Here is a 57,671-nt window from a genome sequence, read left to right as displayed (position 1 = left end):
AAGACCTTATTTCAACTGGTGGTAGTGCCATTACGGCAGCTGAAGCACTCCGAGCAGCAGGGTGTGAAGTACTTGGGATCGTTGCGATTTTCTCTTATCAACTTCCAACAGCTTCAGAGAACTTAGAAAACGCAGGTGTTACTGCTTTTTCATTAACTGATTACTCAACATTAATTGATGTTGCACTAGAAAAACAAGTCGTGTCAGAAAATGATATTGAGAGCTTACAAAGCTGGCGTGAAAATCCATCTGAATGGAATACGACTAAAGCGTAACGTTACTCTTCTTAAGTCTATTCGTGACAATCTAAGACATGCTCTGACAGAAGTCCTATAGGATTGGAGTAATTGTTATAAGCCTTCGCTAAAAAACACACCGAAACTACATGATGATATAAAAATAACCCTAGGCACCATGGAGCCTAGGGTTTTCTTAGTTTTAAAATAACATCTTCTTCAGGTGTAACATACACGGTTTGTTGATTATCGTAGATTACAAAACCAGGCTTTGAACCATTTGGTTTTTTTACATAGCGTACCAATGTGTAATCAACTGGAACGGAAGATGAGTTTTTTGCCTTACTGAAGTACGCCGCAATCGTCGCAGCCTCAAGGATTGTCTCTTGTGTAGGTTGTTTACTTCTTATGATGACATGTGAACCAGGTATGTCCTTCGTATGAAGCCAAATATCATCTCTCGCGGCTAGTTTATTTGTTAAATAATCATTTTGTTTATTGTTTTTGCCAACAAGAATCTCTGTTCCGTCAGTTGCTTGATAATGCTCAATGGCTGGTTTAGCGGGTTTCGATTTTTTATTTCCTTTTTGCTGTTTATTTTTAAGATAGCCTTCCTCCATAAGCTCCTCACGAATTTCTTGTAGATCCTTTGGAGCAGCAGATTCGATTTGTTGCAAGAGAGAATCAAAGTAGGCAATCTCTTTATTGGCCTTCTCTATCTCATGCTCAACATATGTCACAGCATTCTTTGCTTTTTGATATTTTGAGAAATAGCTTTGTGCATTCTCAGAAGGTGTTTTTTGAGGGTTTAACGGAATCTTTATTGTATCATTGTCTTCTGAGTAGTAATTCGTGACCTCAATTTCCTTATCCCCCCGGGTGATTGCATACATATTCGCTGTAAGAAGCTCCCCTAAAAGTTTATATTTTTCAGCCTTTTCCGATTCTACTAAAGTTGCTTTAAGTTTTTTGATTTTTTTCTCATTTTTTGATTTTTCATTGATAATAAATCGCTCTAAATCGTTCCCTTGCTGTTTTACACGATCTCGTTCTGCTTTTCCAAAATAAAAACGGTCAAGCATTTCACTGATTGTAGCAAACTCCCTAGCCTCACCATCGAGGTGTTGTAAAGGTAGAATATAGAAATAGTCCTTATGCCCCTTCGTGATAATTTGCGGTGACACTTGATCTTGTTTAAGGGCATCAATCATGGAGAGAAATGGTCCAGGTAGAGTTTTGCGATTTGCAATTCCAGCTCGAAAGACAACTTCTCTTGCGAATAATGGAGAGATTCCAGCAAACTGATTGACAATTTGTTGATCTAATCGCCCTGCATTAAAGTCAATTTTTTTCAAGAAAGCTTCTTCATCAACAGTAAAAGGGTTCAGCTTTTCTTGTGTGGGCGGAAACACATAGGTATGTCCTGGTAATACAGTACGGTGTCGATTAACCGCTGGTGATATATGTTTAATGCTATCCAGTATCGTCTGTTTTTCCTTATCAACCAGAATGATATTACTATGCCTTCCCATAATTTCAATAATAAGCTGTTTTAATGATACATCGCCTAGTTCATTTCGTCCTTTTATGTCAAAGATGATAATTCTGTCCATATCTACCTGTCGAATGCTTTCAATAATACTACCTTCAAGATGCTTGCGTAGTAGCATACAAAACATTGGTGGTTCATTTGGATTCTCATATAACTCATTCGTTACATGAATGCGTGCATAACTCGGGTGCGCAGAAAGTAGGAGTTTATGGTTTTTCCCACCTGCTCGAACTTGAAAAATTAATTCGTTTTTATAGGGTTGATAGATTTTTGAAATTCTACCGCTTTCAAGTAACTGTTGTAATTCCTTCACGATTTGCCTTGTGAAAATTCCATCAAAAGTCATGTGTATTTCCTCTTTTCTATATAAATAGAAGCAACGCCTGCTACAAGTTTTAAATTAATTGTACCAACAAAATCGCAACATAGAAAAAGTATAGCATTTTTTTGGACGAGACTGAATAAGCTTTCATAGAGATATAACTAATTGATTAATTGATTTATTGCGAGGGGTGTGTAAAAGACAGATGAAGTGGTATGAACTCAGAACAGAAGAAGTCGAAGAAAAGGTAAATACAAGCCTTTCCAATGGTCTTACCGAACAAGAAGTAAAGCAACGACATAAGCAGTTTGGCTACAATGAATTGAAGGAAGCCGAACGCCCTTCAGCACTTTTGCTTTTTTTAGCTCAGTTTAAAGATTTTATGGTGCTTGTATTGCTTGCCGCAACCTTGATTTCTGGGTTGTTGGGGGAATATATTGACGCCATCGCAATCATGGCAATTGTTTTAATTAATGGGTTTTTAGGCTTTTTCCAAGAAAGAAAAGCAGAAAAGTCACTTCAGGCATTAAAAGAGCTGTCTGCACCACAAGTAAATGTATATCGGAATGGTGAATGGGTGCGAATTCTTTCTAAGGAGCTCGTCGTAGGAGATATTATCAAATTCTCAAGTGGCGATAGAATTGGTGCTGATATACGACTAACGGAAGTAAAGAGCTTAGAAATTGAAGAATCTGCCTTAACAGGGGAATCAGTACCTGTTACAAAACATGTAGATCCGATTCGCGATGATGAAGTGTCCTTAGGTGACCAGGAAAATATGGCATTTATGGGAACAATGGTTACACGAGGAAGTGGTGTTGGAATTGTAGTTGGCACTGGCATGAATACTGCAATGGGGCAAATTGCTGAACTCCTTCAAACAGCACAAACGATGATTACGCCACTACAAAGAAGATTGGAGCAATTAGGGAAGGTCTTAATCACTGTAGCATTATTCCTTACTTTATTAGTTGTAGTTGTTGGAGTTATTAATGGTCATGAGCTATATGAAATGTTCCTGGCAGGTGTATCATTAGCTGTTGCAGCCATACCTGAAGGTCTACCTGCGATTGTAACAGTCGCCCTATCATTGGGTGTTCAACGAATGATCAAGAAAAATGCAATTGTCAGACGATTACCAGCTGTTGAAACATTAGGCTGTGCATCTGTCATTTGTTCGGATAAAACAGGGACAATGACACAAAACAAAATGACGGTTACACATCTTTGGTCAGGTGGTAAGACGTGGTCTGTTTCTGGTACAGGCTTTGAAACAGAAGGTAAATTCTTTTTTGGAGATAGAGAGATCAGACCATCTGAAAATAAAACCCTTCAACAACTGTTGACGTTTGGTGTGTTATGTAATAATGCTTCATTAAAACAAACCGAGAATGAAATCGTACTTGACGGAGACCCTACTGAGGGTGCGTTGCTTGTTGCAGGAATGAAAGCTGGCCTTTCCAATGAATTTTTAGCCGATCAATTTGAGGTTGTTGAAGAGTTTCCTTTTGATTCTGCTAGAAAAATGATGAGTGTGATTGTAAAAGATCGTTCTGGTAATCAATTTGTCATTACAAAAGGTGCTCCAGACGTTTTACTAGGTAAAAGTAAATCTGTATTATGGGACAATAGGCAACAAACTTTATCAAACGAGTACGAAAATAAAATTATGAAGGCGATCGAAGATTTGGCATCAAACGCACTTCGTACAATAGCAGTTGGCTTCAAACCATTAAGACCTAATCAGAAATTAGTATCCGAGCTTGAAGCAGAATCTGATTTAACCTTTATCGGAATCCAAGGAATGATTGACCCGCCACGTCCAGAAGTAAAAGCAGCGGTACGAGAATGTAAGGATGCTGGTATTAAGACGGTTATGATTACAGGTGACCATTTGATAACAGCTAAGGCAATTGCTTCGCAGTTAGGTATTTTACCTCATGGTGGAAAAGTACTTGATGGAAACGCATTATCTAAAATGGACCAAGATGAGCTCGAAGAAATTGTAGATGATGTTTATGTATATGCAAGGGTTTCACCTGAGCATAAATTAAAAATTGTCAAAGCCTTACAAAGCAGGGGACATATTGTTGCAATGACTGGTGATGGTGTCAATGATGCGCCAGCAATTAAGGCATCTGATATTGGTATTGCAATGGGGATTACGGGAACAGATGTAGCGAAAGAAGCGTCATCACTTGTACTTCTTGATGATAATTTCGCAACGATCCGTGCAGCAATTAAAGAAGGTAGAAATATCTATGAAAATATTAGAAAGTTCATCCGATATTTGTTAGCTTCTAATGTTGGTGAAATTCTAGTGATGTTATTTGCGATGCTTATGGGTCTTCCATTGCCACTCGTACCTATACAAATCCTTTGGGTCAATCTTGTTACAGATGGATTACCAGCGATGGCATTAGGTCTTGACCAACCTGAAGGTAATTTAATGAGACATGGCCCACGTCATCCAAAAGAAGGAGTATTTGCTAGAGGGTTGGGCTGGAAAATCATTAGCAGGGGATTCTTAATTGGAATCGCAACCCTAGCAGCTTTTGTGGTCGTCTATCATCGTGATCCTAGTAATCTTGGATATGCGCAAACAATTGCATTCGCAACACTTGTAATGGCTCAGCTTATTCATGTATTTGATTGTAGGAGTGAACGGTCAATTTTCCATCGTAATCCGTTTCAAAATATGTACTTAGTATGGGCAGTAATATCATCAATTGTATTAATGTTAGTCGTTATTTACTACCCACCACTTCAACCGATCTTTAAGACATATGCAATTGATCCGAGAGATTGGCTCCTAGTGCTTGGAATGTCTGCGATTCCAACGTTCTTACTAGCGGGATCATTATTAACAAGCAAACAGTCAAAAGCACAAGCATAAAATAAGATTTGGCTTTTGGAATTTAGTAACAAAACTATGTTATAATTTATGAGGTAATGGAGGATTTACTCTATTACCTTTTTCGTTTTTAAGGAGATATTATATAATAATAACTATTCGATTCTTGAAAACAATGATAAAATAATGATGTTTGTACCTGTTATGTTAGATTGGAAGTGAATATGATGATTACAAGTATGACAGGTTTTGGACGTGCTAAAAAGGAATTACATGATTTCACCATTTACGCAGAACTTAAATCAGTGAATCACCGATTCTGTGAGATCAATACAAGATTACCTAGACAATTACTGTTTTTAGAGGATAAAATAAAAAAGGCAATAGTAGAACACGTTAAAAGAGGTCGTGTGGAAGTGTTTCTTTCAATTGAAGGAGAAGGTCTCGTCACGAAAACTCTTTCCATTGACTGGGGTTTGTTAGATGCTCTCGTTTTATCAACAAAACAAATTCAAGAAAAATATCAACTTACCGATAAAATAACTACGCAACTACTTCTATCAAATGAACATATCCTCTCCATTGAAGAAAAGGAAAAGGAGAATAAAGATCTCGAAACAGCTATCATTGAAGTGATACAAAGCGCTGTGCAACAATTGAGACAAATGAGGGAAGTTGAAGGGCAGAAATTATTCGAAGATATTCTTTCATTTCTCGGCCAAATTGAAAAAAATGTACATAATGTGAAGCAATATGCTCCAAAGGTAATTGAACAGTATCGTGACCGCATTGAAAAAAGAATCAAAGAATATGTGGGTAATGAGTTTGATGAAAATCGGATTCTTACTGAGGTGGCTTTATTTGCGGAAAAAGCTGATATTAGTGAAGAGGTAACACGCCTTGAAAGCCATATTAGTCAATTCAAGGAAACCATTCATTCCAATGAACCTGTTGGTAGAAAACTTGATTTTATTGTTCAAGAGATGAATCGAGAAACCAATACCATTGGTTCAAAAGCAAATGATCCTTTAATTGCAAAACATGTGGTAGAAATGAAAAGTTATCTAGAGAAAATTAAAGAGCAAGTCCAAAATATCGAGTGAACTTGATTATAAAGCCATTATCACGGCGAAAATAGAGAGGTATAGTATGGGGGAGATTAAGTGCAAATTAAATTAATAAATATCGGATTCGGAAATATTGTCTCGGCTAATCGAATCATTTCAATCGTTAGTCCCGAATCTGCTCCGATTAAACGAATAATACAAGATGCTCGTGATCGAGGGATGCTCATCGATGCTACGTATGGCAGAAGGACACGTGCGGTTATGATTATGGATAGCGACCATATTATACTCTCTGCGGTCCAGCCTGAGACAGTTGCACAAAGACTCTCAAAAGAAGATGAGTTAACAGATGAAGGGTAGGTTTAATTAGGAATGAAAGAAAGAGGTTTACTAATTGTTTTATCAGGTCCATCTGGGGTGGGAAAAGGAACTGTTCGAAAAGCGATCTTTTCACAGCCTGATACTAAATTTCAATATTCGATATCAATGACAACGAGGAAACCACGTGAGGGAGAAGTAGACGGAGTTGACTACTTCTTTAAGTCAAGAGAAGAGTTTGAACAGTTAATTAAGGAAAACAAGCTTCTTGAATGGGCAGAATATGTTGGGAACTACTATGGCACTCCAATTGATTATGTTGAGTCAACCTTACAAGAAGGAAAAGATGTATTTTTAGAAATTGAAGTACAGGGAGCACTTCAAGTTCGAAAGGCGTTTCCAGAAGGATTATTCATATTCTTAGCACCACCTAGCCTGAAAGAGTTAAAGAACAGAATCGTTACGAGGGGAACTGAAACTGATGATTTAATTCTTAACAGAATGAAGGTTGCAAAAGAAGAAATTGAAATGATGGACGCATATGATTATGTAGTTGAAAATGATCAAGTAGAGCTTGCTTGTGAACGTATAAATGCAATCGTAACAGCCGAACATTGTCGACGTGACCGCGTGGCTAGACGATATAAAAAAATGCTGGAGGGAGAATTTTAAATGTTAAATCCATCAATTGATTCATTATTAAATAAACTAAATTCCAAATATACACTTGTAACTGTTGCCGCTAAAAGAGCTAGAGAGATGCAAGATCATAATAACGGATTGATACAGAAACCCGTATCTGTTAAACCCGTTGGAAAAGCGTTAGAAGAAATTGATGCAGGTATACTTTATTCTTCAACTGAAAATAAAACTGCGGTTGATACTTCACCAACAATTACTGAATAACCAAAAATAACAACCTCTCATGTAGGTTGTTATTTTTTTAAGAGATGTAGAAACTACTAGCCCGACGAGATTATAAGCCAAGCCAATTTTACTTTAAGAAAGTAAAATGACTTTATTAACTTATCGGACTACGCAGGATGTTTTGACGTCTACGTTGTATGTGTGCCACAGGACGTGGCGGATTTAAGTCGGACGTTCAATTACTAGGTTCTTTAACTTTTAAGAGGGGGAACTTTTATGCTTAATAAAAAAATACTGCTTTGTGTAAGTGGTGGAATTGCTGTATATAAGGCAGTAGCTTTAACGAGTAAGCTGACCCAAGCAGGCGCTGAAGTAAAAGTGATGATGAGCGATTCTGCGACGAAGTTTGTAACGCCATTAACATTCCAAGCTTTATCTAGAAACAATGTATATGTAGATACATTTGATGAAAAAAATCCAGCGGTAATCGCACATATTGATCTTGCTGATTGGGCAGATTTGGTTGTTGTTGCACCTGCGACTGCAAATACTATTAGCAAGCTTGCAAACGGAATTGCAGACAATATGATTACGACGACTTTGCTTGCAACCACAGCACCTGTCTGGATTGCTCCTGCAATGAATGTCCATATGTATGATCATCCAGCTGTCAAACGAAATATTGACATACTAGCTAACGATGGTTATCAATTTATTGAACCATCTGAAGGCTTTTTAGCATGTGGATACGTAGGGAAGGGACGTTTAGAAGAACCAGAAAAGATTGTTGAATTAATGACTACATATTTCGCAGAGAAACCATTTCTGCAAGGCAAGAAAATATTAATAACGGCAGGTCCTACTCGTGAGAAGATAGACCCTGTTCGTTTTTTTACAAATCGTTCGACAGGAAAGATGGGATATGCACTGGCAGAAGCAGCAATGAAAGCAGGAGCAGATGTAACGTTAATTTCTGGACCTACAAATCTTCCTGTACCATCAAAAGTAAAATTCATTCAAATTGAATCTGCTGAAGAGATGCTTACACAAGTGCTTGACCATTATAAGCAGACGGATATCGTGATTAAGTCAGCCGCAGTTGCTGATTATCGTCCAAAACAGGTTTATGATGGAAAGATGAAAAAGAAATCTGGAGATCTTGTACTTGAGCTTGAGAGAACGACGGATATATTAAAGACATTAGGTGATCAGAAGGAACACCAATTATTAGTTGGATTTGCTGCTGAAACAGATCATATTGAAGAATATGCAAAACGAAAGCTCGCATCAAAGAATTTGGATATGATTGTTGCAAACAATGTGACAAAACAAGGAGCGGGTTTTGGAACTGATACAAATCTGGTAACCATTTATAAAAAAGATCAAACGCATATTGAACTACCATTGATGTCTAAGTTAGAAGTGGCGAAATCAATTCTAAAAGAAGTAAGTAAATTAATGGATGGCGAAAGTAAATGAAAATCGCAAGTATAATCGTTGATGTACCTGCCATGCAGACGGATAAAACATATGATTACATTGTTCCAGAAAAATGGAGTGATATCGTTGTCCCTGGAATGAGGGTCGTTGTACCATTCGGCCCTCGTAAAGTCCAAGGTTTCGTTATGGGTCTGTCTAATAATACCGAAGTAAATAAGTTAAAGGAAATTCATTCCTTACTGGACCTCACACCAGCCTTAAACGAAGAACTTCTTCAAATCGGAAAATGGTTAACGGAAAAAACACTGTGTTTTACCATTTCTGCGCTCCAAGCAATGCTTCCATCCGCAATGCGGGCAAAATATGAGAAAGAAATAAGGTTACTTGACCCTGCAAAAAGACATGAATTAGACCCTTCCATACTCTCATCCTTTGAACAGAATGACGTAATTAGTTGGGAAGAAGCAGAAAAGAACGACTTATTGCATATATACCAAAAGGATATTAACAAGGGTCTTCTTGAAGTCGTCTACAAAGTAAAAAATAGAGGCAATAAAAAAACAATGAAGCAGGTAGAACTTCAACTTTCTAATGAAGAAGCAATAAATGTGATGCAAGAGCTCCCTGGATCCGCCAAAAGACAGAAAGAAGTACTCGAATTTTTTCTTGAAAATCATAAACCCATTTTCTTAAAAGACCTATTGCAAGCAGTTGGAGTAACCGATAGCACCATTCGAACAATGGTTAAAAAAGGGTATCTTCGAGAACAAAATGTTGAGGTTTACCGTGATCCATACGCGGACAAGCAATTTGAGCAAACTTCCCCAATGACATTAACGACAGAACAGCAAAATGCCATTTCCCCTATACTTGCTTCAGTTGAGGAAGTGAACCATAAGGTCTTTTTAATGTATGGAGTTACTGGAAGTGGAAAGACAGAAGTATACATGCAAGCAATTGATGCTGTATTAAAGAAAGGGAAAGAGGCCATTGTACTAGTCCCTGAAATCTCGCTCACCCCACAAATGGTTAGTCGTTTTAAGGGACGATTTGGATCTCGAGTTGCAGTCATGCATAGTGGACTTGGTATTGGTGAGAAGTATGATGAATGGCGGAAAATTTATCGTAAAGAAGTAAGTGTTGTTGTGGGGGCGAGGTCTGCGATATTTGCTCCGTTTGAAAATATTGGGATTATTATTATTGATGAAGAACATGAATCTAGCTATAAACAGGAAGACAACCCGAGATATCATGCTAGAGATGTTGCGATTTTTCGTGGACAATTGCATCGAGCCCCGGTTGTTTTGGGAAGTGCAACACCAACACTAGAATCATTCGCGCGTGCATCAAAGAGTGTGTATGAACTTATCACTCTTAAGGAAAGGGTCAACAACAGGGCTCTGCCGACAGTGGAGATTGTTGATATGCGAGAGGAATTAAGGAACGGAAATCGTTCCATGTTTTCAAGTCTATTATTTGAAAAATTAACTGATCGACTTGAGCGCAATGAACAATCAGTATTGTTTTTGAATAAGCGCGGTCACTCTTCTTTTATCATGTGTCGGGATTGCGGATATGTAGCAAATTGTCCATATTGCGACATTTCATTAACGTACCACAGACATCAACACCGACTAAAATGTCATTATTGTGGATATGAATCATTCATGCCAAATACATGTAACGAATGTGGTAGTGAGCATATTCGGTTCTTTGGAACAGGAACCCAAAAAGTTGAAGAAGAACTGACCAAGGTTTTACCTGAAGCTAGAGTCATCCGAATGGACGTTGATACAACTAGCCGAAAGGGAGCGCATGAAAAATTACTGAAGGAGTTTGGTGATGGAAAAGCAGATGTACTGTTAGGCACACAGATGATAGCAAAGGGACTTGATTTTCCAAATGTCACACTTGTCGGTGTTTTAACAGCAGACACAATGTTGAACCTACCAGACTTTCGATCATCTGAAAAAACGTTTCAGCTTCTTGCACAGGTTAGTGGGAGAGCTGGGCGTCATGAACTACCAGGTGAGGTCGTGATTCAAAGTTACACGCCAGAGCATTATAGCATTGAGCTTGCAAGCCAACATAATTATGATCATTTTTATCAAAATGAAATGAAAATAAGGAAAGCCCACGCTTATCCACCTTATTATTACCTTGCGTTAGTTACGGTTACACATCCCGAATTAACAAAAACAGTGGATGTTGCAGAGAAAATTGCGATCCATCTACGAAAATCTTTGTCACCGCAATCCATCATATTAGGACCTGTGACTTCACCGATTGCTCGGATTAATAATAGATATCGATATCAATGCATGATAAAATACAAAAATGAGCCAAATTTGAATAAGATTTTAAAAGGGATTTTGGACCGGTATCAAAGAGAAATGGCTCAAAACACCCTAACATTATCAATTGATTTAAATCCATATATGATGATGTAGTTTAAAGTTACTGAAGAAGAGAGAGACTGATAGAAAAGCAAAGGCGGCATAATTCCAGCTTAGAGCAGGCTACAAGCTAACGCTAGAATCCTAGCAAACCTGATATAGCGATTAGTGTAAGTTGAGCTCTGGGACTTAGGGGAATCTTAGCTGCATTCGATGGTCTTACACTTTTAGTCAATCGCTTTGGCTGGACATAAAAAACTTGTCTTGGAGGAAACACCTTGTCTGTATTACCAATCGTTAAATATCCAAATGAAATACTTGAGGTTGAATGTGAGAAGGTATTAACATTTGACCGAAAACTATCAAAGTTAATGAAAGATATGTATGATACAATGCTTGAGGCGGATGGTGTGGGATTAGCTGCCCCTCAAGTTGGAGTTCCTAAGCAAATCGCAATCGTAGATATAGGTGATGAGAGCGGGCTTATTGAACTGATCAATCCCGTTATATTAGAGCAAAGAGGCGAACAGATTGGTCCAGAAGGCTGTCTCAGTTTTCCGGACCTTTTTGGTGAAGTGACTCGAGCTGATTACGTCAAGGTAAGGGCCCAAAATCGAAGAGGAAAAACATTTATTATTGAAGCAAATGGATTTTTAGCTCGTGCGATTCAGCACGAAATCGATCACCTTCACGGAGTTTTATTTACTACTAAGGTCAATCGTTTTTATAAAGAAGGAGAAATTGAAGGGTAGGTAATAACATGGAACGAATAGTATTTATGGGTACTCCTGATTTTTCAGTACCTGTTTTACGACAAATTATTGAGGACGGATATGATGTTGTAGCTGTTGTCACTCAGCCAGACAGACCTGTTGGAAGAAAAAAAGTGTTAACACCACCACCAGTTAAAGTGGAGGCTCTAAAACATAATATCCCCGTTCTACAACCTAATAAAATCAAAGAAGAACAAGAAATTGAACGAGTATTAAGTTATAAACCTGATTTAATCATAACGGCTGCTTTTGGACAAATCCTTCCGAATGAATTACTGGATGCTCCTAAATATGGATGTATTAATGTTCATGCATCACTATTGCCAGAATTAAGAGGTGGAGCACCCATACATTACTCAATTCTTCAAGGGAAGGATAAAACAGGCGTCACCATCATGTACATGGTAGAAAAGCTAGATGCGGGGGATATCTTAACACAAGTTGAAATTCCGATTCTAGAAAATGATCATGTAGGCTCCTTACACGACAAATTGAGTGTAGCAGGATCAAAGCTATTATCCGAAACAATTCCTTTACTTTTAGCTGGAAAATTAACACCAATTAAACAGGATGATTCTAAAGCAACATTTGCACCTACTATTAAACGTGATCAAGAAAAGATAGACTGGACAAAAACTGGGGAAGATATCTATAACCATATTCGTGGTCTACACCCATGGCCTGTTGCATATACGACCTTAAATGGTGAAGTAATGAAGGTATGGTGGGGACAAAAGGTGTCTTCGGAAACGTCAGAGAAGCCTGGTACAATTGTTTCAATTGAAAAGGATGGATTTATTGTTTCAACAGGGAATACTACTTTTATAAAGGTTACGCAACTACAGCCGTCAGGTAAGAAAAAAATGAGTGCTGAACAATTTCTGTTAGGGGCTGATCTACAGGTGGGGACTATACTAGGAGAGAATAATGGCGAAAATTAAAGTTCGAGAAGTAGCACTTGAAATATTATTACAAATTGAAAAAAACCAAGCATATAGCAATCTACTCCTGAACCAAATGATTAAAAAACATGAGGTGAACGGAAAAGATATTGGGTTATTAACTGAGATTGTATATGGAACGATTCAGCGCCGGGATACATTGGACTATTACTTAGCACCTTTTATAAAAAAAAGTAAGAAGCTGGATCTCTGGGTAAGGATTTTATTAAGACTTTCTCTTTATCAAATGGTTTATTTAGATCGAGTTCCAGAACGGGCGATTTTTTTCGAGGCAGTTGAAATTGCCAAGCGAAGAGGTCACAAAGGAACAGCTTCACTCGTTAATGGTGTTCTCCGTTCTATTCAACGTGAAGGCATACCAACTTTGGATCAAATAACTGATGAAGTGGAAAGATTAGCAATTGAAACAAGTCACCCACTTTGGCTGGTAAAGCGATGGGTAGATCAAATAGGTATTGAGGAAGCACGAAAAATGTGTGAAGTAAATTGTACTCCACCTGAACAAACCGCACGTGTGAATACCGTTGCAATTTCAAAAGAAAAACTCATGGAATTGTTAGAAGAGGACGGGATTGAAACGGCAGAGGGTGATGTATCTATAGATGCAATTAAGGCTGTTCGCGGAAATCTTGCTAATTCGAAGGCATTTAAGGAAGGGTATCTTACCATCCAAGATGAAAGCTCAATGTTAGTAGCAAGAGTACTTGGAGTGGAAAAAGGAGACCAAGTCCTTGACAGTTGTGCTGCCCCTGGCGGAAAGACAACGCATATTGCAGAATTGCTTCAAAACACGGGGAAAGTATATTCATTAGATTTACATGAACACAAAATTACATTAATTAATGAAGCGATCAATCGATTAGGGCTTATAAATGTAGTGACAAAAGCTCATGACAGCCGAAAAGCAAGAGAAATCTTCGAAAGCGGTAGTTTTGATAAAATCCTCGTTGATGCCCCTTGTTCTGGTTTTGGGGTTATTAGAAGAAAACCAGACATTAAATATTCTAAATCATTGTCTGACAACCAACAGTTAGCAAAAATACAGTTAGCTATTTTAAATGAGGTTTCATCTTTATTAAAAAAAGATGGTATACTCGTGTATAGCACATGTACAATAGATTACGAAGAAAATGAAGGTGTTATTAAAACTTTCTTGGAGCAAAATAAAGATTTTGTACTCGATACAATTGAAGACTATCTCCCTGAAAAAGTAAAGCCTTATAGTAAGAATGGACAAATTCAGCTCTATCCACATTATTTTGGAACGGATGGATTTTATATTGCAAGATTAAGAAAGCAGGTGTAATGTAATTGGAAGAAGTACAAGCAACTAGAAGAAAGAAAAAACAAAACCTACCTAATACAAAACCATCAATTTATTCTCTTCAATTAGAAGAACTTGAAAATTGGCTAATCGAAAATGGAGAGAAAAAATTCCGTGGAAATCAGATTTTTGAATGGCTCTATTCGAAACGAGTTACGACATTTGATGAAATGACAAACCTATCGAATGCATTAAGAGAAAAGCTTGCTGAGCATTTTACGATTACGACTCTTAAGACGATTATTCAGCAAACTTCAGCTGACGGGACAATGAAGTTCCTCTTTGAACTTCACGATGGGTATTCAATTGAAACGGTCCTAATGAGGCATAGCTATGGAAATTCCATCTGTGTGACAACACAGGTAGGATGTCGGATTGGTTGTACGTTCTGTGCATCAACACTTGGAGGTCTTAAGCGTAATCTAGAAGCTGGGGAAATTGTTGCTCAAGTTGTAAAAGTCCAAAAAGCGCTTGATGAGACAAATGAGCGTGTAAGCCATCTGGTCATTATGGGAATTGGTGAACCATTTGATAATTATGATCAAATGCTTTCATTCTTAAAAATTATTAACCATGATAATGGTTTAAATATTGGGGCTCGTCATATTACCGTTTCGACAAGTGGAATCATTCCAAAAATCTATAAGTTTGCAGATGAAAAATTACAAATTAATTTTGCAATCTCTTTACATGCACCTAACACAGAAATTCGAAGCAGGTTGATGCCAATTAATCGTGCATATAAATTATCTGATTTGATGGAAGCTGTTCGTTATTATATTGAAAAAACAGGGAGAAGAGTTAGTTTTGAATATGGGTTGTTTGGCGGGGTTAACGATCAAGTTGAACACGCTGAAGAATTAGCAGAACTATTAAAGGGAATTAAATGTCATGTCAATTTGATTCCTGTCAATTATGTTCCTGAGCGTGACTATGTCAGAACACCGAAAGAGCAAATTTTTGAATTTGAGAAAACATTGAAGAAACATGGTGTAAATGTGACAATTCGTCGTGAACAAGGTCATGATATTGATGCTGCCTGTGGTCAATTACGTGCAAAGGAGCGTAAAGAGGAGACGAGGTGAACCAGATGAAGTCGTTCTTTTTGACAAACCGGGGAAAAGTAAGGCAAATAAATGAAGATAGCTGTGGTGTTTACCATAACAAGAGTGGACAAGTATTAGCTGTAGTGGCTGACGGAATGGGAGGTCACTTGGCTGGTGATGTTGCGAGTAGTATGACAACATCACAGCTACAGTCTTTTTGGGAACAAGTAGAAAAGATTAAAACACCAGATATAGCAGAAGAGTGGCTGAAAGAACATATTTTAAAAATCAATTCCAATATCTATAGACATTCTCAGGAAAATGAAGAATGTAAGGGAATGGGAACGACTGTTGTTGCTGCAATATGTACGGATTTGTTTGCTACAGTTGCACACATCGGAGATAGCCGTTGTTATGTTTTAAACAGTCATGGGTTTAAGCAAATTACGGAAGACCATTCTCTTGTAAACGAACTAGTGCGCTCTGGACATATCTCAAAGGAAGATGCAGAACATCATCCCCGAAAAAATGTTGTTTTGAGAGCATTAGGTACAGAAACAAATGTTCAGATTGATTTAAAAACGCTCATATTGGATGAAGGGGACATGCTTTTAATTTGCTCTGACGGTTTATCCAATAAAGTCGGGGATGATGAGTTAAAAAGCATTCTTGAAAGTGATGAAACGATAGAAAAAAGGTCTGAAAAACTCATCCAATTGGCCAATGATAATGGCGGAGAAGATAACATCACTCTCGTAATTGTGGATTATACGTCCGAAAGTGAGGGCGAGTAATCCTATGCTTATTGGAAGACGATTAAGTGGTCGTTATAAAATTCTCGAAGTCATTGGTGGAGGTGGGATGGCGAATGTATATCTTGCACGAGATATCATACTTGAAAGAGATGTCGCCATTAAAGTACTTCGTCTAGATTTTTCAAATGATGAGGAATTTATTAAACGCTTTAGACGTGAAGCTCATGCCGCTACAAGTCTTGCTCACCCTAATATCGTAAGTATATATGATGTTGGCGAAGAAGAGGATATATACTATATCGTTATGGAATATGTCTCTGGCCAAACTTTAAAGCAATACATACAACGAAATGCACCGCTTCATTCAAAAGAAGCAATTAACATTATGCTGCAGTTAACATCAGCCATTACAAGTGCCCATCAAAATCAGATAGTTCATAGGGACATTAAGCCTCAGAACATATTAATGGACCACGATGGAACAGTGAAGGTGACCGATTTTGGGATTGCTGTAGCACTTAGTTCAACAACCATTACTCAAACAAATTCTGTGTTAGGTTCTGTTCATTATTTATCACCAGAACAGGCAAGAGGTGGTATGTCGACAAAAAAATCAGATATCTATTCTTTAGGTATTGTCATGTTTGAGCTTTTGACTGGTCGGCTTCCATTTGAAGGTGAATCAGCAGTATCTATAGCTTTGAAACATTTACAATCGGAAACACCATCACCAAAAAGATGGAATGCAACCATTCCACAAAGTGTAGAGAATATTATCTTAAAAGCAACCGCAAAGGATCCATTTCATCGATATGAATCTGTTGAAGAAATGGAAGAGGATTTGCAAACGGCGTTATATCCAAATCGTTTAAATGAAGAGAAATTTGTTATACCTGACATGGATGATGAAGTCACAAAGGCTATACCTATTATTAAGGATAGTGATTTGTTCAATGATTCTGATGAAACGATTGTAAAAGAGCCCCAAACTGATAAACCGAAAGAGAAGGAAAAGCCAAAACCACAACAAAAGACGAAGAAGAAGAAGAAGAAAAACAAGCTTTTATTAACACTTGCTATTGTCTTTTTCTTAATTCTCGCAGCTGGTGTAGCGGCTGTTACAATCTTTCCAGCATTATTTTTACCAAAAGATGTGGATGTTCCAGATGTATCGAATTTGACCTATGAACAAGCTGTCAAAAAGTTGGAGGATTCTGGTTTTGAGATTGGAGACACATTTGAAATCAGTGACGAAGAGATTCCAGAAGGTTTTATAATACGCACTGATCCTGAAGCAGGCGCTTCTGTAAAAGAAGGGGCCGAAATTGATTTATATGAAAGTACTGGTAAAGAAAAGGTAGCATTTAAGGATTATGTTGGTAAGAACTTTGATGAAGTGAAAGAGAAATTGGAAAAAGATAACTATTTAGCTATTTTTTCTAATCAAGTATTTGACGACAGTTCCCCTGGAACAATTCTTGATCAATCAATTGATGAAGGAGAAGAGGTTGTTCCTGAAGAGACGGAAGTCACATTTGAGATAAGTAAGGGACCAGAAACTATTAAACTTTCTGATTTGACTGGTTTTACAGCTAAAGCACTTGATAATTATGCGAGTCAACATGGATTATCGATTGATTATTCAGAGGAGCAATATTCTGAAGAAGTACCTGCTGGTTTAGCTATTTCGCAAACACCTGCCAAAGACACAGATTTAAAAAAGGGTGACAAAGTGAAAGTAATTATGTCAAAAGGTCCCGAGCCGAAAGAGCCGAAAACCGTGAAGCAAACGATCACAGTTGACTATATCCCAAATGAAGAAGAACTTCCACAGCAGGTAAAAATTTATATACAAGATGCAGAGCATAAAATCACTGACGTATATAAAGAGATTGAAATCACGGAGAATTACTCAATAGATATTAATTTTGTCATTAATCCTGGGGAATCAGCTGAATTCATGGTGTATGTAAATGGTGTTCCACATCAAAGTGAGAAAATACCATACCCAGAGGAATAGGTTGCAAAGGTAGTGGAAGATAACCATTACCTTAAGAGATGTCGTGACGAATGAAATGAAACAAGGAGTGAAACTATGCCAGAAGGCAAAATCATAAAAGCATTAAGCGGTTTTTATTATGTTCAAAACAACGAAAATGAAGAACTGATCCAATGTCGAGGTAGAGGAGTCTTCCGGAAGAACAAAGTGACCCCATTGGTGGGCGATCATGTCGTTTACCAGGCAGAAAATGAAACCGACGGATATATTTTGGAAGTATTAGAACGCAAAAATGAACTAGTACGTCCTCCCATTGCAAATGTTGATCAAGCAATATTAGTTTTTTCAGCTATGAAGCCTGATTTCAGTCCTTTGTTGTTAGATCGCTTTCTTGTATTAGTTGAATCAAACGATATAAAACCTATAATTTGTATAAGTAAAACGGATTTAATTTCAGATGATGTTTTTCAAAAAATTGAAGAGTATGCAAGAATCTATCGAGAAGTTGGGTATCAGGTCTTGTTAACGTCAACGAAAGATAGAGAGGGGCAAGAAGCTCTCCTACCTTTATTAGAAAATCAAATCTCTGTATTTGCAGGACAATCAGGAGTCGGTAAATCATCCTTGCTAAATACACTAAGACCAGATCTGGAATTAAAAACTGATGAGATATCAAACTCATTAGGCCGTGGAAAACATACGACAAGACATGTCGAATTAATAAAAGTTGGAAATGGTCTTGTTGCGGATACTCCTGGATTTAGTTCATTGGAATTTCTCACGATTGAATTAGATGAGTTATCCTATTGTTTCCCAGAGATTTATGACGCAGGAGCGAATTGTAAATTCCGAGGTTGCACACATATTTCCGAGCCTAAATGTGCAGTTAGACAAGAAGTAGAAGAAGGAAAAATTACACAATTTCGCTATGACCACTATGTAAGTTTTTACGAAGAAATAAAAGAGAGAAAGCCGAGGTACTAAAGATGATTAAGATTGCACCATCGATTCTATCAGCAGATTTTGCAAAACTTGGAAGTGAGATTAAGGATGTTGAAAATGGAGGAGCAGACTATATTCATGTAGATGTTATGGATGGTCATTTTGTTCCAAATATCACAATAGGGCCCCTCATTGTCGAGGCAATTCGCCCAATTACTGATTTACCATTAGATGTCCATTTAATGATTGATAACCCTGATCAATATATTCCAGAATTTGCAAAAGCGGGTGCAGACTTTTTAACTGTACATGTTGAGGCATGCCCACATCTTCATCGTACGATTCAGTTAATTAAATCACATGGTGTAAAGGCTGGTGTCGTTCTTAATCCAGCAACCCCTGTAGATACCATAAAACATGTGATTGAGGACATTGACTTAGTATTGTTAATGACTGTAAACCCTGGTTTTGGAGGTCAAAAATTCATTCATTCTGTCCTTCCTAAAATTGAGGAAGTTGCAAAAATGGTAAAGGATAAAAATTTACAAGTTGAGATCGAAGTTGACGGTGGAGTTAACGAAGAAACAGCAAGATTATGTGTTGAGGCAGGTGCAAATGTCCTAGTTGCTGGTTCAGCCATATATAACCAAGAAGACCGAAAAGCGGCGATAGAAAAAATTCGAGGACTATAATAAAAAGAGCAGAGAAATCTGCTCTTTTTTTATGGGTTTTTAACTAATTTTGCACAAAGTTTTCTTTACGAACTTCGATTGAATTGTACTTTTTTTTCCCAGATGGGCATATGAATATTTTAAGCAAGGTTACAAGAGAATTGCTTTTATTTATATGTACTATGGTACGATTTATTTTCATTTGAATATTATTATAAGGTAGACTAAATGGGATTTAATAAAAGTACGTGATAAGCGCATTGAGGAGGGAAAGTATGAAATTTTATACGATTAAGTTACCAAAGTTTTTAGGTGGTATTGTCCGTGCGATGTTAGGATCATTTAAAAAAGAATAAAAAAAGCACCGTCCGTAGGTGCTTTTTTTGTGAAAAAAATTAGCTCTTACGATTGTAAGAGCTAATTTTTCTTTATTGATAGCGCAAGCGTCTTAGCTCCGAGGTATAAAGCCAATTGCTTCAGATGGTAAAATCACCTTATCCTTAAGCACTTGTCTTATACTTGCTGGAGCCGAGCAGTCGCTTTGCTTTTCGTTATTACACGCGTTCTACTTTACCAGATTTTAAAGCTCTTGCAGAAACGTATACGCGTTTTGGTTTACCGTCAACTAAAATACGAACTTTTTGTAGGTTAGCTCCCCATTTACGTTTTGAAGCATTCATTGCATGGGAACGAGCGTTACCAGTGGTAGTTTTTCTACCTGTAATTACACATTTACGTGCCATTCTATTTCCCTCCTAACTTACACAGCAAAAATCATACATAATCGCTTTCTTCATAGAAATACTTATATAATTTATCATACTAAAAAGGATATTGCAATAGTTCAAATCATGTCTTTAAAGTAAAAATACTTGTCAAGACATAGAATTTTTAAAAAGCAATATAATAAAAGATGATTATACATACAGTAAACCTAATGAATTACTTTAAAAATGCTTTATGTTATAGTAAAATGACTTTAGCCAAGGTGAACAATTATAAAGGGGGAGAATTTTATGTCCATCGAATTAAAAACGAAGTACGGACAAATTGATATATCAAATGATGTAATTGCAACGGTTGCTGGTGGAGCTGCTATAGATTGTTACGGTATTGTAGGCATGGCATCTAGAAAGCAGATTAAAGATGGTATTACTGAGCTTTTACGTAAAGAAAATTTTGCCCGCGGTATTGTTGTTCGTCAAGAAAATGATGAAGTACATATCGATATGTATATAATTGTAAGTTATGGCACGAAAATATCTGAGGTTGCTCACAATGTTCAATCAAAGGTGAAATACACATTAAACCAGACAGTGGGACTTGCTGTCCAATCGGTTAATATTTACGTGCAAGGAGTTCGTGTTACGAACCCATAAAGAGGAGGAAATTCGTGTGTCAATTACTACATTAGATGGAAAACGTTTTGCAAAGATGGTGTTATTCGGTGCTACTCATTTATCGAATAATGCAAAAATGGTAGATGCCCTAAACGTTTTCCCTGTCCCAGATGGTGATACTGGAACGAATATGAATCTTTCCATGACATCTGGAGCAAAGGAAGTAAAAAATAATGTGACTCCACATATAGGGAAGGTCGGTGCCTCTTTAGCCCGAGGTTTACTAATGGGTGCAAGAGGTAATTCTGGTGTTATCCTATCCCAGCTTTTTAGAGGGTTCTCTAAAGCAATTGAACAGAAGGAAACATTAACTGCTTCTGAGTTTGCTCACGCATTTGAAATGGGTGTGGAAACAGCGTATAAAGCTGTTATGAAACCAGTTGAAGGTACGATTTTAACAGTTGCCAAAGATGCGGCAAATCGTGGTGTTGCTGTAGCGAAAAATGAGTCTGACATTATTGTTGTAATGGAGGAAATCGTAAAGGAAGCAAATGCTTCGTTACAACGTACACCTGATTTACTTCCAGTGTTGAAGGAAGTAGGTGTTGTTGATAGTGGTGGTCAAGGATTACTCCTTGTCTATGAAGGTTTCCTTTCTGAATTAAAAGGACAATCCATTGAGAATATGTCAATTGCAGAGCCATCTATGAACGAACTTGTAAATGCGGAACATCACAAAAGTGTGCAGAGTCATATGAACACTGAGGATATCGTGTTTGGTTATTGTACAGAATTCATGGTTAAGTTCGAGGAAGAAAAAACAACAAAAAATCCATTTTCAGAAGATAAGTTCCGTAATGATCTAAGTAAATACGGTGATTCGTTATTGGTTATTTCTGACGACGATATTGTAAAGGTACATATCCATTCTGAGCAGCCAGGTGAAGTTTTGTCATACGGACAACGGTATGGTAGCTTAATTAACATGAAGATTGAAAATATGCGCGAGCAGCATACGGCAATTCTTAATGAAGATGAAGCACCTGCACAAATCAAACAAAATAAAGAAAAAGAAAAGTATGCAATCATTACTGTTGCGATGGGTTCAGGAATTACAGAATTATTTAAAAGTATAGGAGCACATGTCGTTATTGAAGGTGGACAAACGATGAATCCAAGTACTGAAGACTTTGTGAAAGCAATCGAATCAGTAAATGCGGAAAACTTTATTCTCCTCCCTAATAACAAAAATATCATTATGGCAGCTGAACAAGCTGCATCGGTTGTGGGTGGTAATGTTGTCGTTGTACCTTCGAGAACAGTTCCACAAGGAATGTCTGCTCTCTTAGCATTTAACCCAACGATTGAATTGGAAACAAATCAGTCTTCAATGAAAGATGCTTTAGGAAATGTTAAGACTGGACAAATCACATATGCAGTACGTGATACAAATATTGACGGAATTGATATTTCTAAAGATGATTTCATGGGCATTGCTGATGGGAAAATCGTCGTGACGGATAAGGATAAGCTTAAAGCGGTCAAAGAACTCTTAGCAAAAATCATTGCTCCTGATGAAGACGAAATTGTAACCATTATTTATGGACAGGATGCTACAGAAGCAGAAGTTGAGACAATCACCCAATATATTGAAGAAGAGTTTGAGGACATCGAGGTTGAAACACATAATGGTGAACAACCACTCTATTCGTTTATTTTCTCAATTGAATAAGTATTGTAAAATAGAAGGGATGATTCCCTTCTATTTCAATGTTTGGGCACATTTTCCTGTAGAAAAAAAGTTTATAGATAACTAGAGTAATTAGTAAGAACATAGTTAGACCTTACACCATAGAAAATAGTATGTAAGGGGGAGAAACGATGAAGTATAGAAGTGTTTTTGATATTATTGGTCCGATCATGATTGGACCTTCAAGTTCACACACTGCAGGGGCTGCGCGTATTGGAAGAGTCGCAAGAAGTTTATTTGGTCGAGAACCGAAATGGGCAAACATCTCCTTCTATGGATCTTTTGCTCAAACATATAAAGGTCATGGTACAGATATAGCCATTGTCGGTGGATTACTCGATTTTGACACTTTTGATGAAAGAATTAAAACTTCTTTGGAAATTGCCAAAGAGGTTGGATTGAAGATTCAATTTCATGAAGAAGATGCGATCCCAGATCACCCTAATACCGCCCGTGTATCAATTGGGGATGATGAAGGAGAATTAGAGCTTGTTGGGATTTCAATTGGCGGAGGGAAAATCGAAATAACAGAGTTAAATGGATTTCAGCTACGTTTATCTGGGAATCACCCTGCCATCCTCGTTGTCCACAATGATCGATATGGAGCAATTGCAGGAGTTGCGAATGTACTAGCAAAATATGCAATTAATATTGGTCATATGGAAGTAGCAAGAAAAGAAATGGGAATGCAGGCCCTTATGACAATTGAAGTTGACCAAAATATTGATCAGCCAATTCTAGATGAACTTTCTACCTTACCCAATATAATAAAGGTAGCCAAGATAAACGACTAATTATTTTCTATTCAATTGACATTATGTCTATCTTCATGTGCCATCTTGTCGCAGATAAATGGGCGTGTATAGCGCCTTTATCTCACTTTTATCGGGCGGAAAAAAATCTCACCTCTAGATTCGAGACCTCAAAGAAGAACGATGGGGGTTAGCTGCCCGTAAACGAATACCACCTCGAGTGGTATCGAATTTGTTAACCACCTCGTGTGGGATCTAACTAACAATCAATGGTAATGAAGATAACCCTGCAATTACAGTTTCGCTATATGATAGGAGGGTATTTATGTTTCGGAATGTTGCTGAGTTAGTAGAACTGGCTACTGTTAAAAATATGAAAATAGCAGATGTGATGATTGAACAAGAAGTCAGTGTTACAGGCAAAAGTCGTGATGAAATCATCTCTCAAATGGAAAAAAATCTAGAAGTGATGGAAAGAGCAGTTGAAAGGGGCCTTGCTGGCGTCTCATCCCATTCAGGTTTAACAGGCGGAGATGCAGTTTTATTACAAGAATATATAAAAAAAGGAAACTTTTTAACTGGTAGAACCGTCTTAGATGCTGTCAGTAAGGCTGTTGCTACAAATGAAGTAAATGCTGCTATGGGGACAATTTGTGCAACGCCTACAGCTGGTTCTGCTGGTGTTGTACCTGGAACATTGTTTGCCGTGAAAGAAAAATTAAATCCAACAAAGGAACAAATGGTGCAGTTTTTATTTACAGCTGGTGCTTTTGGTTTTGTTGTAGCCAATAATGCTTCTATTTCGGGTGCTGCAGGTGGTTGCCAAGCAGAAGTTGGCTCAGCTGCAGGTATGGCGGCAGCTGCAATTGTCGAAATGGCAGGAGGTACTCCGCAACAATCTGCAGAAGCGATGGCGATAACATTAAAGAATATGCTCGGTTTAGTATGTGATCCTGTAGCTGGCCTGGTTGAAGTGCCATGCGTAAAACGTAATGCGATGGGAGCAGCAAATGCGATGGTAGCTGCTGATATGGCGCTAGCAGGTATATCAAGTAGAATTCCATGTGACGAAGTAATTGATGCAATGTATAGAATAGGTCAGACAATGCCAACGGCACTTAAAGAAACAGCGCAAGGAGGACTAGCGGCAACTCCAACAGGTCGTGCTCTTGAAGCAAAGATCTTTGGAAGTTCCCTAAACAACGGTGAATAATCATCTACAAAAGCCTGTTACTGAAATAAAAGGGATCGGTGAGGAGACAGGTTTACAACTAAATGATATGAATATTTTTACCGTTTCTGACCTACTATTACACTTCCCTTATCGATTTGAAGATTACAGTTTACGGGACCTTGCAGAGGTGAAGCATGAAGAGAAAGTCACTGTTGAGGGGAAGGTTCATAGTGAACCCCTGTTAACCTATTACAATCGCAAACGTTCTCGCTTAACTTTCAGAGTCCTAGTTGGTCGCTATTTAATTACAGCGACCTGTTTCAATCGGCCGTATTATAAGAATAAGATTTCATTAAATGACACGATTACAGTTACGGGGAAATGGGACCAACATCGGCAAACAATAACTGTGAGTGAACTTGTATTTGGCCCAATGAAAAAAGATAACACTATCGAACCTGTCTATTCGGTAAAAGGAAAAATTACTGTTAAAGGAATGAAACGATTTATTGGGCTCGCTCTCAAGCAATACGGTGACCATATCGAAGATAATCTACCAGGACAATTGTTGTCGACATATCGTCTTTTACCTAAGAAGCAAGCAATAGAAATCATGCATCATCCAACAAGTCATCAAGACTTAAAGCAAGCCAGAAGGCGTTTTGTATATGAAGAATTTCTGCTTTTTCAACTGAAAATGCAAGCATTAAGGAAATTTGAGCGAGAACAAACGGCGGGTTTAGCCATGGAATTTCCGATGGTGAAACTAGAAAAATTTCTGGAAGGACTACCATTTCCGTTAACAAATGCTCAGGAGAGGGTTGTTAATGAAATCATGAATGACCTACGTTCTCCTTATCGAATGAATCGATTGCTTCAAGGTGACGTTGGATCTGGTAAGACTGTTGTTGCTGCCATAAGTTTATATGCTGCAATACTTTCGGGGTATCAAGGGGCATTAATGGTCCCAACAGAAATTTTAGCCGAACAACATGCTCACTCACTTACTGAGTTGTTCTCTGGGTATGGGCTGAATATTCAGTTGTTAACAAGTTCGGTAAAAGGGAAAAGAAGGCGAGAAATTTTACAAGAACTTGAGTCGGGAGATGTTCATATTTTAGTGGGAACACATGCACTTATTCAGGATGAAGTTAATTTCCAACGATTAGGTCTTGTCATTACGGACGAACAACACAGATTTGGTGTGGAACAGCGGAGGATTTTACGTGAAAAAGGAATAAATCCTGATGTGCTTTTTATGACTGCGACACCAATACCGAGGACATTAGCTATTACTGTCTTTGGGGAAATGGATGTTTCAATTATTGATGAGATGCCAGCTGGACGAAAAAAAATTGAAACATATTGGGTAAAGCATGACATGTTAGAGCGGATATTAACCTTTGTGGAAAAAGAGATTACCAAAGGAAGACAAGCTTATGTAATTTGTCCTCTTATAGAAGAATCAGATAAACTTGATGTTCAGAATGCGATAGATGTGCACTCAATGCTTTCTTTTCATTTCCAAAATAAAGCAAACGTTGGCTTAATGCACGGTAGATTATCTGCCGATGAAAAGGAACATGTCATGAGGCAATTTAGCGAAAATGAGATTCAAATCCTTGTTTCAACAACAGTTGTAGAGGTTGGTGTGAATGTTCCAAATGCAACATTGATGGTCATTTATGATGCTGAACGATTTGGACTATCACAACTACATCAATTACGTGGTCGTGTTGGACGAGGTAGTGAACAATCGTATTGTATTCTTCTTGCTGATCCGAAATCTGAAGTTGGAAAAGAACGAATGACAATCATGACTGAAACAAATGATGGTTTTGTATTGTCGGAAAAAGATTTAGAGCTTCGAGGTCCAGGCGATTTCTTTGGGAGGAAGCAAAGTGGTGTACCAGAGTTCAAGGTGGCAGATATGGTTCATGATTATCGTACCTTGGAAGTAGCTCGAAATGATGCTTCAAAACTAATAAATTCGCAAGTGTTCTGGAATGAACCGTCTTATCAACCTCTAAGAGATCACTTAATTCAATCTGGAGTTCTTGATGGTGAAAAGCTCGACTAAAAGGTAGATTGTTAGAAGTATTTCTTCTTGCAATCTGCCTTTTTAAATTATATACTAACTATTAGTACCTAGTCATAAGAGTGCGGACGGTGTGTAACGAATGAGAAGGAATAAAAAAGAACGGCAACAATTACTTCAGGAAACAATTAAAGAGAATCCATTTATTACGGATGAAGATTTGGCTGAAAAATTTATGGTAAGTGTTCAAACGATTCGTCTGGATAGGCTAGAATTATCTATTCCAGAACTTCGTGAACGAATTAAGAATGTTGCCGAAAAAAAATTAGAAGATGAAGTGAAATCTTTACCAATTGACGAAGTAATTGGTGAAATTATAGATATCGAGCTTGATGCTAGTGCAATTTCAATCTTTGAAGTCACAAATGAACATGTTTTCAAACGAAATCATATTGCCCGAGGCCATCATCTCTTTGCCCAAGCAAACTCGCTAGCAGTTGCTGTCATAAACGATGAACTTGCCTTAACAGCAAAAGCAAATATTCGTTTTACCAGACAAGTTAAATTAGGTGAAAGAGTTGTTGCAAAAGCAAAAGTGAAATTGGCCCAGGAAAAGGGAAGAACAATAGTAGATGTAAATAGTTTTGTTGGAAGTGAACTTGTATTTTCTGGTGAATTTACGATGTACCGCTCAAATAAACAAGTAAATTCTGATTCATAAAAAAACAACAAATGACCAAACATTATAACTACTACCTATATATAAGCTAACTAAAGGAATGATACTAGATGAAACTTGCAATTGATGCCATGGGTGGAGATCATGCACCAGAGGAGATTGTAAAGGGAACGATGACTGCATTACAGCAGTATAAAGACCTAGAGGTTACTCTGATTGGTGATGAAGAAAAAATTCGTCCATACATAACGTCAGATGAAAGAGTATCGATTTTACATACAACAGAAGTGATTGAAGGCACAGACGAGCCTGTGAGAGCTGTAAGAAGAAAAAAGAATGCTTCCATGGTCTTAATGGCGAAAGAAGTGAGTGAAGGACGGGCAGATGCATGTATTTCAGCGGGGAATACTGGTGCCCTTATGACAGCAGGACTTTTTATCGTTGGGAGAATTGAAGGGATTGACCGCCCTGCATTAGCACCTACCCTACCTACTTTGGATAAAAAGGGATTTATTATGTTAGACGTCGGCGCTAACGTTGATGCTAAATCAAATCACCTATTGCAATATGCTATTATGGGATCCATTTACTCTGAGAAAGTTAGAGGGATTAGTAATCCTAGAGTAGGACTATTAAATGTTGGAACTGAAGACAAAAAAGGAAATGAACTTACGAAAGAAGCATTTGAATTAATAAAAGCAACAAATCTTAATTTCGTTGGGAATATAGAAGCTAGAGATCTATTAGACGGGGTTGCAGATGTGGTTGTCACTGATGGATTCACAGGAAACGTAGCCTTAAAAACTATTGAGGGTACTGCCCTTTCCATGTTTAAAATGCTTAAAACAGCATTTACGAGTAATCTGAAAAGCAAAATTGCGGCAGGTCTATTAATGCCTGAGTTAAAGGGATTTAAAAAAACGTTGGATTACTCTGAATATGGTGGTGCTGGCTTGTTTGGATTAAAAGCTCCCGTTATTAAAGCCCATGGTTCATCGGACGCAAATGGGATATTTAGCGCGATTCGCCAAACCTATGATATGGTAGAAAAAAATGTGGCAGGTACCATACATCAAACATTAGAAGAAATCAATTTGAAAGAAGAAGTATAGGGGGAGTGTAGGATGGGTAAAATTGCATTCGTTTTTCCAGGACAAGGTTCTCAAATTGTAGGAATGGGTAAGGAATTAGCAGACTCTTCAGAAGTTGTACATGATATATTTACTAGGGCAGACAAAGCTTTAGATGAAGAGCTGTCTTCTCTTATTTTTAATGGCCCACAAGATACACTAACGTTAACGGTGAATGCACAACCTTCACTATTAACAACTAGTATAGCGATTCTTGAAAAGTTTAAGGAAGCAAATGTATCACCTTCCTTTGTAGCAGGCCATAGTCTTGGTGAGTATACAGCCTTAGTAGCTGCTGGAGCACTCAGCTTTGAGGATGCAGTCCGTACAGTACGCAAACGTGGTGAATTTATGGAAGAAGCCGTTCCTGCAGGACAAGGAACAATGGCTGCCATTCTCGGAATGAGTAGTGAAAATCTACAAGAGGTGACCGATGAAATTTCTTCAACTGGTCATCCAGTACAACTAGCGAATATTAATTGTCCAGGTCAAATTGTTATCTCAGGAGCATCTGAAGGGGTTAAAAAGGCTTGTGAATTAGCTAAGGAAAAAGGTGCTAAACGTGCCATCCCATTAGAAGTAAGTGGTCCGTTTCATTCTTCATTAATGGAGCCTGCCGCTGAAAAATTACGTGCAGAATTAGACCAAATTGAGATTCGTGATGCATCGGTGCCTGTAGTTGCCAACGTGAATGCGAAAGAAATGACATCTTCTACGCAAATAAAGGAAAATCTTGTTAAGCAATTATATTCTCCTGTATTATGGGAAAATTCAGTTCAGTATATGCTAGATCAAGGTGTAGATACCTTTATTGAAATTGGTCCTGGAAAAGTTCTTTCAGGTTTAATTAAGAAAGTAAATCGCAGAATCTCTACATATGCGATCAGTGATTTAGAAACTCTAGAAGCAGCAATTGGTGCGTTAAAGGAGGGGAATTAACATGATTAATGGCAAAGTAGCACTAGTTACTGGTGCTTCACGTGGAATAGGTCGTACAATTGCACTTGAATTAGCAAAAGCAGGTGCAAAAGTAGCAGTAAACTATTCTGGTAGTGAACAAAAAGCAAATGAAGTTGTAGATGAAATAAAAGCATTAGGGCAAGAAGCTATTGCGATTCAAGCGAATGTGTCGGATGCTGATTCCGTTCAAAATATGGTGAAAGAAGTAATTTCCACTTTCGGTAGCCTTGATATTCTCGTTAATAATGCAGGAATTACAAGAGATAATCTATTAATGAGAATGAAAGAAGATGAATGGGACGATGTTATTAATATTAACTTAAAAGGTGTATTCCTTTGTACGAAAGCTGTAACTAGACAAATGATGAAACAGCGTTCTGGAAAAATCATTAATATTGCTTCTATTGTGGGAGTTAGTGGAAATCCAGGACAAGCTAACTATGTTGCTGCTAAAGCGGGAGTAATTGGTCTAACAAAAACAGCGGCTAAAGAGTTAGCTAGCCGAAATATTACAGTGAACGCAGTAGCACCAGGGTTTATTACTACTGATATGACTGAACAGCTTCCTGAAGATGTAAAAAACGAAATGCTAAAATTAATTCCACTAGCTCGATTTGGTGAAACAACCGATATTTCTGGTGTTGTTTTATTCCTTGCATCTGACAACAGTAATTATATGACTGGTCAAACCTTGCATGTTGACGGTGGAATGGTAATGTAGGTAAAGTGGACGCATGAAAGTAGAAGGAAATCGAAAACATTTGCTTTTCTACTAAAGATGCTTGCGCTTTTCTAGTAAAACAAAATATAATACCTTGAGGGGAGGTGAATGGAAATGGCAGATGTATTTGAGAGAATTACAAAAATCGTTGTTGACCGCTTAGGTGTTGAAGAATCAGCAGTAACATTAGAGGCTTCTTTTAAAGATGATCTTGGAGCGGATTCACTAGACGTTGTTGAACTAGTTATGGAACTTGAAGACGAGTTTGACATGGAAATTTCAGATGATGAGGCTGAAAAAATTTCTACTGTTGGTGACGCTGTAAATTACATAAAAAGCCAGCTGTAATTTAAATCAGTAGGGATTTCGTCCCTACTAATTTAAATTAAGCCTCCGGCGGATGTCACGATTTTGAATTGGAATTTTTCGAGTATACTCGAAAAAAATCGGCGGCAAATACGCCAAAGCGCATTTGATATTATGAAAGTTAAGTCCCGTTATTAAACGGGGCTTTCTCAAGGTGTAAAGCGCAAAAGCCTAGCCCAATGAGGTCTAAACACAAGGCAAGAAAGCAAAGAACAACTTTTTTGTCAAAGATCAATAGTTTTGTCTCAATTTGCACAGGACTAGAAATGCTATGTCTGCATGACAATTGTACGAAGAAATGCAAAGCATTTTCGGATGCGCTAATGTCTACGTTTGCCACAGAACGTGGCGGTATAGAGTAGACGTTCGACTCCTATTGCGCCTGCGCTTTTCTAATTGGAGGTAACGTAAGGTGAAGCGGACTAATAAAGACAGAAACAATAAGTATGCTCTAAAATTCAAAGCTTTTCAGGAGCAACTTGGAATTCAGTTTGATAATGAGAGTCTTCTTATTCAAGCATTTACACATTCATCTTATGTGAATGAGCATCGAAAAAAGCCGCACGAAGACAATGAACGGCTTGAATTTTTAGGGGATGCTGTTTTAGAATTAACTATTTCCAAGTTCTTGTTTAAAAAGTTCCCAATCATGAGTGAAGGTGAGTTAACAAAAATGCGTGCAGCAATCGTTTGTGAACCTTCATTAGTAACACTAGCGAATGAATTAAAATTCGGGGAACTTGTTTTACTAGGAAAAGGAGAAGAAATGACTGGTGGAAGAGAGCGACCAGCCTTACTTGCTGACGTATTTGAAGCATTTATTGGAGCGCTCTATCTTGACAAGGGGTTAGAAGTTGTCAACCAGTTTTTAGATAAAACAGTTATTCCAAAAATTAATGCAGGTGCTTTTTCTCATGTGATGGATTATAAGAGTCAATTGCAAGAGTTAGTTCAGCGAGACGGTACAGGGATCATTGAGTACAAGGTACTTCAAGAAAAAGGACCTGCTCATAGTCGTGAATTCGTTTCAAGAGTATCCTTAAATGGTGAAGAATTAGGAACGGGTACAGGACGATCGAAAAAAGAAGCTGAACAGCATGCGGCAGAAATTGCTTTAATAAAGCTCAAGAATAAACAAAAATAAGCACATGCCCCACGGAACTCGTGGGGTAATATTTTTGCCATTTTTAGTAACCACAAAAAGGCATCCAATAAAATACTAGTTTATGATAAAATATGTAGGACTTGAAATTGTAACCCAAGGGGGAAGTTTATGTTCCTCAAACGTTTAGATATAGTAGGATTTAAATCGTTTGCTGAAAGAATTGCAGTAGATTTTGTGCCAGGTGTTACCGCGGTTGTGGGACCAAATGGCAGTGGGAAAAGTAATATTACGGATGCTGTCCGTTGGGTATTAGGAGAGCAATCAGCAAAATCACTGCGTGGAGCGAAAATGGAAGATATCATTTTCGCAGGAAGTGACAGCCGCAAAGCATTAAATGTGGCTGAAGTAACTTTAACATTAGATAACGGTGATCATTTTTTACCAATCGATTATCATGAAGTAAGTGTTACACGTCGTGTTTATCGATCTGGTGAAAGTGAATTTTATATAAATAAACAAGCATGTCGTTTAAAAGATATTGTTGATTTGTTTATGGATTCAGGCCTTGGTCGAGAAGCTTTTTCAATTATCAGCCAAGGGAAAGTAGAAGAAATTTTAAGTAGTAAAGCTGAAGAGCGAAGAAGTATTTTTGAAGAAGCAGCTGGTGTGTTAAAGTACAAGACTCGTAAAAAGAAAGCAGAATATAAACTTGCTGAAACACAAGAGAATTTAAATCGAGTCAATGATATTATTCATGAGCTTCAGTCACAAATTGAACCGTTAAATATTCAGGCTTCAATAGCGAAGGACTATCTAGAAAAGAAGAATGAACTTGAAGCAATTGAAGTAGGATTAACCGTTTATGAGATTGAAGAACTTCATGAAAAATGGGAAAAGCTCTCAAACCTTTTAGAAGACCATCGAGAGCAAGAAATTGCTTTAAACACAATGCTACAAAGTAAAGAAGCGAAAATCGAAGAAATACGAAATGGGATTGAATCAACAGATGGAATGATTCATGAATTGCAACAAAATCTTTTACGTACAAGTGAAGAACTTGAAAAATTAGAAGGTAGAAAAGAAGTTTTAAGAGAGCGTAAAAAAAATGCAACACAAAACAAGAGTCAACTTGAAAATTCCGTACTTGAATTATCTCAAAAGTTGGAGACGTTAACTGAATCAAAGAAAATTGAGCAAATAGAACTCCAAAAGCTAAATGAGGAAGTTAAACAACTTGAACAACAACTAAAAGAAAAACAAACATTGTTTGCATCATATGATCAGAACATTGAAGAGAAAATTGAAACCTTAAAAAGCGATTATTTTGAACTGCTCAATAAGCAGACATCTTTTCGAAATGAAGTTACCTATATCAAAGATCAGCTTATTCAACAAGAAGCAAAAGTATCTCGATTAGACGAAACGAATCAAAAGTATCTAACTGAACGTAAGGAAATCTTAGATGAAAAAGTTCGGTTACAAACGAAGCTTTCTGTCATTGAACAAGAAATTAATAATCAAATTGTTTCATTTAGAGAGTTACAAACAAAATTAGAAAATAGTAAAAAAAGCTATCAAAAGCAAGAAAGTATGCTATATCAAGCTTACCAGTATCTCCAACAAACAAAATCTAGAAAAGAAATGCTTGAAGAAATGCAAGATGACTATTCTGGATTTTTCCAAGGAGTAAAAGAAGTTTTAAAAGCAAGAAATGAGCGACTTGAGGGTATTGAAGGGGCAATTGCTGAGCTCATTCATGTTCCTAAGGAATATGAAACTGCGATTGAAATTGCTTTAGGAGCAGCAACGCAGCATATAGTGGTAGATAACGGAAAAAATGCAAGAGCAGCTATACAATACCTTAAGAAAAACTCCTATGGACGAGCGACTTTTTTACCGATGAATGTGATTAAAGAGCGTTCGATACCTCGAACACAGCTTGTAGCGATAAAAGGTCATAAAGCATTCATAGGGATTGCTTCAGAATTAATTACGTTTGAAAGTAAATATCATTCAATTTTTGCGAATCTGCTAGGAACTATTTTAATTACGACAGATTTAAAGGGTGCGAATGAACTAGCTTCACTTATTGGTCATAAATATCGAGTAGTGACTCTTGATGGTGATGTAGTGAACCCGGGTGGATCGATGACTGGGGGAGCTGTTAAACAGAAATCAAATTCTCTTCTTAGTCGTGGACGAGAACTTGAGGCAATAACTGAAAAACTCAAGGATATGGAAGCTAAGACAGCTGAATTAGAAAAAAACGTTAAAGATAAGAAAAAGCAAATTTCTGCTCAAGAAGAGATGCTTGAAAAGCTCCGTCATGCTGGGGAGACATTACGTTTAAAAGAACAAACTCTTAAAGGTGAATACCGCGAAGTGGCTTTGAAAGAACAAAACGTGAATGGCCATTTGGAATTGTATGATGATGAGAAGCAACAATACCAACAAGATAAGGACAAGTTGACTTCTCGTCTAAATGAGTTAACCGAGGAGTTAGCATCTTTAGATGAAGAATTACACTTATTAGATAAGACCATCCAAGAGTTAAATTCTCAAAAGTCTGACCAGCAGACTTCACGTGAAACTTTACAAGCAGAAATCACCGATCAAAAGATTTCTTTAGCTAGAAAAAAACAAGCACTCGAACATCAGCAAGAAAAAATGAATCGTTTGGAAGCTGAATTCGATGAAACAAAAACTAGGTATACTGATGTGAAAGAAGATTTGGCTCTACTTAATAATGAAATGACCTCTAGTAACTCAGGAGAACTAGAGTTAGAAGAAGCAGCAAAGCAAAAGTTCAATGATAAAAAAACAATGATTGAAATGATTAGTAACAAAAGAGAGCAAAGGCTAAATCTACAAACGACTCTAGAGGACCTTGAACGAGAATTAAAAGAATTAAGGCGTCAGTATAAACAGTTAGTTGACATCCTACAGGATGAAGAAGTAAAGGTAAATCGTTTGGATGTGGAACTCGAAAATTGCTTAACACATCTTCGAGAGGAATACTTATTAACCTATGAAGCTGCAAAAGAACAATTTCCGCTTCAAATAGAAGTTTCTGAAGCAAGGAAAAAGGTAAAACTAATAAGACTTGCCATTGATGAATTAGGAACCGTGAATCTTGGAGCTATTGATGAATATGAGAGGGTTTCAGAAAGATATACGTTCTTAACAGAACAACAATCTGACCTTGAAGAAGCAAAGGACACGTTGTTCCAGGTGATAGATGAGATGGATGACGAAATGAAAAAGAGATTTGAAACGACATTTACAAGTATCAGATCACATTTTGAAACTGTTTTTCAAGCCCTGTTTGGCGGCGGACGAGCAGACCTCCGCTTAACAGATCCAGATGACCTGCTGAATACTGGAGTTGAAATAGTAGCTCAACCTCCAGGTAAAAAACTGCAAAATTTAAGCCTGTTATCAGGTGGGGAGAGAGCATTAACAGCTATTGCCTTGCTGTTTTCAATCCTTAAAGTTCGCCCTGTTCCATTTTGTGTACTTGATGAGGTAGAAGCTGCACTTGATGAAGCGAATGTATTTCGTTTTGCGCAGTATTTAAAAAACTATAGCGATGAAACTCAATTCATTGTTATCACCCACCGAAAGGGTACCATGGAAGAAGCGGATGTACTGTATGGTGTAACAATGCAGGAATCAGGGGTTTCTAAACTAGTTTCAGTCCGTCTTGAAGAGACAAATGATCTAGTATCTCAACATTGATTGAAAGGGGATTGACATGAGTTTTTTTAAGAAATTAAAAGAAAAGATTACAAATCAAGCTGATGCTGTAACTGAAAAATTTAAGGATGGTTTGTCGAAAACCAGAAATACCTTTTCGGAACGAGTAAATGATTTAGTTGCTCGATACCGAAAAGTTGATGAGGACTTTTTTGAAGAACTTGAAGAAATATTAATTTCTGCTGATGTTGGCGTTTCTACTGTTATGGAACTCATTGATGAATTAAAGACGGAAGTGAAACGTAAAAATATACAAGATACAAAAGAGCTTCAAAGTGTTATTTCAGAAAAGCTAGTTGAAATTTACCAAGGTAACGAGGAGAAATCCTCAGCACTGAACATTCAAAAAGATGGCCTCACTGTTATTTTAGTAGTAGGTGTAAATGGTGTAGGTAAAACAACATCTATTGGAAAGATTGCAAATCGCCTTAAAAATGAAGGGAAATCAGTTCTTTTAGCAGCGGGCGATACATTCCGCGCAGGCGCCATTCAGCAACTTGAAGTTTGGGGTGAGCGAGTTGGTGTAGATGTCATCAAGCAATCGGAGGGTTCAGACCCTGCAGCAGTTATGTATGATGCAGTTCAAGCTGCTAAATCACGTAATGTTGATGTATTAATTTGTGATACAGCGGGACGCCTCCAAAACAAAGTCAATTTAATGAAAGAGCTTGAAAAGGTAAAACGAGTTATTGAACGTGAATTACCAGGAGCTCCACATGAGGTCTTACTCGTTCTTGATGCAACAACAGGGCAGAATGCATTAATTCAGGCTAAAACATTTTCTGAAGCTACCGATGTTACTGGGATTGTCTTAACAAAGTTAGATGGGACAGCTAAAGGCGGAATCGTTCTAGCGATTCGCAATGAATTAAACATTCCTGTCAAACTCGTTGGACTAGGAGAAAAAGTCGATGATCTCCAAGATTTCGATGCACAAAACTATGTTTACGGATTATTCGCCGATCTCGTTGAAAAGGCAGAATAAGGACTAACCAAAAAGAGCCGATGAGGCTCTTTTTGTTGTTCGCTACATTTGTTATGATATTATTAAAGTAAAGGAAATTAACTTGACAACTGATATGGAAATAGGTAAACTATTATCGTGTAAAGGTATTTCACTTAACAAGGGGGAGATACTATGCTAGAAAAAACAACGAGAATGAACTATCTTTATGATTTCTACCAATCGTTGTTAACACCAAAGCAAAGAAATTATATGTCTTTATATTATTTAGATGACTTTTCCCTTGGTGAAATAGCAGAGGAATATGCGATTAGTCGTCAAGCTGTCTATGACAATATCAAGCGAACAGAGACAATGCTTGAGGAGTATGAGGAAAAACTGTTACTATTTCAAAAATTTCAAGAGCGTAGAAAACTGATCGCCGAGTTAAAGCAGATTTCACATGAATATGAGGATAGCGAAAGGCTCCAAAATGTGATACAGTTGCTTGAGAAATTAGAATAGGGGGCGGTGAAAATGGCATTTGAAGGATTAGCCGAACGACTGCAAGGAACTCTACAAAAAATTCGTGGCAAAGGGAAAGTATCAGAGTCCGATGTTAAGGAAATGATGCGAGAGGTTCGTCTAGCTTTATTAGAAGCAGACGTGAACTTCAAAGTTGTTAAAGACTTTGTAAAACGAGTTAGTGAGAGAGCAGTCGGGCAAGAAGTAATGAAAAGCTTAACTCCAGGGCAACAAGTAATTAAAGTCGTTCAAGAGGAACTAACCTCTCTTATGGGTGGCGAGCAAAGTAAAATTGCAGTTGCTAAAAGACCGCCAACAGTAATTATGATGGTAGGATTACAGGGTGCAGGTAAAACAACAACTACTGGTAAGCTTGCAAATCTATTACGTAAAAAACATAATCGTAAACCACTTCTTGTAGCTGCTGACATCTATCGTCCAGCTGCGATAGACCAATTGCAAACTTTAGGAAAACAGCTAAATATGCCCGTGTTTTCTCTTGGGGACAAGGTAAGTCCTGTTGAAATTGCAAAACAAGCTATCGAAAAAGCGAAAGAAGAGCATCATGATTATGTGTTAATTGATACAGCAGGTCGCTTGCACATTGATGAGGAACTAATGGACGAGCTTAAACAAGTAAAAGAAGTTGCAAATCCTGATGAGATCTTCCTTGTTGTTGATGCAATGACTGGACAAGATGCCGTTAATGTGGCGCAAAGCTTTAATGATTTGCTAGGCTTAACAGGTGTAGTTTTAACAAAACTTGATGGTGACACCCGTGGTGGTGCTGCCTTGTCAGTTAAGGCAGTTACAGATACACCGATTAAGTTTGTAGGTCTTGGTGAAAAGCTAGATGCTCTTGAACCATTCCATCCTGAACGAATGGCTTCTCGTATTTTAGGAATGGGTGATGTGCTTTCTCTTATTGAAAAAGCGCAAGCTTCTGTGGATGAAGACAAAGCTAAAGAGCTTGAAAAGAAGTTTAAATCCATGTCTTTCACATTTGATGATTTTCTTGAACAGTTAGCACAGGTTCGTAAAATGGGTCCACTTGATGAGATTCTTGGTATGCTACCTGGAGCTAACAAAATGAAGGGCCTTAAAAATATTCAGGTAGATGACAAACAAATCGGCCATGTTGAAGCGATTATTCGTTCTATGACAAAAGCCGAAAGAGAACAACCTGAGATTATTAATTCAAGTCGTAAAAAACGAATTGCAAAAGGAAGCGGTCGGACTGTACAAGAAGTCAATCGTCTCTTAAAGCAATTCGAAGACATGAAAAAAATGATGAAGCAAATGACTAATATGTCAAAAGGAAAGAAAAAAGGGTTTAAATTTCCTTTTATGTAAGAAAAAACATGGTAAACCATTCGTTTTTTCTTGAAAAAATGTAGCAATTTAAACCATTTCGTTGATGTAAAGAAAAAACACTTTACAAACACATTTGAAACAGTTAATATTATATCTTGTTGAAATATTTTCGGAGGTGCTATATAAAATGGCAGTAAAAATTCGTTTAAAACGCATGGGAGCTAAAAAGACTCCTTTCTATCGTATCGTAGTTGCAGATTCACGTTCACCACGTGATGGACGTCAAATTGAAACACTTGGAACATATAATCCAGTTGTTCAACCTGCAGAGGTTAAAATTGATGAAGATCTAGCTTTAAAATGGCTACAAAATGGTGCAAAACCATCTGACACAGTTCGTAACTTGTTCTCAAAACAAGGAATTATGGAAAAATTCCATAACGCAAAAAACGGTAAGTAATGGGTAATTCACAGATGAAAGAGTTAATTAAAACAATCGTACAGCCACTTGTTGATCATCCTGAAGAAGTTGAAGTTAGCGAGACTTCTGACGACCGTAACATCACATATTTACTAAGTGTAAATAAAGAGGATATGGGTAAAGTGATCGGAAAACAAGGACGTGTTATTAAGGCGATTAGAACTGTTGTCTATGCAGCAGGGACAGGACATGATAAACGAATTCATCTAGAGATTAACGAGTAAAAGAAACGTGAAAGCAGCTGGACTGCTGGATCCAAATAAGACAACGAAAAGGGAGAGGGGAACCTCCCCCTTTTTTTCTATACAAAATCTTAAGGGATGTGTGCATGTGAAAATCCTCCAAACTGTTGAAGTAAGACAGATCTTAACGGAAAATAGCAAGGCAAAACTCATCCATTCATTACAATTGAAGAAAGACCAGTTAAATAAAGAATGCGAACAACTTAAATTTGAATGTAAGAAGATGGAAAAGCTTAAAAAATTCGATCCAACAAAAATTAAACAATCCTTTACAAATGAAATAGACATCAGACAGGAAAAAATAAAACAGCTTGATTTTCAAATCAAACAAATACATATGCTACCATTAGGTAGTGAGATAAAAGAAAATGAAATTCAAGCTATCGTTGATTTAAATGTAGGCGATAACTGGGATGATTTAATGGCGACACGAACGATTGTGATTAGAGAAGGAATTGTTGAAGAAATTCGATAGAGGTGAAAAAGAAATGGACAAGTGGTATAACGTAGGTAAGATTGTTAACACTCACGGTATTAGAGGTGAGGTTCGAATTATTTCAAGAACGGATTTCCCTGAAGAAAGATACCAAACTGGAAATACATTACATATCTTTTTACCTGATAAAGAGCCAATTGAAGTGACAGTTAAATCTCACCGCACACATAAGAATTTTGATTTAGTTACCTTTGAGGGTTTTGATAATGTAAATGATGTTGAACCATTTAAAGGAGCACTACTAAAAGTTCATGAAAGCCAACTTGGGGAATTAGATGAAGGAGAATATTATTTTCACGAAATTATCGGCTGTACGGTGTTCACAGAAGAAGGCGAAGAATTAGGAACGATTAAAGAGATTCTAACACCAGGTGCTAACGATGTGTGGGTTGTTAAGGGAACAAGGGGGAAAGAAATTTTAATTCCGTTTATTGATGATATTGTAAAGGAAATCGATATTGAGGAAAAAAGAATAACGATCGAACTTATGGAAGGACTAATCTAACATGAAGATTGATATCTTAACCCTTTTTCCAAATATGTTCACTGGTGTACTAAATGAGTCTATTTTAAAAAAGGCTCAGGAAAAAGAGAAGGTTTCTTTTAGAGTGGTAAATTTTCGTGATTACGCCGATAACAAACATCAAAAAGTAGATGATTATCCCTATGGTGGTGGAGCAGGAATGGTATTAATGCCACAACCGATTTTTGACGCAGTGGATGATTTGACGAAACAAACAGAATCTACACCTAAAGTCATTCTACTCTGTCCCCAAGGTGAGAGATTCACTCAACGTAAAGCAGAAGACTTGGCTAAGGAAGAACACCTTATTTTTATTTGTGGCCATTATGAGGGCTATGATGAAAGAATACGCGAACATTTGAGTACAGAAGAAATTTCAATTGGGGACTTTGTTTTAACAGGTGGGGAACTTGGAGCAATGGTCATCACTGATAGTGTTGTGCGACTTTTACCAGGTGTCTTAGGAAACGAGGACTCACCAGTTCTTGATTCACATAGTACGGGGCTACTTGAGCATCCTCATTATACAAGACCTGCAAATTTTCGGGGAATGAACGTTCCTGATGTGTTATTATCAGGTAATCATAAAAATATTGAAGAATGGCGAGAAAAAGAATCACTTAGACGAACATATAAAAGAAGACCAGATTTGCTCAAAAACTATCAACTTTCCCCAAAACAAGAAAAATGGGTAAAGGAATTTAAAATAGATGAAGAGTAGCTATTGCAACCATAACGTAACTATGGTAATATACTCTTTGTGACTTAGGGCAATTGTCCTCTGTCTTATTAAGATGTTCCGCTGCAATGAATCGATATTGGAATGAGCATCTGTTGGAAGGAGTTGAAAAAACGATGCAAAACATTATTGAAGAAATCACAAAAGAACAATTAAGAACTGACCTTCCTGTATTCCGTCCTGGAGATACTGTACGTGTACACGTGAAAGTTATCGAGGGTACTCGTGAGCGTATTCAGGTATATGAAGGTGTTGTGATTAAGCGTCGTGGTGGAGGAGTTAGTGAAACATTTACAGTTCGTAAGGTATCTTACGGAGTAGGTGTTGAACGTACATTCCCTGTGCATACACCAAAAATTGCGAAGCTTGAAGTAGTACGCCGTGGTAAAGTACGCCGTGCGAAATTATACTACTTACGTGAACTTCGTGGTAAAAAAGCACGTATTAAAGAAATTCGATAAAAAGCGAGAAGGAGCTTGTATAAAAATAACAAGCTCCTTTTACATTTGTAGAAATAATCATTATAATAGAAGAATAATACATAAATCTGGGATGAAAAGCTATTTCATAGAGAGAAAAGAGCAGGTGGAGGAGAAAGATGGCCAAACATAAAAATGAACTTTGGGAATGGATAAAAGCGTTAGCAGTTGCTGTTATTTTAGCAGCAGTCATCCGTTATTTTTTCTTTGCACCGATTGTCGTAGACGGGCTATCGATGATGCCAACTCTTCATCACCAAGACCGAATGATCGTCAATAAAATTGGGTATAAGATTGGAAATCCTGAACGCTTTGATATTGTAGTCTTCCATGCAACAGTAGAAAAGGATTATATCAAGCGTATAATTGGATTACCAGGTGATAGAATTGAATACAAAGACGATACCCTATTTATTAATGGGGAGCCGTATGAAGAACCATATCTTGATGAATACAAGAAAAATCTAATAGATGGACCGCTCACAGACCCATTTATTTTAGAAGAAGTACCAGAAGGGCATCTATTTGTTATGGGAGATAATCGTCGTTATAGTAAAGACTCACGCCACATTGGCCCAGTTCCTATTAGCGAGGTCCTTGGAGAAACAAACCTTATTTATTGGCCACTTTCCGACTTTGGCATCGTGAAATAAGTATAAACATAAAATTAACCAAATAAGTTGGTGAAGAAATGACAATTCAATGGTTTCCAGGCCATATGGCAAAAGCAAGAAGACAAGTTACCGAAAAACTTTCATTAATTGATATTGTTTTCGAGTTGGTTGATGCTAGAATCCCTGCATCGTCAAGAAATCCAATGATTGATGAAATCATTAAAAACAAGCCAAGACTTCTACTTTTAAATAAGGCTGATATGGCTGACCCAAAAAGAACAAAAGAATGGATTGAATACTATAAAGACAATGGTATACCTGCTTTAGCGATCAACTCACAAGCAGGCAATGGTATGAAACAAATCGTTAGTGAAGCAAAAGTGATTCTCAAAGAGAAATTTGACAAAATGGCGGCTAAAGGGATTAGACCCCGTGCAATTCGTGCTTTAATAGTAGGTATACCGAATGTGGGAAAATCTACACTTATAAATCGATTAGCAAAGAAGAATATTGCACAAACTGGCGATCGCCCTGGCATTACAAAAGCTCAGCAGTGGATTAAGGTGGGTAAAGAATTGGAATTACTCGATACACCTGGTATTCTTTGGCCAAAATTTGAAGACCAAGAAGTTGGTCTTAAATTAGCTACTACAGGTGCCATTAAAGATACAATACTAAATCTGCAAGATGTTGCTGTATACGCCCTACGGTTTTTAGAGGATAACTATCCAGACAATTTAAAGGATCGGTTTGGCTTAGACGAGATACCAGAAGATATCGCGCTATTATTTGATGAAATAGCAAAACGGCGAGGAAGTATGATGTCTGGAGGTTATGCAGACTATGATAAAACTGCAGAAATCATCATCCGAGAAATTAGAACAGAAAAATTAGGTAGGCTTACATTTGAAAGACCGTAAGAGGTTCGCATTTTGCGAGCCTTCATTTTTTTTTATAAATGCCGATATAAAATACATAAAGCAAATGGTATTGAGGGTGAAAGAATGTCACAGTTCACAATTAAAGAAATTGAAAAACAACTAGCGATGATACAGGATGAACAAGATGAGTTTCTAAAACTTTGTGAGGAAGATTCTCGTAAAGGGGTTCAGGTTCTCATCGAACGTTGGAAAAAGAAAAAGGACATCGAAAAAGCTCAAAAACAACTTTATGATGAGATGACCAAGTATGAACAATCCCTTTTTAATAAGCGGCTTAGTAACATAGCTGGCGTAGATGAAGTGGGCCGAGGTCCGTTAGCTGGCCCTGTTGTAGCCGCAGCTGTTATTTTACCTCAGAATGCATTCATCCCAGGTTTAAACGATTCAAAAAAACTATCTGAACAAAAAAGAGAGGAATTATTTAAACAGATAACAGAATGTGCCGTATCAATTGGAATTGGGATCATACCAGCTAACATAATCGACGAAATGAATATTTTTCAAGCAACTAAGCAAGCGATGAAAAAGGCAGTTCTTGGCTTATCAGTAAAGCCAGAGCATCTTTTAGTAGACGCAATGGAAATACCAATCGACATCCCTCAAACATCCATCATAAAAGGGGACGCTAATAGTGTTTCGATAGCAGCCAGCTCGATAATTGCAAAGGTTACGAGAGACCGTTTAATGAAGCGATTAGGCCAGGAATATCCGCAATACGGATTTGAAAAACATATGGGATATGGTACTGCACACCACCTTGAAGCACTTAAAAAATATGGTGTTACAGAGGAGCACCGACGTTCATTTGCTCCAATACGGGAAATGGTAGAGGTACAGTGATGATGCCTTTTAACATCATTCAAGCATTATTTAAGAGTGGGGCCATTCAAACGTTTCACTCTTCTTCAACACTAAGTGATAGCGAAGTAAAGTTAGCAAATCCTTCAATTAAAATATTAGACAAATTACTAGTTACTAATAGTGAAATGACTGAACTCACATTTAAAAATAGGCAATCACTTCCAAAGGATACTATTGAACTGACAACGAGTGAATCAAATCAATTCCTTCAGGAACAAGTATCTTTTAAAACAGCAGATTTAGAGTACATTTCACTTCGGATATCTGGCAGAAAAAAGAAGGGTAAAATAGATCCTACTTTTTGTCAGCTGCTTTTTTCGCTAAATCTCACAAATTTGAACGAAGTCCTCATTGATGTGCGGGTTCAAAATCGTCTAGTATCAATCAAGATTTATAACCAAACAGTAGGTGTTGAATCTTTGGCAAATGATTTGAAATCATCTCTAAAAACGAGTCTAGAATCACTTGGGTATCAGCTTTCAAGTGTAAGTGTAGATAATCTAGCAATAAATGAAGTGATGAAAGATCAAGCTGATTTATGTAACTCTACTAATAAAGTGGATATTAAAATATGAAAAAAGAACGAGAGAACAAAAAGAGAGCGGCTGTTGCCTTGTCCTACAAAGAAAATGTAGATTCTGAGCCAAAAGTGGTGGCAAAAGGTAAGGGTAGTGTTGCTGAACATATTATTCAAAAGGCTAAGGAAAATAAAATACCGATTCAAGAAGATGGTTCTCTAGTTGAGTTATTGAGCGAATTAAAATTAAAAGAGGGAATTCCTCAAGAACTATATCAAGTGATCGCAGAAATTTTTGCTTTTGTATATAATATAGATAAGAATCTAAAAAAATAGTTTCTTGGTATAGCAATTCTTGCAATATTTGCCGAAAAAAGAATAAATTTTTGCGAAATGGTAGACAAGTAGATTTTCTAGTTATAAAATGAAAGCGCAGTCTAATTTTTGTCTAGTTCAGCGTCATTAGGACTTGAGGCTAACTCTAGTCAATAATGATGTGCTTTTCTATGCAAAGTAGGATTTGTCGAAAATAATTGTCATAGAAAATTCGAAAAGTTAAATGTATAATAACATTTGGACTGACAATGCTTTCTTTACTTTTTTTACATCAGAATGGAGGATGGAAAATGAATATCCATGAGTATCAAGGAAAAGAGATCCTCAGAAAATACGGGGTAGCTGTTCCAAATGGTAAGGTTGCATTCACAGTAGATGAAGCTGTTGAAGCTGCAAAAGAACTTGGATCACAAGTTTGTGTTGTTAAAGCACAAATTCATGCTGGGGGTCGTGGTAAAGCTGGTGGAGTTAAAGTAGCGAAAAACCTGGACGAAGTTCGTACATATGCAAATGAAATCCTAGGTAAGACTCTTGTTACACACCAAACAGGTCCTGAAGGTAAGGAAGTAAAACGTCTTCTAATTGAAGAAGGCTGCGATATTAAAAAAGAGTACTATATTGGTTTAGTACTTGATCGCGCTACTTCTCGCGTAGTTTTAATGGCATCTGAAGAAGGTGGAACAGAAATCGAAGAGGTTGCTGAAAAAACACCTGAAAAGATTTTTAAGGAAGAAATCGATCCTGTAGTTGGATTACTGCCATTCCAAGCTCGTAGAATCGCATTTAATATTAACATACCAAAAGAATTAGTGAATCAGGCTGTTAAATTTATGACAGCGTTATATACTGCTTTTGTTGAAAAAGATTGCTCGATTGCTGAAATCAACCCGTTAGTGGTAACTGGCGACGGTAAAGTTATGGCATTAGATGCTAAATTGAACTTCGATTCTAACGCATTATACCGCCAAAAGGATGTACTAGAATACCGTGATTTAGATGAAGAAGATCCAAAAGAAATCGAAGCATCTAAATATGATTTAAGTTATATTTCTCTTGATGGAAACATTGGCTGTATGGTTAACGGTGCAGGTCTTGCAATGTCAACAATGGACATTATTAAGCACTACGGCGGAGATCCAGCGAACTTCCTTGATGTTGGGGGCGGTGCAACAGCTGAGAAGGTAACTGAAGCGTTCAAAATTATTTTATCTGATGAAAACGTTAAGGGTATTTTCGTGAATATCTTTGGCGGAATCATGAAGTGTGATGTTATTGCAGAAGGTGTTGTAGCTGCAACGAAAGAAGTAGGATTGCAAATTCCTCTAGTCGTACGTCTTGAAGGAACAAACGTTGATTTAGGTAAGAAGATTTTACAAGAGTCTGGTCTAAATATTACAGCTGCTGAATCAATGGCTGACGGTGCACAAAAAATCGTATCACTAGTAGGGTAAGAAAGGCAGGGGACTAACATGGGTGTTTTTGTTAATAAAGATACAAAAGTAATTGTTCAAGGAATAACAGGTGCTACGGCCCTTTTCCATACAAAACAAATGCTTGAATATGGTACTAAAATAGTAGGTGGTACTTCACCAGGTAAAGGTGGAACTGAAGTAGAAGGTGTTCCTGTATTCAATACTGTTAAAGAAGCAGTAGAGCAAACAGGTGCTACAGCTTCTGTCATTTACGTACCTGCTCCATTTGCTGCAGATGCGATCATCGAAGCAGTAGATGCCGAATTAGATCTAGCAATTTGTATCACAGAGCATATTCCAGTATTAGATATGGTTAAAGTTAAGCGCTTTATGGAAGGGAAAAAGACTCGTTTAATCGGTCCAAACTGCCCAGGTGTAATTACAGCTGACGAATGTAAAATTGGTATAATGCCTGGATATATCCATAAAAAAGGTCACGTAGGTGTTGTATCACGATCAGGTACTTTAACATATGAGGCTGTTCATCAATTAACACAAGCTGGAATTGGACAATCAACAGCTGTAGGTATTGGTGGAGACCCTGTTAATGGTACGAATTTCATCGATGTATTGAAAGCATTTAACGAAGATGAAGAGACATATGCGGTAATCATGATTGGTGAGATTGGTGGAACAGCTGAAGAAGAAGCTGCTGAGTGGGTTAAAGCCAACATGACAAAACCAGTTGTAGGGTTTATCGGTGGGCAAACTGCACCTCCAGGAAAGCGTATGGGTCATGCTGGTGCGATTATCTCTGGTGGTAAAGGTACTGCTGAAGAAAAAATCCGTATTATGAACGAGTGTGGCATTAAAGTCGCAGAAACACCATCCGTAATGGGTGAGACTTTAATTTCTGTTCTCAAAGAAAAAGGGTTATACGAGAAGTGTAAAACGCACTAATTAAATACATGAATTGAGGCAGTTCTTGTCTAAAAGGACTGTCTCTTTCAGATGGAAAAAGGAGAACTAATGGACAAATTTCGTGAAAAATTAATACATTTACATCATTGTCGAGGAATAGGTTGGAAATCTATTTTCCGAATTCTACAACATGATCCTACACTTTCTTCTATATATAATTACCCCACTTCTTTTTATGAAAAGATTCTTCCCCTTTCAAAACATCACCTCACAATTTTTTTAAAAGATTTGCATTCTTTATCAATCCAAAGTATGCTAAAACAATATAAGGAAAATAATGTGGGGATTATTACCATATTCGATCAAGAGTATCCTAGACTTCTGAAGGAGATTTTTGATCCACCTTGGGTCTTATATACAGCTGGGAATCAAGTTTTGTTAAAAAGCGAGAAATTATTAAGTGTTGTTGGGTCTCGTACTCCATTACATACAAGTATGGAATGTATGACAAAGGTTTTAGTACCTTTGATAAAAGAAAATTGGGTATTAGTAAGTGGATTGGCGCGTGGAATAGATACCATGGCACACGAATTAGCAATTGAATATAATGGGCATACAGTTGCGGTCATAGCTGGTGGCTTTCATCATATTTATCCTCAAGAAAACAAAGAATTGGCAAGTACTATCACCCAAAATCATATCCTAATTTCTGAATATCCTCCAAATACAAAACCTGAAAAATGGCAGTTCCCGATGCGGAATCGAATTATAAGTGGATTGTCACATGGTACTTTAGTAGTTGAAGCAAAAGAAAGAAGCGGTTCCTTAATAACTGCAGATCAAGCTCTTAATCAAGGGAGAGAGGTTTTTGCAATTCCTGGCTCGATCTTAGAACTTTCTTGTGTAGGAACGAATAAATTAATTCAGTCTGGTGCAAAATTAGTGCTCAACAGCGAGGATATACGCTTAGAAATGGATCATTTGAATAAAAATAAATGATGAAAAAAGAATAAAATTATCATAACAGTTTGACAAACTGTAGATGAATATTTAATAATATGGAGGATTTAACTTTCATATCAAGTAAATGATGCGCTTTTATTTCAAAAGAGCATTTGATGATAGAAAATAGGTAGGATTTATTATAAATAGAAATTTATTTTACCTCTAAGGAGGAAGCGTTACATGTCGGACTATTTAGTCATAGTTGAATCGCCTGCAAAAGCGAAAACAATTGAAAGATATTTGGGGAAAAAATATAAGGTAAAAGCATCAATGGGTCATATTAGAGACCTTCCAAGAAGTCAAATGGGTGTAGATGCAAAGAATAATTATGAAGTAAAATATATTACCATTCGAGGAAAAGGTCCTGTATTAAAAGACTTAAAAACAGCTGCTAAAAAAGCAAAAAAAGTCTATCTAGCAGCCGACCCCGACCGCGAAGGGGAAGCAATTGCTTGGCATTTGGCACACTCTTTAAATTTAGATATCACTTCAGATTGCCGTGTCGTTTTTAATGAAATCACAAAGGATGCAATTAAAGAGTCATTTAAGCATCCACGACCAATTAATCAAGCGCTTGTAGATGCACAACAAGCTAGACGCGTTCTTGACAGATTAGTAGGCTATAATATTAGTCCCTTATTATGGAAAAAGGTGAAAAAAGGGTTAAGTGCAGGACGAGTACAATCCGTTGCTGTTAGACTCATCATTGATCGAGAAAAAGAAATTCAAAGTTTTGAGCCAGAGGAATATTGGACAATCAAAGCTGGCTTTCTAAAAGGAAATGAGCAATTTGAAGGTCAATTTTATGGTGTGAATGGTAAAAAAATAGAATTGAAAAATGTAGATGAAGTAAAAAACATACTTTCTCAAATTGATGTTAATCTTTCAGTTAAACAGGATGAGGTAGAAGCTGAACTTTCAAATAAAGCGAAATCGTTCACGATCACCTCTGTTACTAAAAAAGAACGAAAAAGAAATCCAGCTCCACCGTTTATCACTTCTTCCTTACAGCAGGAAGCTGCACGTAAGTTAAATTTCCGTGCAAAGAAAACAATGATGCTGGCACAACAATTATATGAAGGAATTGACCTTGGTAAGGAAGGTACAGTTGGTTTAATTACCTATATGCGTACGGATTCAACTCGAATCTCGGAGACTGCTACCCAGGAAAGTACCCAATATATTGAACAGACATTTGGTAGCCAATTTCTAACTGACACTAAAAGGAAAGAGAAAAAAGGGACTAATACACAGGATGCCCATGAAGGGATCCGTCCAACTTCTGTTTTTAGAGAACCAAATAGTTTGAAACAATACTTGAGCAGAGATCAACTCAGATTGTATAAATTAATTTGGGAACGGTTTGTAGCAAGTCAAATGGCTTCTGCCGTGATGGATACGATGAGTGTTGATTTAAAGTATGGTGATGTTTTATTTAGAGCAACTGGATCAAAAGTTAAATTCCCAGGGTTTATGAAAGTTTACGTAGAGGGCAACGACGATAATGTTGAGGAAAAGGAAAATATGTTGCCTGATTTAAAAGAGGGAGATCAAGTCTTCGCAAAAGACATTGATCCAAAGCAGCACTTTACTCAGCCACCTCCTAGATATACGGAAGCTAGACTTGTTAAAACTCTTGAAGAACTAGGGATAGGTAGACCATCCACATATGCACCGACTCTTGATACGATCCAAAAAAGAGGCTATGTGGCACTGGATAACAAACGATTTGTACCTACAGAACTAGGAGAAATTGTTGATGAGCTAATGCTCGAATTTTTCCCTAAAATTTTAGATGTAGAGTTTACTGCAAAAATGGAGAATGATCTTGACGAAATAGAAGAAGGAAAAACCCAATGGATCAAAATCATTGATGAATTCTACAAAGATTTCGAGAAAAGATTAGAAATTGCAGAAGCTGAGATGCAAGAAATTGAAATTAAAGATGAACCTGCAGGAGTAGATTGTGAAAATTGTGGTCACCCGATGGTTTACAAAATGGGGAGATATGGAAAGTTTATGGCGTGTTCTAATTTCCCTGACTGTCGTAACACGAAACCAATCGTTAAAGAAATAGGAGTTCCTTGTCCCAAATGTGAAAAGGGGAACATTGTTGAAAGAAAGAGTAAGAAGAAAAGAATCTTCTTTGGTTGTGATCAATACCCAGAATGTGATTTTCTGTCATGGGATAAACCACTTCCACGAAAATGTCCAAAATGTGAAAGCCTGTTAGTTGAGAAGAAACTTAAAAAAGGAATTCAAGTTCAATGTGCGGAGTGTGACTACAAAGAAGAAACACAAAAATAACATATAGTGGTGGGCCTAATGTTTGGCTCACCGCTTAGTTATGAAGAGAGAAACGGGAAATAACCATTTCTTGCGCAATTCAGAATTTTTTAAAAAAATCAGAGTTTTTATTTGCAAGGGCTACTAAATTATGATAATATTTAGTAGCCCTTGTGAGGTGAAAACATTGGAAAATGTGAACAAATCGTTACAATTATTCAAAGATTATTTACAAATCGAAAAGAATTATTCACAATATACAATTGTGCATTATGAGCAATCGGTTGATCATTTTTTTCAATTTCTGAAACGGGAGTCTATTTCAGATTTATCTGATGTAACATATTCGGATGTGCGATTGTATCTTACCGAGCTGTATAAGAAACAATATGCAAGACGTACTGTTGCTAAAAAAATATCAACATTACGCAGTTTTTTTCATTTTCTTCAAAGGGAAAATCGTATTAACCAAAATCCATTCACATTCGTATCCTTACCAAAAAGGGAACAAAAGCTTCCACACTTTTTATATGAGGAAGAATTGGAAAAGCTATTTCGTGTTTCAGATCTTTCAACAAGTTTAGGGCAACGAGATCAAGCCCTACTTGAACTGCTTTATGCGACTGGAATCCGTGTGAGTGAATGCTGCAAATTAACACTACAAGATTTAGATTTTTCTTTAGGAACAGTATTTGTTCGCGGTAAAGGGAATAAGCAGCGTTACGTTCCTTTTGGAAGTTATGCAGAACAAGCACTTACAAACTATATTTCACATGGTCGCAAAGAGTTGCTTGAAAAAGCCTCAGTACATACGAATCATTTATTCCTAAATTTTCGTGGTGGACCATTAACAGCTAGGGGAGTCCGTGTTATTTTGAATAATATGATTAAAAAAACCTCCTCTACAATTCATATTAGTCCACATATATTAAGACATACATTTGCTACACACCTTTTAAACGAGGGCGCTGATATGAGGTCTGTACAAGAACTATTGGGTCATGAAAACCTGTCATCCACACAGGTTTATACGCATGTGACAAAGGATCATTTACGAAATATTTATCTGTCCTCACATCCACGTGCATAAGGAGGTTGTTTAATAAATATGTCAAATTTTCATGCAACAACTATATTTGCTGTAAAACATAAAGGAAAATCAGCAATGGCTGGAGATGGTCAAGTTACCTTTGGAAATGCTGTGGTTATGAAACATACAGCAAAAAAGGTGCGTAAACTATTTCAGGGTAGGGTTATAGCGGGTTTCGCAGGCTCAGTTGCTGATGCCTTCACCCTATTCGAAATGTTTGAAGGACGGCTTGAGGAGTTTAATGGAAATTTACAAAGAGCAGCTGTTGAACTAGCAAAAGAGTGGAGAAGTGATAAAGTTCTTCGTAAATTAGAGGCAATGCTTATTGTTATGGATGAGAAAGATTTGCTTCTTATTTCTGGTACAGGAGAAGTAATTGAGCCCGATGATGGTATTCTAGCAATTGGTTCTGGTGGAAATTATGCTCTTTCTGCTGGTCGTGCGTTGAAGAAGTATTCCGGTGAACATCTAACAGCAAAAGAGATTGCAAAGGCGTCATTAGAAATTGCAAGTGAGATTTGTGTGTATACAAATGAAAACATTATAGTTGAGGAACTATAAGGAGGGGATTTCATTGAAGACTAATTTAACCCCAAGACAGATTGTAGAAAAATTAGACCAATATATTATCGGCCAGAAAGATGCTAAAAGGGCAGTATCGGTGGCGCTAAGAAATCGATATCGCCGTAGTTTGTTAAGTGAAAAACTAAGAGATGAAATCGTGCCCAAGAATATTTTAATGATTGGGCCGACAGGTGTGGGTAAAACTGAAATTGCAAGACGACTTGCCAAATTAGTAGGGGCTCCTTTTATTAAAGTAGAGGCTACTAAATTTACTGAAGTTGGATATGTTGGCCGTGATGTAGAATCAATGGTTCGAGACCTAATTGAAACGTCCGTACGTCTTGTAAAAGAAGAAAAAATGTCAGAAGTAGCAGATCGAGCTCAGGAAAATGCGAATAAGAGAATTGTTGAGTTACTTGTTCCAAGTAATAAAAAACAAACAACTTATAAAAATCCACTCGAAATGCTCTTTGGTGGGAATACTAATGAGCCAGACGAAGAAAAATCACCAGAGGAAGATAGCTTGACTGAAAGAAGAAAACGTATGGCTCATAAGCTTGAACTTGGTGAACTAGAGGATTATTACGTTACTGTAGAAGTTGAAGAGCAGCAAGCTTCCATGTTTGATCTGCTACAAGGATCAGGTATGGAAAGTATGGGCATGAATATGCAGGATGCGCTAAGTAGCCTAATGCCTAAAAAACGAAAAAAGCGGAAACTAACTGTTAAAGAAGCTCGAAAAGTACTAACGAATGAAGAGGCAGCGAAGTTAATTGATATGGATGAAGTTACTCAAGAAGCAATTAATCGTGCAGAACAATCGGGTATTATTTTTATCGATGAGATTGACAAAGTTGCTGGAAAGAGTCATAATTCTTCTTCTGCAGATGTTTCAAGAGAAGGAGTTCAACGTGACATCTTACCGATTGTTGAAGGTTCAACGGTAGTAACGAAATATGGGTCAGTGAAAACAGATCATATGTTATTTATTGCTGCTGGAGCTTTTCATATGTCGAAGCCATCAGATCTAATTCCTGAATTACAAGGCCGCTTTCCAATTCGTGTCGAGTTGACAAAGTTAACAGTTGATGATTTTTATCGCATTTTAGTTGAGCCGGATAATGCGTTATTGAAACAATATTCAGCATTATTAGAAACAGAAGGTATACAACTTGAATTTTCTGACGATGCTATTCGTAAGATAGCTGAAGTTGCCTTCCAAGTGAATCAAGATACGGATAATATTGGTGCTAGACGCCTACATACAATTTTGGAGAGACTGTTAGAGGATTTATCATTCGAAGCACCAGATATTACGATGGAGAAAATCACGATAACTCCACAGTATGTAGATGAAAAGTTGAGTACTATCGTGAAAAACAAAGATTTAAGTCAGTTTATTTTGTAAGATTATCAGGAGGAACAAGTAAATGCCATTATTACAAAAAACAAGAAAAATCAATGCAATGCTGCAAAATGCAGCTGGAAAGCCAGTTAATTTCAAAGAAATGTCAGAAACTTTACGCGATGTAATTGGAGGAAATGTCTTCTTGTTAAGTCGCCGTGGAAAACTTCTTGGTTTTGCCATCAATCAACAAATTGAAAACGAAAGAATGAAGAAAATGATTGAGGATCGTCATTTTCCTGAAGAGTACACCCAAAGTTTATTTAACATTACGGAAACTTCTTCAAACCTTGATATTGAAAGTGAATATACTGCATTCCCGATTGAAAACAAAGAATTATTCAAAAGTGGTTTAACAACAATTGTACCAATTATCGGTGGTGGTGAGCGTTTAGGTACCCTTATCCTTTCAAGACTAGATCAACGTTTTGAAGATGATGACCTAATTTTAGCTGAATATGGTGCTACTGTTGTAGGTATGGAAATACTTCGTGAAAAAGCGGAAGAAATTGAAGAAGAAGCAAGAAGTAAAGCAGTAGTTCAGATGGCAATCAGTTCATTATCTTACAGTGAATTTGAGGCTATTGAACACATTTTTGAAGAATTAAATGGCAACGAAGGATTATTGGTTGCAAGTAAAATTGCAGATCGTGTTGGTATTACAAGATCTGTTATCGTAAACGCTCTAAGAAAGCTTGAGAGTGCAGGTGTAATTGAATCTCGTTCACTAGGTATGAAAGGTACGTATATTAAAGTACTTAACGATAAATTCCTTTACGAATTAGAGAAATTAAAATCAAATTAATAAAATAAAAAAGAAGATGGATGTTCTCCATCTTCTTTTTTATGAAAATTTTGCAGTCAATGAATATCACATATTGTCGTTTTTTTGTAGTGGAAATAAGTACTTGTCTCTAATTGTAAAAAACACGTGAAACTTTGTGTCTAAAATTCTATAATATTGGATAGAAATCGTGGTCGAAAAGACCTATATTTGTCGAAAAACATCATATTTTACCGATTCGTTCATAGACAGAAAGACTATATTTCATTACAATGATAAGAGTTATAACAATTCGTTATATATATTCGAAATGTATTTATTTTTTGTGAGGGGATTAGATGAAACTTTTTTCTAATACAATTCATTCGCTGGAGAAAGCATTGGATTATTCGGCGCTGAGACAGAAGGTGATTTCAAATAATATTGCGAATGTGGATACACCAAATTTCAAAGCGCAAGACGTAAGCTTTAGGAATCTCCTTTCGAATGAATTAAATAGTCGGATCAGGGCTAATCGGACGAATAACAAACACGTAGAATTTACTAGTAGCACTCGTTCAAACGGTCCGATTATTAGTAAAAATGATACAGCATATAACCACAATGGTAATAATGTTGATATCGATAAGGAAATGGCGTTATTAGCTGAAAATCAAATTTATTATAATGCTGTAACTCAAAGAATTAGTGGGAAATTCAATACATTACAATCTGTCATTAAAGGAGGGAACTAAGCGTGTCTATTTTTCATAGCTTGAATACGAGTGCCTCAGCACTAACTGCTGGAAGACTCAGAATGGACGTTATTTCCTCGAATATGGCAAATGTAGATACAACTAGAGGGAAAATTGTCGATGGACAGTGGCAGCCATATAGAAGAAAAATGGTCGTTCAGCAGCCAAACGGCAGTAGCTTCTCTTCTCATTTATCCAAGGCGATGAACCATTCGAAGGTAGGTAATGGGGTCAAGGTGACGAGTATCGTCGAAGACGACACTCCTTTTCAGCTTGTCTATAACCCTGAACATCCTGATGCAAATGAAGAAGGATATGTCGCTCTACCGAATGTAGACCCACTAAAGGAAATGGTCGATTTAATAAGTGCAACTAGAGCTTATGAGGCAAATGTTACTGTCTTTAATGCTTCCAAAGGAATGTTAATGAAAGCTTTAGAAATTGGAAAATAGGTGATAAATCGTGATTGAGAAAATAAACATTGCAGCACCAGGTAAACTTACTATGTCAGAAATTCAGCCCAAAGCTGCTAGTGTTGTACAAAAAGAGTTTAGTAATTTTTTAAAAGACGCAATCAATAATGTAAATGAAGCCCAGCAGTTTTCGGATAAAATGACTGAGAAACTGATTAACGGTGAAAATGTTGATTTGCACCAAGTAATGATTGCTTCTGAGAAGGCAAGTGTTTCATTGCAGGCAACACTTCAAATTCGAAATAAAGTGATAGAAGCATACCAAGAAATCATGAGGATGCAGGTGTAATCCGAGATTTTAAAACGATAATTAGGGGTATGTAAATGAATGAAAAACTACTTTTATATAAAACTAAGATAAGTGAATATTGGAAAAAGCAATCACGTCTCCAAAAGACGACGATTATTGGGTTGCCATTATTATTAATTGTGATTATTTCACTTACTGTTTTTATTACAACAAAATCAACACTTGTTCCTTTGTATAGTAACTTATCACCACAGGAAACAGGACAAATAAAAGCAACATTAGATGCTAGAGGCATTCAATCAGAAATATCAAATAACGGTTCAACTATTAAAGTACCGGAGGAAATGGTAGAGTCCTTGATGGTTGAACTTGCGGCAGAAGGAATACCAGATAGCGGTAATATTGATTATTCGTTCTTTGGTCAAAATGCTGGCTTTGGGATGACCGATAATGAATTTAATATGCTTAAGCTAGAATCTACACAAACGGAATTAGCTAATCTAATTAAAGGCATCGATGGAATAAACGATGCTAAGGTTATGATCAGTATGCCGAGTGAAGGTATTTTTGTGAAAGACATCCAGAATGAAGCATCTGCTTCCATTGTTCTAAATACAAAGCCAGGATATAAGTTTGATGGTCAGCAAATAAAATCCCTTTACCACTTGGTATCTAAGAGTATTCCTAACTTACCTACTGATAATATCGTCATTACTAACCAATACTTTGAGTACTTTGATTTAGAAAATAATGAAAATTTATCTGCAATTGGCAATGTAGCATCACAGCTTGATTTAAAACGTGAAATCGAAAGGGATATCCAAAGACAGGTCCAACAAATGCTTGGAACCATGATGGGACCAGATAAGGTTGTTGTATCTGTGACAACCGATATTGATTTTACAAAAGAAAACCGTCAAGAAAGCATCGTTACCCCTGCAGACACTGAGAATATGGAAGGACTCGAAATTAGTGTTGAACGAATTACTGAAACCTATACGGGCGAAGGAGCACAAGTAGGTGGTACACCTGGAACTGGAGGAAATGAAGTCCCTGCTTATAATACAAACGGACAATCAGGTAACGGGGATTATGAACGTATTGAAGAGCGTGTGAATAGAGATGTGAATAGAATCACAAAGGACATTGTTGAAGCTCCTTATAAAATAAGAGATTTAGGTATTCAGGTCATGGTAGAAGCACCGGATCCGAAAAATCCTGCTTCAATGCCACAAGAACGTGTTGAAGATATTGAGAGGATCTTAAGCACGATTGTGGGGACAAGTATTAACCAGGATGAGGATAAGGTTTTAACACATGAAGACATTCAAGATAAAATCGTTGTTTCTGTTCAAGAATTTAATGGTAAAGCTACTACCGTTTCTGAAACACCAGTTAATGAAGGTTTACCGATCTGGATTTACATTGTAGGTGGATTATTAATTTTAGGACTTATCATTCTATTAATCTTAGTTTTACGTAAGAAGAAAGTGACGGAAACGGAAGAAGAGATAACTCAACCTGAGCCTGTATTCTTTGAACAAACAATTCCAGATGTAAATGAAGAAAAAGAATCAGATACAACTGTGCGCAGAAAACAATTAGAGAAACTAGCCAAAGATAAACCAGAAGACTTTGCGAAACTATTACGTACTTGGTTGGCAGATGAGTAGGAGGTTGGGGTAATGGCAAAACGAGAATTACAAAACGGGTTAACTGGTAAACAAAAGGCAGCCATACTTCTTATTTCATTAGGTCCAGATGTGTCAGCCTCAGTATACAAGCATCTATCAGAAGATGAAATTGAAAAGTTAACACTAGAGATTTCGGGCGTTCGAAGAGTCGAAGCTAACACGAAAGAACAAATTATGGAAGAGTTTCATCAAATCGCAATAGCTCAGGACTATATTACTCAAGGTGGTATCGGCTATGCAAAAACAGTTCTTGAAAAAGCACTTGGTGAAGAGCGAGCGGGGGTCATTATTAATCGACTTACATCTTCCCTTCAGGTTAAACCATTTGATTTTGCAAGGAAAGCTGATCCTGGACAGATTTTGAATTTTATACAGAATGAGCATCCACAGACAATAGCTTTAATTCTATCGTATCTAGACTCTAGGCAGTCTGCTCAGATCTTATCTGAACTACCACAGGAAGTTCAAGCTGATATTGCAAGACGGATTGCAATCATGGATAGAACTTCCCCTGAGATCATTAACGAGGTCGAACAAATTCTTGAGCGTAAACTATCAGCTACTGTAACACACGATTATACACAAACAGGCGGTATTGAAGCTGTTGTAGAAGTCTTAAATGGAGTAGATAGGTCAACGGAAAGAACGATACTAGACGCTCTTGAAATACAAGATCCAGGTCTTGCGGAAGAAATTAAGAAGAGAATGTTTGTATTTGAAGATATCGTAACACTTGATAATCGTGCA

General features: G+C 37.2%; 58 protein-coding genes (2 of these 58 running past the window's edge). 56 read left to right on the top strand and 2 right to left on the bottom strand.

Going from position 1 to position 57,671, the window contains the following annotated elements; translation table 11 throughout:
* Positions 1 to 275: the end of an orotate phosphoribosyltransferase gene (gene pyrE / locus ACWPVE_RS21715; protein ID WP_453997054.1), read on the top strand. The gene continues 358 nt to the left of window position 1, outside the view; 275 of the gene's 633 nt are visible here — the last part of the coding sequence; its start codon lies beyond the left edge, outside the window; it ends in the stop codon at positions 273 to 275.
* A gap of 146 nt (positions 276 to 421) precedes the next feature.
* Here pyrE and ACWPVE_RS21710 read toward each other — a convergent pair whose 3' ends face one another.
* Positions 422 to 2,134 (bottom strand): Rqc2 family fibronectin-binding protein, encoded by a 1,713-nt coding sequence (locus ACWPVE_RS21710; RefSeq protein WP_453997052.1) that lies wholly within the window; start codon positions 2,132 to 2,134, stop codon positions 422 to 424.
* 181 nt (positions 2,135 to 2,315) lie between these two features.
* Between ACWPVE_RS21710 and ACWPVE_RS21705 the strand changes: the two genes are divergently transcribed.
* The 16 genes from ACWPVE_RS21705 (at position 2,316) to spoVM (ending at position 19,880) form a co-directional block, all read left to right on the top strand.
* Positions 2,316 to 5,006, top strand: coding sequence for a calcium-translocating P-type ATPase, SERCA-type (locus ACWPVE_RS21705; protein ID WP_453997050.1), 2,691 nt, complete (start codon positions 2,316 to 2,318; stop codon positions 5,004 to 5,006).
* 185 nt (positions 5,007 to 5,191) lie between these two features.
* Positions 5,192 to 6,067: a YicC/YloC family endoribonuclease gene (locus ACWPVE_RS21700; protein WP_453997048.1), complete on the top strand. Its 876-nt coding sequence runs from the start codon at positions 5,192 to 5,194 to the stop codon at positions 6,065 to 6,067.
* Between the two features lie 60 nt (positions 6,068 to 6,127).
* Positions 6,128 to 6,391 (top strand): extracellular matrix/biofilm regulator RemA, encoded by a 264-nt coding sequence (gene remA, locus ACWPVE_RS21695; RefSeq protein WP_010282579.1) that lies wholly within the window; start codon positions 6,128 to 6,130, stop codon positions 6,389 to 6,391.
* A 12-nt stretch (positions 6,392 to 6,403) separates the two neighbouring features.
* Positions 6,404 to 7,021: a guanylate kinase gene (gene gmk / locus ACWPVE_RS21690; RefSeq protein WP_453997045.1), complete on the top strand. Its 618-nt coding sequence runs from the start codon at positions 6,404 to 6,406 to the stop codon at positions 7,019 to 7,021.
* Complete coding sequence (gene rpoZ, locus ACWPVE_RS21685; protein ID WP_453997043.1) at positions 7,022 to 7,255, top strand: DNA-directed RNA polymerase subunit omega; 234 nt, start codon at positions 7,022 to 7,024, stop codon at positions 7,253 to 7,255. It abuts the gene before it with no gap.
* 237 nt (positions 7,256 to 7,492) lie between these two features.
* On the top strand, positions 7,493 to 8,695 hold the full coding sequence (coaBC, locus tag ACWPVE_RS21680) for a bifunctional phosphopantothenoylcysteine decarboxylase/phosphopantothenate--cysteine ligase CoaBC (protein WP_453997041.1): 1,203 nt from the start codon (positions 7,493 to 7,495) through the stop codon (positions 8,693 to 8,695).
* Complete coding sequence (gene priA, locus ACWPVE_RS21675; RefSeq protein ID WP_453997039.1) at positions 8,692 to 11,106, top strand: primosomal protein N'; 2,415 nt, start codon at positions 8,692 to 8,694, stop codon at positions 11,104 to 11,106. The genes coaBC and priA overlap by 4 nt, the downstream gene beginning before the upstream one ends.
* 224 nt (positions 11,107 to 11,330) lie before the next feature.
* Positions 11,331 to 11,804 carry a peptide deformylase gene (gene def, locus ACWPVE_RS21670; protein ID WP_453997037.1) on the top strand — a complete coding sequence of 158 codons (474 nt, stop codon included), beginning with the start codon at positions 11,331 to 11,333 and terminating at the stop codon, positions 11,802 to 11,804.
* A gap of 8 nt (positions 11,805 to 11,812) precedes the next feature.
* Positions 11,813 to 12,766: a methionyl-tRNA formyltransferase gene (gene fmt, locus ACWPVE_RS21665; RefSeq protein WP_453997035.1), complete on the top strand. Its 954-nt coding sequence runs from the start codon at positions 11,813 to 11,815 to the stop codon at positions 12,764 to 12,766.
* Entirely contained in the window at positions 12,753 to 14,093 is a 1,341-nt protein-coding gene (gene rsmB / locus ACWPVE_RS21660) for a 16S rRNA (cytosine(967)-C(5))-methyltransferase RsmB (RefSeq protein ID WP_453997033.1), read from the top strand. The genes fmt and rsmB overlap by 14 nt, the downstream gene beginning before the upstream one ends.
* Before the next feature lie 5 nt (positions 14,094 to 14,098).
* Entirely contained in the window at positions 14,099 to 15,196 is a 1,098-nt protein-coding gene (gene rlmN, locus ACWPVE_RS21655; RefSeq protein WP_453997031.1) for a 23S rRNA (adenine(2503)-C(2))-methyltransferase RlmN, read from the top strand.
* 5 nt (positions 15,197 to 15,201) lie between these two features.
* Positions 15,202 to 15,951, top strand: a complete 750-nt coding sequence (locus tag ACWPVE_RS21650) for a Stp1/IreP family PP2C-type Ser/Thr phosphatase (protein WP_453997683.1) — start codon at positions 15,202 to 15,204, stop codon at positions 15,949 to 15,951.
* Positions 15,952 to 15,955: 4 nt separating this feature from the next.
* Positions 15,956 to 17,932 (top strand): Stk1 family PASTA domain-containing Ser/Thr kinase, encoded by a 1,977-nt coding sequence (gene pknB / locus ACWPVE_RS21645; RefSeq protein WP_453997029.1) that lies wholly within the window; start codon positions 15,956 to 15,958, stop codon positions 17,930 to 17,932.
* 75 nt (positions 17,933 to 18,007) lie between these two features.
* Entirely contained in the window at positions 18,008 to 18,895 is an 888-nt protein-coding gene (gene rsgA, locus ACWPVE_RS21640) for a ribosome small subunit-dependent GTPase A (protein WP_453997027.1), read from the top strand.
* Positions 18,896 to 18,897: 2 nt separating this feature from the next.
* Positions 18,898 to 19,545, top strand: coding sequence for a ribulose-phosphate 3-epimerase (gene rpe / locus ACWPVE_RS21635; protein ID WP_453997025.1), 648 nt, complete (start codon positions 18,898 to 18,900; stop codon positions 19,543 to 19,545).
* Between the two features lie 254 nt (positions 19,546 to 19,799).
* Entirely contained in the window at positions 19,800 to 19,880 is an 81-nt protein-coding gene (spoVM, locus tag ACWPVE_RS21630; RefSeq protein WP_453997681.1) for a stage V sporulation protein SpoVM, read from the top strand.
* 198 nt (positions 19,881 to 20,078) lie between these two features.
* Here spoVM and rpmB read toward each other — a convergent pair whose 3' ends face one another.
* Complete coding sequence (gene rpmB / locus ACWPVE_RS21625) at positions 20,079 to 20,267, bottom strand: 50S ribosomal protein L28 (RefSeq protein ID WP_010282529.1); 189 nt, start codon at positions 20,265 to 20,267, stop codon at positions 20,079 to 20,081.
* A 273-nt stretch (positions 20,268 to 20,540) separates the two neighbouring features.
* Between rpmB and ACWPVE_RS21620 the strand changes: the two genes are divergently transcribed.
* From ACWPVE_RS21620 to fliG, 39 genes are all read left to right on the top strand, one after another.
* On the top strand, positions 20,541 to 20,903 hold the full coding sequence (locus ACWPVE_RS21620; RefSeq protein WP_453997023.1) for an Asp23/Gls24 family envelope stress response protein: 363 nt from the start codon (positions 20,541 to 20,543) through the stop codon (positions 20,901 to 20,903).
* Positions 20,904 to 20,919: 16 nt separating this feature from the next.
* Positions 20,920 to 22,596 carry a DAK2 domain-containing protein gene (locus ACWPVE_RS21615; protein ID WP_453997021.1) on the top strand — a complete coding sequence of 559 codons (1,677 nt, stop codon included), beginning with the start codon at positions 20,920 to 20,922 and terminating at the stop codon, positions 22,594 to 22,596.
* Between the two features lie 149 nt (positions 22,597 to 22,745).
* Positions 22,746 to 23,408, top strand: coding sequence for an L-serine ammonia-lyase, iron-sulfur-dependent subunit beta (gene sdaAB / locus ACWPVE_RS21610; protein ID WP_453997019.1), 663 nt, complete (start codon positions 22,746 to 22,748; stop codon positions 23,406 to 23,408).
* A 283-nt stretch (positions 23,409 to 23,691) separates the two neighbouring features.
* Positions 23,692 to 24,579, top strand: a complete 888-nt coding sequence (sdaAA, locus tag ACWPVE_RS21605; RefSeq protein WP_453997017.1) for an L-serine ammonia-lyase, iron-sulfur-dependent, subunit alpha — start codon at positions 23,692 to 23,694, stop codon at positions 24,577 to 24,579.
* Positions 24,572 to 26,620 carry an ATP-dependent DNA helicase RecG gene (recG, locus tag ACWPVE_RS21600; protein ID WP_453997015.1) on the top strand — a complete coding sequence of 683 codons (2,049 nt, stop codon included), beginning with the start codon at positions 24,572 to 24,574 and terminating at the stop codon, positions 26,618 to 26,620. Before sdaAA ends, recG begins: the two co-directional genes overlap by 8 nt.
* A 100-nt stretch (positions 26,621 to 26,720) precedes the next feature.
* Positions 26,721 to 27,299: a transcription factor FapR gene (gene fapR / locus ACWPVE_RS21595; RefSeq protein ID WP_453997013.1), complete on the top strand. Its 579-nt coding sequence runs from the start codon at positions 26,721 to 26,723 to the stop codon at positions 27,297 to 27,299.
* Positions 27,300 to 27,367: 68 nt separating this feature from the next.
* Positions 27,368 to 28,369 (top strand): phosphate acyltransferase PlsX, encoded by a 1,002-nt coding sequence (plsX, locus tag ACWPVE_RS21590; protein ID WP_453997011.1) that lies wholly within the window; start codon positions 27,368 to 27,370, stop codon positions 28,367 to 28,369.
* Between the two features lie 12 nt (positions 28,370 to 28,381).
* Entirely contained in the window at positions 28,382 to 29,326 is a 945-nt protein-coding gene (gene fabD / locus ACWPVE_RS21585) for an ACP S-malonyltransferase (protein WP_453997009.1), read from the top strand.
* A gap of 1 nt (position 29,327) precedes the next feature.
* Positions 29,328 to 30,068 (top strand): 3-oxoacyl-[acyl-carrier-protein] reductase, encoded by a 741-nt coding sequence (gene fabG, locus ACWPVE_RS21580; protein WP_453997007.1) that lies wholly within the window; start codon positions 29,328 to 29,330, stop codon positions 30,066 to 30,068.
* A gap of 114 nt (positions 30,069 to 30,182) precedes the next feature.
* Positions 30,183 to 30,416: an acyl carrier protein gene (locus ACWPVE_RS21575; protein ID WP_010282514.1), complete on the top strand. Its 234-nt coding sequence runs from the start codon at positions 30,183 to 30,185 to the stop codon at positions 30,414 to 30,416.
* A 430-nt stretch (positions 30,417 to 30,846) separates the two neighbouring features.
* Positions 30,847 to 31,578: a ribonuclease III gene (gene rnc / locus ACWPVE_RS21570; protein ID WP_453997005.1), complete on the top strand. Its 732-nt coding sequence runs from the start codon at positions 30,847 to 30,849 to the stop codon at positions 31,576 to 31,578.
* A 129-nt stretch (positions 31,579 to 31,707) separates the two neighbouring features.
* Positions 31,708 to 35,277, top strand: coding sequence for a chromosome segregation protein SMC (smc, locus tag ACWPVE_RS21565; protein ID WP_453997003.1), 3,570 nt, complete (start codon positions 31,708 to 31,710; stop codon positions 35,275 to 35,277).
* A gap of 16 nt (positions 35,278 to 35,293) precedes the next feature.
* Positions 35,294 to 36,280, top strand: coding sequence for a signal recognition particle-docking protein FtsY (ftsY, locus tag ACWPVE_RS21560; RefSeq protein ID WP_453997001.1), 987 nt, complete (start codon positions 35,294 to 35,296; stop codon positions 36,278 to 36,280).
* 153 nt (positions 36,281 to 36,433) lie between these two features.
* Positions 36,434 to 36,763, top strand: a complete 330-nt coding sequence (locus ACWPVE_RS21555) for a putative DNA-binding protein (protein ID WP_453996999.1) — start codon at positions 36,434 to 36,436, stop codon at positions 36,761 to 36,763.
* Positions 36,764 to 36,775: 12 nt separating this feature from the next.
* Positions 36,776 to 38,116 carry a signal recognition particle protein gene (gene ffh, locus ACWPVE_RS21550; protein ID WP_453996997.1) on the top strand — a complete coding sequence of 447 codons (1,341 nt, stop codon included), beginning with the start codon at positions 36,776 to 36,778 and terminating at the stop codon, positions 38,114 to 38,116.
* Between the two features lie 148 nt (positions 38,117 to 38,264).
* Positions 38,265 to 38,537 (top strand): 30S ribosomal protein S16, encoded by a 273-nt coding sequence (gene rpsP / locus ACWPVE_RS21545; protein WP_453996995.1) that lies wholly within the window; start codon positions 38,265 to 38,267, stop codon positions 38,535 to 38,537.
* 14 nt (positions 38,538 to 38,551) lie between these two features.
* Complete coding sequence (locus ACWPVE_RS21540) at positions 38,552 to 38,782, top strand: KH domain-containing protein (RefSeq protein ID WP_453996993.1); 231 nt, start codon at positions 38,552 to 38,554, stop codon at positions 38,780 to 38,782.
* A gap of 106 nt (positions 38,783 to 38,888) precedes the next feature.
* Positions 38,889 to 39,275: a YlqD family protein gene (locus ACWPVE_RS21535; protein ID WP_453996991.1), complete on the top strand. Its 387-nt coding sequence runs from the start codon at positions 38,889 to 38,891 to the stop codon at positions 39,273 to 39,275.
* A gap of 13 nt (positions 39,276 to 39,288) precedes the next feature.
* Positions 39,289 to 39,801, top strand: a complete 513-nt coding sequence (gene rimM, locus ACWPVE_RS21530; protein WP_453997679.1) for a ribosome maturation factor RimM — start codon at positions 39,289 to 39,291, stop codon at positions 39,799 to 39,801.
* Between the two features lies 1 nt (position 39,802).
* Positions 39,803 to 40,540 carry a tRNA (guanosine(37)-N1)-methyltransferase TrmD gene (gene trmD / locus ACWPVE_RS21525; RefSeq protein ID WP_453996989.1) on the top strand — a complete coding sequence of 246 codons (738 nt, stop codon included), beginning with the start codon at positions 39,803 to 39,805 and terminating at the stop codon, positions 40,538 to 40,540.
* 134 nt (positions 40,541 to 40,674) lie between these two features.
* Positions 40,675 to 41,019, top strand: coding sequence for a 50S ribosomal protein L19 (rplS, locus tag ACWPVE_RS21520; protein WP_057996892.1), 345 nt, complete (start codon positions 40,675 to 40,677; stop codon positions 41,017 to 41,019).
* Positions 41,020 to 41,156: 137 nt separating this feature from the next.
* Positions 41,157 to 41,690, top strand: coding sequence for a signal peptidase I (lepB, locus tag ACWPVE_RS21515; RefSeq protein ID WP_453996987.1), 534 nt, complete (start codon positions 41,157 to 41,159; stop codon positions 41,688 to 41,690).
* A 38-nt stretch (positions 41,691 to 41,728) separates the two neighbouring features.
* Positions 41,729 to 42,571 (top strand): ribosome biogenesis GTPase YlqF, encoded by an 843-nt coding sequence (gene ylqF, locus ACWPVE_RS21510; RefSeq protein ID WP_453996985.1) that lies wholly within the window; start codon positions 41,729 to 41,731, stop codon positions 42,569 to 42,571.
* An 84-nt stretch (positions 42,572 to 42,655) separates the two neighbouring features.
* The gene (locus ACWPVE_RS21505) at positions 42,656 to 43,432 is read left to right on the top strand and encodes a ribonuclease HII (RefSeq protein WP_453996983.1); all 777 of its coding nucleotides are present in this window, start codon (positions 42,656 to 42,658) and stop codon (positions 43,430 to 43,432) included.
* On the top strand, positions 43,432 to 44,028 hold the full coding sequence (locus tag ACWPVE_RS21500) for a hypothetical protein (protein WP_453996981.1): 597 nt from the start codon (positions 43,432 to 43,434) through the stop codon (positions 44,026 to 44,028). Before ACWPVE_RS21505 ends, ACWPVE_RS21500 begins: the two co-directional genes overlap by 1 nt.
* A complete protein-coding gene (locus ACWPVE_RS21495) occupies positions 44,025 to 44,306 on the top strand; it encodes an EscU/YscU/HrcU family type III secretion system export apparatus switch protein (RefSeq protein WP_453996979.1) in 282 nt (93 codons plus the stop codon). The genes ACWPVE_RS21500 and ACWPVE_RS21495 overlap by 4 nt, the downstream gene beginning before the upstream one ends.
* Positions 44,307 to 44,596: 290 nt before the next feature.
* A complete protein-coding gene (gene sucC, locus ACWPVE_RS21490) occupies positions 44,597 to 45,757 on the top strand; it encodes an ADP-forming succinate--CoA ligase subunit beta (protein WP_453996977.1) in 1,161 nt (386 codons plus the stop codon).
* Between the two features lie 18 nt (positions 45,758 to 45,775).
* Positions 45,776 to 46,678, top strand: coding sequence for a succinate--CoA ligase subunit alpha (gene sucD, locus ACWPVE_RS21485; protein WP_453996975.1), 903 nt, complete (start codon positions 45,776 to 45,778; stop codon positions 46,676 to 46,678).
* A gap of 69 nt (positions 46,679 to 46,747) precedes the next feature.
* Complete coding sequence (gene dprA / locus ACWPVE_RS21480; RefSeq protein ID WP_453996973.1) at positions 46,748 to 47,638, top strand: DNA-processing protein DprA; 891 nt, start codon at positions 46,748 to 46,750, stop codon at positions 47,636 to 47,638.
* Between the two features lie 186 nt (positions 47,639 to 47,824).
* A complete protein-coding gene (topA, locus tag ACWPVE_RS21475; RefSeq protein ID WP_453996971.1) occupies positions 47,825 to 49,951 on the top strand; it encodes a type I DNA topoisomerase in 2,127 nt (708 codons plus the stop codon).
* A 166-nt stretch (positions 49,952 to 50,117) separates the two neighbouring features.
* The gene (xerC, locus tag ACWPVE_RS21470; protein WP_453996969.1) at positions 50,118 to 51,020 is read left to right on the top strand and encodes a tyrosine recombinase XerC; all 903 of its coding nucleotides are present in this window, start codon (positions 50,118 to 50,120) and stop codon (positions 51,018 to 51,020) included.
* A gap of 18 nt (positions 51,021 to 51,038) precedes the next feature.
* Positions 51,039 to 51,581: an ATP-dependent protease subunit HslV gene (hslV, locus tag ACWPVE_RS21465; RefSeq protein WP_453996967.1), complete on the top strand. Its 543-nt coding sequence runs from the start codon at positions 51,039 to 51,041 to the stop codon at positions 51,579 to 51,581.
* Positions 51,582 to 51,594: 13 nt separating this feature from the next.
* A complete protein-coding gene (gene hslU / locus ACWPVE_RS21460; RefSeq protein WP_453996965.1) occupies positions 51,595 to 52,992 on the top strand; it encodes an HslU--HslV peptidase ATPase subunit in 1,398 nt (465 codons plus the stop codon).
* A 22-nt stretch (positions 52,993 to 53,014) separates the two neighbouring features.
* The gene (gene codY, locus ACWPVE_RS21455) at positions 53,015 to 53,794 is read left to right on the top strand and encodes a GTP-sensing pleiotropic transcriptional regulator CodY (RefSeq protein WP_453996962.1); all 780 of its coding nucleotides are present in this window, start codon (positions 53,015 to 53,017) and stop codon (positions 53,792 to 53,794) included.
* Between the two features lie 317 nt (positions 53,795 to 54,111).
* The gene (flgB, locus tag ACWPVE_RS21450) at positions 54,112 to 54,507 is read left to right on the top strand and encodes a flagellar basal body rod protein FlgB (protein ID WP_453996960.1); all 396 of its coding nucleotides are present in this window, start codon (positions 54,112 to 54,114) and stop codon (positions 54,505 to 54,507) included.
* A 2-nt stretch (positions 54,508 to 54,509) separates the two neighbouring features.
* Positions 54,510 to 54,959: a flagellar basal body rod protein FlgC gene (gene flgC, locus ACWPVE_RS21445; protein WP_453996958.1), complete on the top strand. Its 450-nt coding sequence runs from the start codon at positions 54,510 to 54,512 to the stop codon at positions 54,957 to 54,959.
* 52 nt (positions 54,960 to 55,011) lie between these two features.
* On the top strand, positions 55,012 to 55,269 hold the full coding sequence (fliE, locus tag ACWPVE_RS21440) for a flagellar hook-basal body complex protein FliE (RefSeq protein WP_453997676.1): 258 nt from the start codon (positions 55,012 to 55,014) through the stop codon (positions 55,267 to 55,269).
* A 35-nt stretch (positions 55,270 to 55,304) separates the two neighbouring features.
* Entirely contained in the window at positions 55,305 to 56,903 is a 1,599-nt protein-coding gene (gene fliF / locus ACWPVE_RS21435) for a flagellar basal-body MS-ring/collar protein FliF (RefSeq protein WP_453996956.1), read from the top strand.
* 12 nt (positions 56,904 to 56,915) lie between these two features.
* Positions 56,916 to 57,671 carry the 5' portion of a flagellar motor switch protein FliG gene (fliG, locus tag ACWPVE_RS21430; RefSeq protein ID WP_453996954.1) on the top strand. Its footprint extends 264 nt past the window's final position, so 756 of the gene's 1,020 nt are visible here — the first part of the coding sequence; its start codon is at positions 56,916 to 56,918; the stop codon falls past the right edge of the window.

This window comes from Bacillus nitroreducens, from assembly GCF_964021195.1.
Note: the sequence above shows the minus strand (reverse complement) of the source record. Positions and strands in the feature narration are given on the sequence as shown.

Excerpts from the sequence above, each read along its gene's own strand:
- gmk (WP_453997045.1), top strand. The coding sequence starts at position 6,404 with ATGAAAGAAAGAGGTTTACTAATTGTTTTATCAGGTCCATCTGGGGTG.
- trmD (WP_453996989.1), top strand. The coding sequence starts at position 39,803 with ATGAAGATTGATATCTTAACCCTTTTTCCAAATATGTTCACTGGTGTA.
- fliE (WP_453997676.1), top strand. The coding sequence starts at position 55,012 with ATGTCAGAAATTCAGCCCAAAGCTGCTAGTGTTGTACAAAAAGAGTTT.
- fliF (WP_453996956.1), top strand. The coding sequence starts at position 55,305 with ATGAATGAAAAACTACTTTTATATAAAACTAAGATAAGTGAATATTGG.
- rpmB (WP_010282529.1), bottom strand. The coding sequence starts at position 20,267 with ATGGCACGTAAATGTGTAATTACAGGTAGAAAAACTACCACTGGTAAC.
- rsmB (WP_453997033.1), top strand. The coding sequence starts at position 12,753 with ATGGCGAAAATTAAAGTTCGAGAAGTAGCACTTGAAATATTATTACAA.
- sdaAB (WP_453997019.1), top strand. The coding sequence starts at position 22,746 with ATGAAGTATAGAAGTGTTTTTGATATTATTGGTCCGATCATGATTGGA.
- ACWPVE_RS21700 (WP_453997048.1), top strand. The coding sequence starts at position 5,192 with ATGATTACAAGTATGACAGGTTTTGGACGTGCTAAAAAGGAATTACAT.
- dprA (WP_453996973.1), top strand. The coding sequence starts at position 46,748 with ATGGACAAATTTCGTGAAAAATTAATACATTTACATCATTGTCGAGGA.
- sucD (WP_453996975.1), top strand. The coding sequence starts at position 45,776 with ATGGGTGTTTTTGTTAATAAAGATACAAAAGTAATTGTTCAAGGAATA.
- ACWPVE_RS21555 (WP_453996999.1), top strand. The coding sequence starts at position 36,434 with ATGCTAGAAAAAACAACGAGAATGAACTATCTTTATGATTTCTACCAA.
- sdaAA (WP_453997017.1), top strand. The coding sequence starts at position 23,692 with ATGTTTCGGAATGTTGCTGAGTTAGTAGAACTGGCTACTGTTAAAAAT.
- coaBC (WP_453997041.1), top strand. The coding sequence starts at position 7,493 with ATGCTTAATAAAAAAATACTGCTTTGTGTAAGTGGTGGAATTGCTGTA.
- ACWPVE_RS21540 (WP_453996993.1), top strand. The coding sequence starts at position 38,552 with ATGAAAGAGTTAATTAAAACAATCGTACAGCCACTTGTTGATCATCCT.
- ACWPVE_RS21495 (WP_453996979.1), top strand. The coding sequence starts at position 44,025 with ATGAAAAAAGAACGAGAGAACAAAAAGAGAGCGGCTGTTGCCTTGTCC.
- pknB (WP_453997029.1), top strand. The coding sequence starts at position 15,956 with ATGCTTATTGGAAGACGATTAAGTGGTCGTTATAAAATTCTCGAAGTC.
- rplS (WP_057996892.1), top strand. The coding sequence starts at position 40,675 with ATGCAAAACATTATTGAAGAAATCACAAAAGAACAATTAAGAACTGAC.
- ACWPVE_RS21705 (WP_453997050.1), top strand. The coding sequence starts at position 2,316 with ATGAAGTGGTATGAACTCAGAACAGAAGAAGTCGAAGAAAAGGTAAAT.
- ffh (WP_453996997.1), top strand. The coding sequence starts at position 36,776 with ATGGCATTTGAAGGATTAGCCGAACGACTGCAAGGAACTCTACAAAAA.
- fabD (WP_453997009.1), top strand. The coding sequence starts at position 28,382 with ATGGGTAAAATTGCATTCGTTTTTCCAGGACAAGGTTCTCAAATTGTA.
- rpoZ (WP_453997043.1), top strand. The coding sequence starts at position 7,022 with ATGTTAAATCCATCAATTGATTCATTATTAAATAAACTAAATTCCAAA.
- rpe (WP_453997025.1), top strand. The coding sequence starts at position 18,898 with ATGATTAAGATTGCACCATCGATTCTATCAGCAGATTTTGCAAAACTT.
- ACWPVE_RS21505 (WP_453996983.1), top strand. The coding sequence starts at position 42,656 with ATGTCACAGTTCACAATTAAAGAAATTGAAAAACAACTAGCGATGATA.
- fapR (WP_453997013.1), top strand. The coding sequence starts at position 26,721 with ATGAGAAGGAATAAAAAAGAACGGCAACAATTACTTCAGGAAACAATT.
- flgB (WP_453996960.1), top strand. The coding sequence starts at position 54,112 with ATGAAACTTTTTTCTAATACAATTCATTCGCTGGAGAAAGCATTGGAT.
- spoVM (WP_453997681.1), top strand. The coding sequence starts at position 19,800 with ATGAAATTTTATACGATTAAGTTACCAAAGTTTTTAGGTGGTATTGTC.
- ACWPVE_RS21575 (WP_010282514.1), top strand. The coding sequence starts at position 30,183 with ATGGCAGATGTATTTGAGAGAATTACAAAAATCGTTGTTGACCGCTTA.
- ACWPVE_RS21710 (WP_453997052.1), bottom strand. The coding sequence starts at position 2,134 with ATGACTTTTGATGGAATTTTCACAAGGCAAATCGTGAAGGAATTACAA.
- fmt (WP_453997035.1), top strand. The coding sequence starts at position 11,813 with ATGGAACGAATAGTATTTATGGGTACTCCTGATTTTTCAGTACCTGTT.
- ylqF (WP_453996985.1), top strand. The coding sequence starts at position 41,729 with ATGACAATTCAATGGTTTCCAGGCCATATGGCAAAAGCAAGAAGACAA.
- lepB (WP_453996987.1), top strand. The coding sequence starts at position 41,157 with ATGGCCAAACATAAAAATGAACTTTGGGAATGGATAAAAGCGTTAGCA.
- ftsY (WP_453997001.1), top strand. The coding sequence starts at position 35,294 with ATGAGTTTTTTTAAGAAATTAAAAGAAAAGATTACAAATCAAGCTGAT.
- ACWPVE_RS21500 (WP_453996981.1), top strand. The coding sequence starts at position 43,432 with ATGATGCCTTTTAACATCATTCAAGCATTATTTAAGAGTGGGGCCATT.
- fabG (WP_453997007.1), top strand. The coding sequence starts at position 29,328 with ATGATTAATGGCAAAGTAGCACTAGTTACTGGTGCTTCACGTGGAATA.
- hslV (WP_453996967.1), top strand. The coding sequence starts at position 51,039 with ATGTCAAATTTTCATGCAACAACTATATTTGCTGTAAAACATAAAGGA.
- sucC (WP_453996977.1), top strand. The coding sequence starts at position 44,597 with ATGAATATCCATGAGTATCAAGGAAAAGAGATCCTCAGAAAATACGGG.
- rpsP (WP_453996995.1), top strand. The coding sequence starts at position 38,265 with ATGGCAGTAAAAATTCGTTTAAAACGCATGGGAGCTAAAAAGACTCCT.
- rsgA (WP_453997027.1), top strand. The coding sequence starts at position 18,008 with ATGCCAGAAGGCAAAATCATAAAAGCATTAAGCGGTTTTTATTATGTT.
- codY (WP_453996962.1), top strand. The coding sequence starts at position 53,015 with ATGCCATTATTACAAAAAACAAGAAAAATCAATGCAATGCTGCAAAAT.
- priA (WP_453997039.1), top strand. The coding sequence starts at position 8,692 with ATGAAAATCGCAAGTATAATCGTTGATGTACCTGCCATGCAGACGGAT.
- rimM (WP_453997679.1), top strand. The coding sequence starts at position 39,289 with ATGGACAAGTGGTATAACGTAGGTAAGATTGTTAACACTCACGGTATT.
- plsX (WP_453997011.1), top strand. The coding sequence starts at position 27,368 with ATGAAACTTGCAATTGATGCCATGGGTGGAGATCATGCACCAGAGGAG.
- ACWPVE_RS21620 (WP_453997023.1), top strand. The coding sequence starts at position 20,541 with ATGTCCATCGAATTAAAAACGAAGTACGGACAAATTGATATATCAAAT.
- ACWPVE_RS21650 (WP_453997683.1), top strand. The coding sequence starts at position 15,202 with ATGAAGTCGTTCTTTTTGACAAACCGGGGAAAAGTAAGGCAAATAAAT.
- smc (WP_453997003.1), top strand. The coding sequence starts at position 31,708 with ATGTTCCTCAAACGTTTAGATATAGTAGGATTTAAATCGTTTGCTGAA.
- topA (WP_453996971.1), top strand. The coding sequence starts at position 47,825 with ATGTCGGACTATTTAGTCATAGTTGAATCGCCTGCAAAAGCGAAAACA.